At 35.1% G+C, this 57,059-nt stretch carries 62 protein-coding genes and 3 tRNA genes (1 of these 65 running past the window's edge); 32 read left to right on the top strand and 33 right to left on the bottom strand.

The window, feature by feature from the left end; genetic code table 11:
- From motA to ACGH4F_RS06240, 5 genes are all read right to left on the bottom strand, one after another.
- Positions 1-660, bottom strand: partial view of a flagellar motor stator protein MotA gene (gene motA, locus ACGH4F_RS06260; RefSeq protein ID WP_065558125.1) — the 5' portion only. It extends 225 nt beyond the left edge of the window; 660 of the gene's 885 nt are visible here — the first part of the coding sequence; the start codon lies at positions 658-660; its stop codon lies beyond the left edge, outside the window.
- A 59-nt stretch (positions 661-719) separates the two neighbouring features.
- Complete coding sequence (gene flhC / locus ACGH4F_RS06255; protein ID WP_267378508.1) at positions 720-1,322, bottom strand: flagellar transcriptional regulator FlhC; 603 nt, start codon at positions 1,320-1,322, stop codon at positions 720-722.
- 13 nt (positions 1,323-1,335) lie between these two features.
- Positions 1,336-1,656: a flagellar transcriptional regulator FlhD gene (gene flhD / locus ACGH4F_RS06250; protein WP_411590504.1), complete on the bottom strand. Its 321-nt coding sequence runs from the start codon at positions 1,654-1,656 to the stop codon at positions 1,336-1,338.
- A gap of 191 nt (positions 1,657-1,847) precedes the next feature.
- Positions 1,848-2,564, bottom strand: a complete 717-nt coding sequence (locus tag ACGH4F_RS06245; RefSeq protein ID WP_267349942.1) for an RNA polymerase sigma factor FliA — start codon at positions 2,562-2,564, stop codon at positions 1,848-1,850.
- 181 nt (positions 2,565-2,745) lie between these two features.
- The gene (locus ACGH4F_RS06240) at positions 2,746-3,558 is read right to left on the bottom strand and encodes a flagellin (protein ID WP_267349944.1); all 813 of its coding nucleotides are present in this window, start codon (positions 3,556-3,558) and stop codon (positions 2,746-2,748) included.
- A gap of 333 nt (positions 3,559-3,891) precedes the next feature.
- Between ACGH4F_RS06240 and fliD the strand changes: the two genes are divergently transcribed.
- Genes fliD through fliT form a run of 3 tightly spaced genes read left to right on the top strand, consistent with a single transcriptional unit; the run spans position 3,892 to position 6,080 of the window.
- Positions 3,892-5,325, top strand: coding sequence for a flagellar filament capping protein FliD (gene fliD / locus ACGH4F_RS06235; RefSeq protein WP_411590463.1), 1,434 nt, complete (start codon positions 3,892-3,894; stop codon positions 5,323-5,325).
- A 12-nt stretch (positions 5,326-5,337) separates the two neighbouring features.
- Positions 5,338-5,718, top strand: a complete 381-nt coding sequence (fliS, locus tag ACGH4F_RS06230) for a flagellar export chaperone FliS (protein WP_065558120.1) — start codon at positions 5,338-5,340, stop codon at positions 5,716-5,718.
- A 14-nt stretch (positions 5,719-5,732) separates the two neighbouring features.
- Positions 5,733-6,080 (top strand): flagellar protein FliT, encoded by a 348-nt coding sequence (gene fliT / locus ACGH4F_RS06225; protein ID WP_411590461.1) that lies wholly within the window; start codon positions 5,733-5,735, stop codon positions 6,078-6,080.
- Between the two features lie 92 nt (positions 6,081-6,172).
- Here fliT and fliE read toward each other — a convergent pair whose 3' ends face one another.
- Positions 6,173-6,484 carry a flagellar hook-basal body complex protein FliE gene (gene fliE / locus ACGH4F_RS06220; protein WP_411590459.1) on the bottom strand — a complete coding sequence of 104 codons (312 nt, stop codon included), beginning with the start codon at positions 6,482-6,484 and terminating at the stop codon, positions 6,173-6,175.
- A gap of 178 nt (positions 6,485-6,662) precedes the next feature.
- Between fliE and fliF the strand changes: the two genes are divergently transcribed.
- The 13 genes from fliF (at position 6,663) to fliR (ending at position 17,513) form a co-directional block, all read left to right on the top strand.
- Positions 6,663-8,405, top strand: a complete 1,743-nt coding sequence (fliF, locus tag ACGH4F_RS06215; protein ID WP_411590458.1) for a flagellar basal-body MS-ring/collar protein FliF — start codon at positions 6,663-6,665, stop codon at positions 8,403-8,405.
- Complete coding sequence (gene fliG / locus ACGH4F_RS06210) at positions 8,402-9,400, top strand: flagellar motor switch protein FliG (protein WP_220216119.1); 999 nt, start codon at positions 8,402-8,404, stop codon at positions 9,398-9,400. Before fliF ends, fliG begins: the two co-directional genes overlap by 4 nt.
- Entirely contained in the window at positions 9,384-10,151 is a 768-nt protein-coding gene (locus tag ACGH4F_RS06205) for a flagellar assembly protein FliH (protein ID WP_267378486.1), read from the top strand. Before fliG ends, ACGH4F_RS06205 begins: the two co-directional genes overlap by 17 nt.
- Entirely contained in the window at positions 10,147-11,529 is a 1,383-nt protein-coding gene (gene fliI, locus ACGH4F_RS06200) for a flagellar protein export ATPase FliI (protein WP_411590502.1), read from the top strand. Before ACGH4F_RS06205 ends, fliI begins: the two co-directional genes overlap by 5 nt.
- A 9-nt stretch (positions 11,530-11,538) precedes the next feature.
- Entirely contained in the window at positions 11,539-12,003 is a 465-nt protein-coding gene (gene fliJ / locus ACGH4F_RS06195; RefSeq protein WP_267349957.1) for a flagellar export protein FliJ, read from the top strand.
- Entirely contained in the window at positions 11,993-13,141 is a 1,149-nt protein-coding gene (locus ACGH4F_RS06190) for a flagellar hook-length control protein FliK (RefSeq protein ID WP_411590456.1), read from the top strand. The genes fliJ and ACGH4F_RS06190 overlap by 11 nt, the downstream gene beginning before the upstream one ends.
- Before the next feature lie 179 nt (positions 13,142-13,320).
- Complete coding sequence (locus ACGH4F_RS06185) at positions 13,321-13,788, top strand: flagellar basal body-associated FliL family protein (protein WP_267349961.1); 468 nt, start codon at positions 13,321-13,323, stop codon at positions 13,786-13,788.
- A 5-nt stretch (positions 13,789-13,793) separates the two neighbouring features.
- Positions 13,794-14,831, top strand: coding sequence for a flagellar motor switch protein FliM (fliM, locus tag ACGH4F_RS06180; protein WP_267349963.1), 1,038 nt, complete (start codon positions 13,794-13,796; stop codon positions 14,829-14,831).
- The gene (fliN, locus tag ACGH4F_RS06175) at positions 14,824-15,204 is read left to right on the top strand and encodes a flagellar motor switch protein FliN (RefSeq protein ID WP_267360979.1); all 381 of its coding nucleotides are present in this window, start codon (positions 14,824-14,826) and stop codon (positions 15,202-15,204) included. The genes fliM and fliN overlap by 8 nt, the downstream gene beginning before the upstream one ends.
- A gap of 20 nt (positions 15,205-15,224) precedes the next feature.
- Complete coding sequence (fliO, locus tag ACGH4F_RS06170; RefSeq protein WP_267378473.1) at positions 15,225-15,647, top strand: flagellar biosynthetic protein FliO; 423 nt, start codon at positions 15,225-15,227, stop codon at positions 15,645-15,647.
- Between the two features lie 33 nt (positions 15,648-15,680).
- On the top strand, positions 15,681-16,406 hold the full coding sequence (gene fliP / locus ACGH4F_RS06165; protein ID WP_411590501.1) for a flagellar type III secretion system pore protein FliP: 726 nt from the start codon (positions 15,681-15,683) through the stop codon (positions 16,404-16,406).
- Positions 16,407-16,443: 37 nt separating this feature from the next.
- Entirely contained in the window at positions 16,444-16,713 is a 270-nt protein-coding gene (gene fliQ / locus ACGH4F_RS06160) for a flagellar biosynthesis protein FliQ (protein WP_065558107.1), read from the top strand.
- A gap of 5 nt (positions 16,714-16,718) precedes the next feature.
- Positions 16,719-17,513 (top strand): flagellar biosynthetic protein FliR, encoded by a 795-nt coding sequence (gene fliR / locus ACGH4F_RS06155; protein ID WP_267360974.1) that lies wholly within the window; start codon positions 16,719-16,721, stop codon positions 17,511-17,513.
- A gap of 203 nt (positions 17,514-17,716) precedes the next feature.
- On the opposite strand, the gene def is transcribed toward fliR, so the two are convergent.
- Positions 17,717-18,229 carry a peptide deformylase gene (gene def, locus ACGH4F_RS06150; protein WP_267349971.1) on the bottom strand — a complete coding sequence of 171 codons (513 nt, stop codon included), beginning with the start codon at positions 18,227-18,229 and terminating at the stop codon, positions 17,717-17,719.
- 149 nt (positions 18,230-18,378) lie between these two features.
- Between def and dprA the strand changes: the two genes are divergently transcribed.
- Positions 18,379-19,482: a DNA-processing protein DprA gene (gene dprA / locus ACGH4F_RS06145; RefSeq protein WP_411590452.1), complete on the top strand. Its 1,104-nt coding sequence runs from the start codon at positions 18,379-18,381 to the stop codon at positions 19,480-19,482.
- A gap of 81 nt (positions 19,483-19,563) precedes the next feature.
- Here the strand turns inward: dprA and rraA are convergent, their stop codons facing one another.
- The 5 genes from rraA to ACGH4F_RS06120 form a co-directional block, all read right to left on the bottom strand.
- Positions 19,564-20,055, bottom strand: coding sequence for a ribonuclease E activity regulator RraA (rraA, locus tag ACGH4F_RS06140; protein ID WP_411590450.1), 492 nt, complete (start codon positions 20,053-20,055; stop codon positions 19,564-19,566).
- Between the two features lie 89 nt (positions 20,056-20,144).
- On the bottom strand, positions 20,145-21,041 hold the full coding sequence (locus tag ACGH4F_RS06135; protein WP_411590449.1) for a 1,4-dihydroxy-2-naphthoate polyprenyltransferase: 897 nt from the start codon (positions 21,039-21,041) through the stop codon (positions 20,145-20,147).
- 195 nt (positions 21,042-21,236) lie between these two features.
- Complete coding sequence (locus ACGH4F_RS06130) at positions 21,237-22,400, bottom strand: ABC transporter permease (RefSeq protein ID WP_411590500.1); 1,164 nt, start codon at positions 22,398-22,400, stop codon at positions 21,237-21,239.
- Positions 22,401-22,416: 16 nt separating this feature from the next.
- Positions 22,417-23,556 carry an ABC transporter permease gene (locus ACGH4F_RS06125; RefSeq protein WP_065558102.1) on the bottom strand — a complete coding sequence of 380 codons (1,140 nt, stop codon included), beginning with the start codon at positions 23,554-23,556 and terminating at the stop codon, positions 22,417-22,419.
- Entirely contained in the window at positions 23,538-24,509 is a 972-nt protein-coding gene (locus ACGH4F_RS06120; protein WP_065558101.1) for an HlyD family secretion protein, read from the bottom strand. The genes ACGH4F_RS06125 and ACGH4F_RS06120 overlap by 19 nt, the downstream gene beginning before the upstream one ends.
- A gap of 335 nt (positions 24,510-24,844) precedes the next feature.
- On the opposite strand from ACGH4F_RS06120, the gene ACGH4F_RS06115 reads away from it, so the two are divergent.
- Both ACGH4F_RS06115 and ACGH4F_RS06110 read left to right on the top strand, forming a co-directional pair.
- Complete coding sequence (locus tag ACGH4F_RS06115) at positions 24,845-26,134, top strand: NAD(P)/FAD-dependent oxidoreductase (protein WP_411590447.1); 1,290 nt, start codon at positions 24,845-24,847, stop codon at positions 26,132-26,134.
- A gap of 129 nt (positions 26,135-26,263) precedes the next feature.
- Positions 26,264-26,869 (top strand): YiiX family permuted papain-like enzyme, encoded by a 606-nt coding sequence (locus ACGH4F_RS06110; RefSeq protein WP_411590446.1) that lies wholly within the window; start codon positions 26,264-26,266, stop codon positions 26,867-26,869.
- Here ACGH4F_RS06110 and rnhB read toward each other — a convergent pair.
- Genes rnhB through fabZ form a run of 4 tightly spaced genes read right to left on the bottom strand, consistent with a single transcriptional unit; the run spans position 26,866 to position 29,905 of the window.
- On the bottom strand, positions 26,866-27,456 hold the full coding sequence (gene rnhB / locus ACGH4F_RS06105) for a ribonuclease HII (protein WP_411590498.1): 591 nt from the start codon (positions 27,454-27,456) through the stop codon (positions 26,866-26,868). The two genes, ACGH4F_RS06110 and rnhB, sit on opposite strands and share 4 nt — an antisense overlap.
- Entirely contained in the window at positions 27,450-28,634 is a 1,185-nt protein-coding gene (gene lpxB, locus ACGH4F_RS06100) for a lipid-A-disaccharide synthase (protein ID WP_267360961.1), read from the bottom strand. The genes rnhB and lpxB overlap by 7 nt, the downstream gene beginning before the upstream one ends.
- Positions 28,634-29,413, bottom strand: coding sequence for an acyl-ACP--UDP-N-acetylglucosamine O-acyltransferase (gene lpxA, locus ACGH4F_RS06095; RefSeq protein ID WP_267349987.1), 780 nt, complete (start codon positions 29,411-29,413; stop codon positions 28,634-28,636). Before lpxA ends, lpxB begins: the two co-directional genes overlap by 1 nt.
- A gap of 45 nt (positions 29,414-29,458) precedes the next feature.
- Complete coding sequence (gene fabZ / locus ACGH4F_RS06090) at positions 29,459-29,905, bottom strand: 3-hydroxyacyl-ACP dehydratase FabZ (RefSeq protein WP_065558097.1); 447 nt, start codon at positions 29,903-29,905, stop codon at positions 29,459-29,461.
- 221 nt (positions 29,906-30,126) lie between these two features.
- Here fabZ and fkpA point away from each other — a divergent pair, with 221 nt between their 5' ends.
- Genes fkpA through tusC form a run of 3 tightly spaced genes read left to right on the top strand, consistent with a single transcriptional unit; the run spans position 30,127 to position 31,705 of the window.
- Positions 30,127-30,960, top strand: coding sequence for an FKBP-type peptidyl-prolyl cis-trans isomerase (gene fkpA / locus ACGH4F_RS06085; RefSeq protein ID WP_267349990.1), 834 nt, complete (start codon positions 30,127-30,129; stop codon positions 30,958-30,960).
- 8 nt (positions 30,961-30,968) lie between these two features.
- Positions 30,969-31,334: a sulfurtransferase complex subunit TusD gene (gene tusD, locus ACGH4F_RS06080; RefSeq protein WP_411590497.1), complete on the top strand. Its 366-nt coding sequence runs from the start codon at positions 30,969-30,971 to the stop codon at positions 31,332-31,334.
- Positions 31,335-31,351: 17 nt separating this feature from the next.
- Positions 31,352-31,705 (top strand): sulfurtransferase complex subunit TusC, encoded by a 354-nt coding sequence (gene tusC, locus ACGH4F_RS06075; protein ID WP_267360958.1) that lies wholly within the window; start codon positions 31,352-31,354, stop codon positions 31,703-31,705.
- Positions 31,706-31,972: 267 nt separating this feature from the next.
- Here tusC and nagE read toward each other — a convergent pair whose 3' ends face one another.
- Positions 31,973-33,472, bottom strand: coding sequence for an N-acetylglucosamine-specific PTS transporter subunit IIBC (nagE, locus tag ACGH4F_RS06070; RefSeq protein WP_267360956.1), 1,500 nt, complete (start codon positions 33,470-33,472; stop codon positions 31,973-31,975).
- Between the two features lie 250 nt (positions 33,473-33,722).
- Here nagE and nagB point away from each other — a divergent pair, with 250 nt between their 5' ends.
- The 3 genes from nagB to ACGH4F_RS06055 are packed head-to-tail and all read left to right on the top strand — an operon-like array spanning position 33,723 to position 36,947.
- A complete protein-coding gene (nagB, locus tag ACGH4F_RS06065) occupies positions 33,723-34,529 on the top strand; it encodes a glucosamine-6-phosphate deaminase (protein ID WP_411590445.1) in 807 nt (268 codons plus the stop codon).
- An 11-nt stretch (positions 34,530-34,540) separates the two neighbouring features.
- Positions 34,541-35,683, top strand: coding sequence for an N-acetylglucosamine-6-phosphate deacetylase (nagA, locus tag ACGH4F_RS06060; protein WP_411590443.1), 1,143 nt, complete (start codon positions 34,541-34,543; stop codon positions 35,681-35,683).
- Between the two features lie 34 nt (positions 35,684-35,717).
- Positions 35,718-36,947: an ROK family protein gene (locus ACGH4F_RS06055; RefSeq protein WP_267349999.1), complete on the top strand. Its 1,230-nt coding sequence runs from the start codon at positions 35,718-35,720 to the stop codon at positions 36,945-36,947.
- Between the two features lie 66 nt (positions 36,948-37,013).
- Here ACGH4F_RS06055 and asd read toward each other — a convergent pair whose 3' ends face one another.
- The 9 genes from asd to ACGH4F_RS06010 all read right to left on the bottom strand — a co-directional run bounded on the left by asd (position 37,014) and on the right by ACGH4F_RS06010 (position 44,469).
- Positions 37,014-38,117, bottom strand: coding sequence for an aspartate-semialdehyde dehydrogenase (asd, locus tag ACGH4F_RS06050; RefSeq protein WP_411590441.1), 1,104 nt, complete (start codon positions 38,115-38,117; stop codon positions 37,014-37,016).
- A gap of 273 nt (positions 38,118-38,390) precedes the next feature.
- Complete coding sequence (locus ACGH4F_RS06045; RefSeq protein ID WP_411590439.1) at positions 38,391-38,825, bottom strand: PTS sugar transporter subunit IIA; 435 nt, start codon at positions 38,823-38,825, stop codon at positions 38,391-38,393.
- A gap of 12 nt (positions 38,826-38,837) precedes the next feature.
- Complete coding sequence (locus tag ACGH4F_RS06040) at positions 38,838-39,836, bottom strand: SIS domain-containing protein (RefSeq protein ID WP_411590437.1); 999 nt, start codon at positions 39,834-39,836, stop codon at positions 38,838-38,840.
- Positions 39,833-40,918 (bottom strand): SIS domain-containing protein, encoded by a 1,086-nt coding sequence (locus tag ACGH4F_RS06035; protein ID WP_411590436.1) that lies wholly within the window; start codon positions 40,916-40,918, stop codon positions 39,833-39,835. Before ACGH4F_RS06035 ends, ACGH4F_RS06040 begins: the two co-directional genes overlap by 4 nt.
- A gap of 13 nt (positions 40,919-40,931) precedes the next feature.
- On the bottom strand, positions 40,932-41,753 hold the full coding sequence (locus ACGH4F_RS06030; RefSeq protein WP_267380018.1) for a PTS system mannose/fructose/sorbose family transporter subunit IID: 822 nt from the start codon (positions 41,751-41,753) through the stop codon (positions 40,932-40,934).
- The gene (locus ACGH4F_RS06025; RefSeq protein WP_411590435.1) at positions 41,734-42,570 is read right to left on the bottom strand and encodes a PTS mannose/fructose/sorbose/N-acetylgalactosamine transporter subunit IIC; all 837 of its coding nucleotides are present in this window, start codon (positions 42,568-42,570) and stop codon (positions 41,734-41,736) included. Before ACGH4F_RS06025 ends, ACGH4F_RS06030 begins: the two co-directional genes overlap by 20 nt.
- Positions 42,571-42,587: 17 nt before the next feature.
- Positions 42,588-43,055, bottom strand: coding sequence for a PTS sugar transporter subunit IIB (locus tag ACGH4F_RS06020; protein WP_411590433.1), 468 nt, complete (start codon positions 43,053-43,055; stop codon positions 42,588-42,590).
- Between the two features lie 11 nt (positions 43,056-43,066).
- A complete protein-coding gene (locus ACGH4F_RS06015) occupies positions 43,067-43,750 on the bottom strand; it encodes a GntR family transcriptional regulator (RefSeq protein WP_411590432.1) in 684 nt (227 codons plus the stop codon).
- Entirely contained in the window at positions 43,747-44,469 is a 723-nt protein-coding gene (locus ACGH4F_RS06010) for a GntR family transcriptional regulator (protein WP_411590431.1), read from the bottom strand. The genes ACGH4F_RS06015 and ACGH4F_RS06010 overlap by 4 nt, the downstream gene beginning before the upstream one ends.
- 403 nt (positions 44,470-44,872) lie before the next feature.
- Between ACGH4F_RS06010 and ACGH4F_RS06005 the strand changes: the two genes are divergently transcribed.
- Positions 44,873-45,733 (top strand): hypothetical protein, encoded by an 861-nt coding sequence (locus ACGH4F_RS06005; RefSeq protein ID WP_411590429.1) that lies wholly within the window; start codon positions 44,873-44,875, stop codon positions 45,731-45,733.
- Between the two features lie 96 nt (positions 45,734-45,829).
- Here the strand turns inward: ACGH4F_RS06005 and ACGH4F_RS06000 are convergent.
- The 3 genes from ACGH4F_RS06000 to ACGH4F_RS05990 form a co-directional block, all read right to left on the bottom strand.
- Positions 45,830-45,906: transfer RNA gene (locus ACGH4F_RS06000), tRNA-Pro, on the bottom strand.
- A gap of 26 nt (positions 45,907-45,932) precedes the next feature.
- Positions 45,933-46,008 (bottom strand) — tRNA-His (locus ACGH4F_RS05995).
- Between the two features lie 124 nt (positions 46,009-46,132).
- Positions 46,133-47,437, bottom strand: coding sequence for a serine dehydratase subunit alpha family protein (locus ACGH4F_RS05990; protein WP_411590428.1), 1,305 nt, complete (start codon positions 47,435-47,437; stop codon positions 46,133-46,135).
- Between the two features lie 333 nt (positions 47,438-47,770).
- Here ACGH4F_RS05990 and ACGH4F_RS05985 point away from each other — a divergent pair, with 333 nt between their 5' ends.
- On the top strand, positions 47,771-48,451 hold the full coding sequence (locus ACGH4F_RS05985) for a response regulator transcription factor (RefSeq protein WP_065558131.1): 681 nt from the start codon (positions 47,771-47,773) through the stop codon (positions 48,449-48,451).
- A gap of 18 nt (positions 48,452-48,469) precedes the next feature.
- On the top strand, positions 48,470-49,771 hold the full coding sequence (locus ACGH4F_RS05980) for an ATP-binding protein (RefSeq protein WP_267350021.1): 1,302 nt from the start codon (positions 48,470-48,472) through the stop codon (positions 49,769-49,771).
- 25 nt (positions 49,772-49,796) lie between these two features.
- Here the strand turns inward: ACGH4F_RS05980 and ACGH4F_RS05975 are convergent, their stop codons facing one another.
- Positions 49,797-50,543 (bottom strand): M15 family metallopeptidase, encoded by a 747-nt coding sequence (locus ACGH4F_RS05975; RefSeq protein ID WP_267350023.1) that lies wholly within the window; start codon positions 50,541-50,543, stop codon positions 49,797-49,799.
- A 91-nt stretch (positions 50,544-50,634) separates the two neighbouring features.
- Here ACGH4F_RS05975 and ACGH4F_RS05970 point away from each other — a divergent pair, with 91 nt between their 5' ends.
- The 3 genes from ACGH4F_RS05970 to ACGH4F_RS05960 are packed head-to-tail and all read left to right on the top strand — an operon-like array spanning position 50,635 to position 53,097.
- The gene (locus ACGH4F_RS05970; RefSeq protein ID WP_411590427.1) at positions 50,635-51,816 is read left to right on the top strand and encodes a bifunctional tRNA (adenosine(37)-C2)-methyltransferase TrmG/ribosomal RNA large subunit methyltransferase RlmN; all 1,182 of its coding nucleotides are present in this window, start codon (positions 50,635-50,637) and stop codon (positions 51,814-51,816) included.
- A gap of 31 nt (positions 51,817-51,847) precedes the next feature.
- On the top strand, positions 51,848-52,462 hold the full coding sequence (locus ACGH4F_RS05965) for a hypothetical protein (protein WP_411590426.1): 615 nt from the start codon (positions 51,848-51,850) through the stop codon (positions 52,460-52,462).
- 59 nt (positions 52,463-52,521) lie between these two features.
- Positions 52,522-53,097: a manganese efflux pump MntP family protein gene (locus ACGH4F_RS05960; RefSeq protein ID WP_411590425.1), complete on the top strand. Its 576-nt coding sequence runs from the start codon at positions 52,522-52,524 to the stop codon at positions 53,095-53,097.
- 197 nt (positions 53,098-53,294) lie between these two features.
- Here ACGH4F_RS05960 and groL read toward each other — a convergent pair whose 3' ends face one another.
- From groL to ACGH4F_RS05945, 3 genes are all read right to left on the bottom strand, one after another.
- Positions 53,295-54,938 carry a chaperonin GroEL gene (gene groL, locus ACGH4F_RS05955; protein WP_065558075.1) on the bottom strand — a complete coding sequence of 548 codons (1,644 nt, stop codon included), beginning with the start codon at positions 54,936-54,938 and terminating at the stop codon, positions 53,295-53,297.
- A gap of 47 nt (positions 54,939-54,985) precedes the next feature.
- A complete protein-coding gene (locus ACGH4F_RS05950) occupies positions 54,986-55,279 on the bottom strand; it encodes a co-chaperone GroES (protein WP_034915350.1) in 294 nt (97 codons plus the stop codon).
- Between the two features lie 145 nt (positions 55,280-55,424).
- The gene (locus ACGH4F_RS05945; protein WP_411590424.1) at positions 55,425-55,862 is read right to left on the bottom strand and encodes an FxsA family protein; all 438 of its coding nucleotides are present in this window, start codon (positions 55,860-55,862) and stop codon (positions 55,425-55,427) included.
- Between the two features lie 157 nt (positions 55,863-56,019).
- Between ACGH4F_RS05945 and ACGH4F_RS05940 the strand changes: the two genes are divergently transcribed.
- Positions 56,020-56,095: transfer RNA gene (locus ACGH4F_RS05940), tRNA-Phe, on the top strand.
- Positions 56,096-57,059 lie beyond the last annotated feature (964 nt).

The following is a 57,059-nucleotide window of genomic DNA, read 5'->3' as shown; positions in this document are numbered from 1 at the left end:
AACAAAACCATAAGCCAATAAAATACCTAAAAACGTTCCTACCATCGCATGTGCTATCAGTTCACCCAGTTCGCTTGCTGGTCTATCAGCTTGAGCTAGAGTGTTAATGACCCCCATAACGGCAGCAACAATACCGAAAGCTGGTAAGCCATCACCAATACTTGAAATCGCACTAACCGGTTTTTCGAGTTCATGTTCATAAGTTTCAATTTCTTCACTCATTAGGGCTTCGATTTCATAAACATCCATATTGCCACTAATCATCAGACGCAAGTAATCAGTGATAAAATCTAAAATTCGAGGATTGGCTAAAATAAGCGGATATTGCTTAAACAATTCACTTTCATGTGGATTATCAATATCTCCTTCTATCGATAGTGCACCACTTTGACGGATTTTAGTCAAAATGGTGTACATTAAATTAATTAGCGTTAAATATAATGCTTTATTGTATTTGGATGATTTAAATAACTGCCCTAATGCTTTGAGCGTTTTTTTGATCACTTTTTTTTCATTACTGACAATAAAAGCGCCGATAGCCGTACCACCAATAATCAAAAATTCTAATGGCTGAAAAAGTACTGCTAAATAACCACCACTAAGTACATAACCTAATAAAGCAGAGGCAATAACAACAATATATCCTATAATGATTAGCATTGGCTTTCTTCTTTCTCCATAAAATAACAGTAAATAGGACTGATATTCCTAATATTTATTTAACTTGCTAACTGCTTTGCAACCTCTGAATTAAAACCATGAGCGACAGATAGCACTTGCAAACATTTAGCCTGATTTTCTTGATGTGTCTTATGATTTTTTTCTGCCCGTGATGGTGGTTGACATAAGCTACAAACAAAACTGTTGTGTGGTTGGTATGCATGCGTGATAAAACGCCCCTTACACTCTTTACAGCATGATTGTTGCATCACTTTACTTTCAACAAATTTAACTAATATCCAAGCTCGAGTTAATCCTAATACTGGTTCTTCGTTATGAGCCGGACATTGTTCAAGATAAAGCTGATAAGCTTTTAAAATCGATTGTATTCCGGGTTTGGTGCCATGTTTCACTAAAAAATGATAAGCATTATAAAAAATACTTGAGTGAATATTCGGTTCCCATGTCATAAACCACGTTGTTGAAAACGGTAACAATCCTTTCGGTGGCGGGCAACCTTGAATTTCTTTATACAGTTTTATCAACTTACCACGACTAAGATTTGTTTCACTTTCAAGCATTTGAATTCTGGCGCCGAGTGAAATTAAACGAATAGCGAGTTGGACTTCTTTATATGATTGAACGATACTTGTACATCTCATCTTAATTACCTACCTACTTATTGATTGAATCTAACAGTAAACTAGATAAAAGAATCCCTGTATGCATCTGTTTAATATCGCTAATCCGAGAATCTTCAGTCAGTTTTTTAATCATTTCTGAATTTTCAAATCGTAATTGAAATGTTAATTGATTTGTTTCAGATAACACTAACATTTGTGATGTAGTTAAATTACTTATTGCGTCAGCAGTTTCTTCATCAATACCTAATCTAAACATCGCCATCGCTTTGTCTTTTTCAAGCATTCGTTGGCATAACAATAATGTTGAAAGATTTAAATGATGTATACATTTAAGAATATCGTCTTCTAGTATATTACCCAATTTAATCACCAATCCTATTTATTTTATTTCGCAGTAAAAAAACAAAAAACAATCAAAATTTATTATTAACTGTTTTTTTACACATAAAATTACATTTTTAAACGAGAAAGGTCAATAAAAAAATCATTTCAATTTATTTTCGTTTAATTACGCTTTGTTTTACGCAGTTTATTTTTATTTTTCTATGGTTTCACTTTACTTTGTATTCTTTTTATCGCTTGACTATGTAGTTGACTGACTCGTGACTCACTAATATCCATGACTTTTCCAATCTCTTTTAAATTCAGTTCCTCTTGGTAATACAGGGCTAAAATCATCTTTTCTTTTTCGGGTAACTTATCAATTTGTCGAGCGATTTGGTCACGAATTTCGTCATTGATAATAGTCGAAAAAGGATCACTATCTTCACCATGATCGACAATAGCATCGATGTTATCCCCTAATTTTTTCTGCATTTCGTCATAAGAACAGATTTGACTACAATTTGAATCCAACAACGCTTTACGATATTCAGAAATCGATAATTGCAAATATTCTGCAATTTGGTGATCATTGGGCGTGGTACCGAGTTTCTGTTCCAGTTGATTAATGGCTTGAGTAATATCTTTAATCTTTTTCCGAGTTTGTCTTGGTAGCCAGTCCCGACTACGGAGTTCATCTAACATTGCCCCTTTTATTCTCGGTATTGCAAAAGTGGCAAACGTATAGCCTTGAGATACATCATAACGCTTTATCGTATCTAACAGGCCGATGTAACCAACTTGCAGTAAATCATCGAGTTCAATTGTGGTAGGCAGACGAACGGCTAATTTTAATGCTTCATTACGAACTAAATGGATATACTGTTGCCAGTCGACTTGATTAATTATGCCTTGCGAGTTATATAAGCTATCATCCATTTTTAGGAGCCAAGGTTAAAAATATGCTTAATACTATTATGTCGTTAACAAGTAGATTTAATGTGATGAATAAAGATATAAAAAAGAGGTAATTATGATTATTAGTAATAACGATATCAAAAATACCGTTATTACTATGTTGTACAATTCAATTGAGTAGAATATCAGATAGATTTAACTCTTACTGTAATAAAGAAAGTACAGATTGTGGCACCTGATTTGCTTGTGCTAAAACTGAAGTACCTGCTTGTTGTAAGATTTGACCACGAGTCATGTTTGAAACTTCAGTTGCATAATCCGCATCTTCAATTCGGCTACGTGCAGAACTTAAATTGTTTACTGTGTTGTTGATGTTAGTTACAGTTGATTCAAAACGGTTTTGCACCGCACCTAATTGACCTCGTAATGCATCAATGTTAGATAGCGCTGCATCAAGGGTTTTTAATGGATCGGCAGTTGGTTTATCAGAAACATTGAAACCCGCTAAACCAAGCTCAGTACTGTCGATTTTTTTCAAATTGATTTCAATGGTTTCACCATCGTTTGCACCTACTTGAATTTTAAGGGTTTTATCTTCTGATAATACTTTTGAACCATTGAAATCAGTTTGTTTAGAAACACGGTCGATCTCTTGTAAACGTTGATCGATTTCGTTTTGGATTGATACTAAATCGCTTTGAGAGTTAGTACCATTTGCAGCTTGAACAGTTAACTCACGAATACGTTGTACGTTGTTATTGATTTCGTTTAATGCACCTTCAGTAGTTTGTGCAAGTGAAATACCATCATTAGCATTACGAGCAGCTTGAGTTAAACCACGAATATTTGATGAAAAACGGTTAGCAATAGCTTGACCTGCCGCATCATCTTTTGCGCTGTTAATACGCATACCAGATGATAAACGTTCAATTGCTGTACCTAGAACGCTTTGTGAATTATTCAGGTTATTTTTTGCCATTAAAGACATAGTATTAGTATTAATTACTTGTGCCATTTTTTTATCTCCTTAATATGATTAGTCAAATCAACGGCATATTGAAGCAAGATGTCCAATATATTTGCTGATAATTAACTTATCGGTAGCAAAATAGGAAACTTTAATAATTTTTATTTTTTGTTGTGTTATCAAACTAAAAGTAAACCCCATAGTTAAAATATCTTTCGATAATTCAGTTTATTAAATCAATAAGAAAGATATTTTATTTTTTAATTTTTTTAAAACCAGCAATCAATCACAAATTTCTTCTAAACTTTTTATGCCAAAAGCCGATATAACAGCTAGATAAGTTATGGTTGATAAATAGTGATTAAATAAGGGCAAAAAATTATGGCAATGAGCATTTTAGGGATTGGTTCTGGTATCGATCTTAATGAAGTATTAAGTCAATTAGAATCCGTTGAAAAAACACGTTTAACCCCGATCACCGCTCAACAAAAAGCGATTAATGCCAAAATCAGTGGCTTCGGTAAGTTAAAAAATGCGTTGAGCTCATTTAATTCTGCGACTGAAAAACTACAAAAAAAAGAACTTTTTTATAGTCGAGCATCAGCAGGTAATGACAATTATTTTACCACAACAGTCAATAATAAAGCGGCATTGGGTAATTATGCGGTGACTGTTGATCAGTTGGCGACTTCACACAGTATTGCAACATCAGCCATTAATGATAAGAATACTAATTTAGGTAATGACAATGAAACAAGAACCATTACCATTGAACAAGCTAATGGTCAAAAACTTGAAGTTAACCTGTCTAAGGACGAAACATCATTAGAATCCATTGCCAACGCCATTAATAATGCCAAAGTGGTTAATGAAGATGGGACAACTAGTCATTCAACCATGAGTGCAGCGATTGTTCGCAGTGGTTCAGATAGTTATCAATTAGTTATCACATCGAAAGAAACCGGTGAACAACAAGCCATTACGTCAATTTCGTCGGACGATGAAAAACTCAATAAAATTATTGGATTTAATCATCAGCAACCCGACACAAGTAATATGGTAGAAGTTGCTAAAGCGCAAGATGCTAAATTAACATTTAATGGTGTTGCTATAACAAGTGCTTCAAATACCATTAAAGAAGTGATTGAAGGTGTTGATATCACCTTAAAAGCAACCACCACGACCAGTCAAAATTTAGCTATCACCGCTGATAATGAAAAAGCAGAAACGGCAATAAAAGAATGGGTTGAGGCATTTAATCAATTACAATCAACCATTTCAAGCCTGACTCAATTTACTGCTAAAGAGACCAATTCTGACGAGTTAAGCAACAATAATGGTCCACTAATTGGTGATTCTACACTACGTAATATCGATCAAAGTATTCGTTCAATCTTTGCTAAGGGTCAATCAGGTGAGTTTTCTGTTCTTGCCCAAATTGGCGTTAACATGGATAACAAAGGTTCGCTTACTATCAATGAAAATCAATTAAAAAAAGCGCTAAGTGAAAATAGTGATGCTGTTGCTACGTTATTTACCGGTGACGGTGAGACCACCGGTATTGCTAATGAAGTATTTAATAAAGTCAGTGGATTTATAGATAGTGAAGGCATGATTGATTCAGCCACCACAGGATTAAATTCAACATTGAAATCGTTAGATAAACGATATGAACAAGTGAACAATTCGATTGAACAAACCGTCGAACGTTATCGAGTCCAATTTACTAAATTAGATGTTTTAATTAGTTCATTAGACAGTATGAGTAATTATTTAACAACCCAATTCGAAATGATGGCAAACATGAAAAAATAAGGATTAACAATAATGTATAAATTAGGATCTCAAGCTTATGAGCAAGTTAATTTAGAAACATGTGTGAGCCAAGCCTCACCACATCAATTGATCGTATTGCTCTATGATGGCGCACTAAATGCGATCAAACTTGCCAAATTATACATTCAAAAAGGAAACATAGCAGGTAAAGGAATGGCGATATCAAAAGCAATCAATATCGTTGATAACGGACTAAAAAGCTGTTTAGATTTAGAAAAAGGAGGCGAAATTGCCGAAAATTTAGAGCGCTTGTATCACTATATCAGCCAACAATTAGTACTGGCTAATTTATATAACGATCAAGATAAGCTACAAAACTGTTTTGACCTACTCAACAATATTGCTGAATCTTGGCGTGAAATTGCAAAATAAAAAAAGAGATGGTTATGAAAGGAACAACATTATTAAAACACTATGAACAACTTGATTATGTGACAGAACAAATGTTAATCAGCGCACATAAGGAAGATTGGAATACGTTACTGAGTTGGCAAAATCAATACTCACAATTATCTGAAAATATTATAGAACTTGACGGTATCTTAACTACCGAACACGTTCCCACGCAATGTAAAGATAGAGTACGAATGTATATTCAAAATATCTTAAGTTATCAACAGCAAATCAGCCAATTAGTTACCACACGGCATGCTGAATTAGGGGAATTAATCGGAGAAAAAGTCCGTCAACAGAGTAAAATTGAAAATTACCAACACGTCGCTAACTTAATTTAACAGATAAATTTATTAAATATTTGCTAAGTGCAAGATTGAAAATAATGACTAGACATTAACGATCTTGCACTTATATCAATGTTTAATGCATATTAAACATTCATATTCATGATTTCTTGATAAGCCGCAACAAGTTTGTTACGAACTTGAATACCAAATTGAAGTGAAACCGTCGATTTTTGCATATTCACCATAACTTCATTTAAGGCAATATTGGGTTCACCCAGTTCAAACGCTTTTGCTTGATTTTGAGCCTGTATTTGCGTTTGGCTAATAGAATCCAACGCCATTTTTAGTTCAGTGGCAAAACCAGATTGATTGGAAATTGATTGTTTCTTTTCAAGCAGATTGGAGGCTTTTATCGATGAGAGAACGCTATTGTCAAAATTATTTAAATTATTCATGTAGTTAAAATTTTAATCTTATTTAAATTGCTCAACTAATCCTCAATTTACCATACAACCAAAAATTTAAATGCCACAAGTAAGGGGAAAATCCTTTTCTTTTTTAGCTATTGATTTTTCTAAATACACAGATAATAAACTCTAGAATTCATCTAATTAGTTTAGAATTAGGATATTTATGACTAGCCAAACTGTCGGTAAAAAAGGCGAATCAATATTAAATAAGTTACCTTTTATCAATCAATTAAAACAAAATCCAAAAATGCTGCTACTTATTGCCGGCGTGGTGATATTAGCCATCTTAAGTATGACTTACTTATGGATGAAAAATGACGATTATGGGGTTTTGTTTAGTAATGTAAGCGACAAAGATGGCGGTGAAATCATTAGTCAATTGGATAAGATGAATATTCCTTATAAATTCACATCATCTGGTTCAACCATCTTAATTCCTGAAGAAAAAGTTTACGATACGCGTTTACGCATTGCTCAACTTGGATTACCAAAAGGGGGCGCCGTTGGCTTTGAATTGCTTGATAAAGAAAGTTTTGGGATGAGCCAATTTAACGAGCAGATCAATTATCAACGTGCTTTAGAAGGTGAACTATCCCGTACAATTTCAATCATTAGTAGTATTGATGATGCCAGAGTGCATTTAGCTATGCCTAAACCCTCATTATTTGTCAGAGAACGAAAATTTCCTTCAGCTTCTGTCGCATTAACCTTATTACCCGGTCGTAGTCTATCACAACGTCAAATTGATGCCATTATTCACCTTATTTCAAGTAGTGTACCTGAATTACAAGCCGATAAAGTTACCATTATCGATCAGCATGGTAATTTACTTACGGGTGAAAATTATCGTGATAAAACATTTAATGTTGCTCATTTAGAATTTAGTGAACGCATTGAAAATAGCGTTCGTGAGCGTGTTGAAAAAATTATTATTCCGATTTTAGGTAAAAAAAATGTCATGGTACAAGTCAATGCTGATATTGACTTTAGTCGACAAGAAACGACATCGGAAACCTTTGATCCAAATAGTGATATCGCTAACCAAACTATTCGCAGTAAACAGCGAATCGAAAATCGTCAAGTGGGTAATAATGCGGGCATAGGCGGCGTGCCCGGTGCACTATCTAATCAACCTACGCCAACCGCAAGTGCATCAATTGATGAACAACCTGAATCAAAAGAACAAGATGATAAACAAAAAATCTATAATTTACAGTCAAATAACACTTTAAATTACGAAGTTAACCGGCAAGTAGTTCACAGTAAGATACCCGAAGGCAGAATCAAACGTTTATCGGTTGCCGTGTTAGTCAATTATAAATATGTCGATCCAGATGCTAATCATTCAGATTCCGATGTGAATAATGTGTCTGCAACATCTGAAACAGACGAAAAAACAAATGAAGCCAACAACAATACGCCACAATGGGTCAAACTGGATAATGAAGAGCTAAAAAATATTGAGGCGTTAGCTCGTCAAGCAATGGGATATTCAGATTTACGCGGCGATACCTTAACTGTAGCTAATTTAAAATTTAGTGATCAACTTGATGATGAAAATGACGGATTGGCATTTTGGGAAACTCACCAATTTTATGAAAACACTAAAACAGGCATTAAATATCTGATCTATATTTTCATTGCGTGGATAATTTGGCGCAAAGTATTACGTAATGTTTGGATGAAGTTACAACGACAATACTTCAGTACGCCAGATAATACATCAGATACCCAAACAAGTATTGATGAAAAATTAGATTACAAAGCGCACAGTAAACAACAGCAGAAGATATTTGAAGATAATATGCAACAACAGCAGTACATCCGTAAAATTGTTGAGAAGGATCCACGTGTTATGGCGTTAATTATTCGCAGCTGGATCAGTAAAGAGGACAGCAACGAATGAATTTAAATGAATCACAAAAAGCCGCAACAGTTTTAATGGTGTTAGGTGAAGAAATCGCTGCACAAGTGATGCAATATCTCAATCCTAAAGAGGTGCAACAAATCAGTAGTGCGATGATGTCTTTGCCACAGCTTTCACAAGAACAGTTAAAAGGTATTCTTAATGAATGCCAAAAAACACTGGAAGAGTGTGCGGTACTTAATACAGATACCAATGGCTACTTACGTTCAGTATTAGAAAAATCTATTGGTAGTGAAAAAGCTGGGCGTTTACTCGATGAGCTGTTAGGAAAAGATATTGAAGAAGCCACCGACGGTCTTGAAATGCTTAATTTTGTTGATGCTGCTCGAGCTGTTGATTTGGTTAAAAAAGAACATCCACAAATTATTGCCACTATTTTAGTCCATTTACACCGAGATTTAGCGGCGGAAATTCTTAATCTATTCGATGACGATTTACGTAATGATGTGATGTTACGTATTGCCACTTTTGGTGGTGTTGAACCGTCAGCACTCCGATTATTATCTACGTCATTATCAACATTATTACACGGACAAAATATTAAACTTAATAACTTAGGCGGAATCAGAACCGCAGCCGAAATCATTAACTTAATGAAGAGCCAACAAGAAGAGTTGGTTATCAATGCATTACGCGATTACGACAATGAACTTGCACAGAAAATTATTGATGAAATGTTCTTGTTTGAAAATCTGGTTGAAGTGGATGATAGAAGCATCCAACGTCTACTTAAAGATGTCGATAACGAGACGCTCATTATTGCATTAAAAGGTGCATCAATTGCATTACGTGACAAATTACTTAGCAACATGTCACAACGCGCAGCCTCTATTTTACGTGAAGATCTTGAAAACAGACCGCCGGTGCGCTTATCACAAGTGGAAACGGAGCAGAAGAAAATCTTGGTTATTGCGCGTCGCTTAGCTGAAACCGGTGAAGTTATCTTAAGTAGCGGTGATGACGAATATGTGTAATAGTTCAGATAAATTAAGCTGGGAACCGCTCTGTTTTCAGGATTTATCGTCATCAGACTTTTCACCATTAACACAACAATCTATGGCTACTCAGGTTGACGAAGTAGAAAGTGAGCCTGAGCCAGAACACATAGATGTTGTACCGGCTCCCTCTATCAGTGAAGAAGAGTTAGAACTGTTAAAGCAAGAAGCAAAATCACAAGCCTATCAAGAAGGATTCGAACAAGGTCATAAAGAGGGCTTTGAGAATGGCAAACAATCTGGGTATGACCAAGGATATTTAGTTGGTCAACAGCAAGGTCGTGAACAGATTGAACAACAACTTGATGATGAAAAAAAGCAAGCTGTTCAAGCTATCACACACTTAATCAACAATTTTGAGCAATCCATTAAAGAGATTGACGAATTAATTGTGCCTCAATTATTTGATTTGGCATTAGTTGCAGCACAAAAAACGGTTGGTAGCCTATCTAAAGTTAAACAAAAGCAATTAATGCACACGATTAATCAATTAGTTGAACAATGTTCTATGTTATCTGATCCAATCGTATTACACCTTAACCCTGCTGATTTACGCTGGTTAGAACCGATGTTAAATGATGATATTAATCCACACCAATGGCAATTTATTGCTGATGCAAATGTTGAAGAAGGCGGATGTAAATTATTGACAGATACCAACGAAGTGAATAGCAATATTAATCAACATTGGCAAATGATGTCTGATCACTTACAAGGCGAGAACCATTAACGTGCGATACTCAAGTCAATGGTCAACCAAACTCCTTCAAGCAACAAAGCAGCTTAAAGATTTATCATTGATTCGTCATTATGGTCGATTAGTAAAAGCGTCTGGGCTAGTCCTTGAAGCAGTCGGATTAAAATTACCATTAGGCTCCAACTGTTATATTGAAAGGCAGTGCCAAGGTCATATCGATGCCGTTGAATGCGAAGTGGTAGGGTTTAATGCACATACACTTTACCTAATGCCATTCGAATCCACTGACGGTATTTTACTGGGCGCAAGAGTGTACACCGCACAATACGATTTAGCCCATTTTAGTCACAAATTATTACCGGTTGGTATGACGTTATTGGGGCGAGTTATTGACGCAATGGGAAAACCGTTAGACGGAAAACCCTTACCGGAAAATGTCGAGTATCAAGGCTTATCGAATAAAACACTCAATCCATTACAACGTACGCCCATTCATCAAGTGCTCGATGTAGGGGTTAGAGCAATCAATGCTCTACTCACTGTTGGGCAAGGACAGCGAATGGGTTTATTTGCCGGTTCGGGCGTCGGTAAAAGTGTGTTACTCGGTATGATGGCACGCTACACCCAAGCAGATGTTATTGTCGTTGGTTTAATCGGCGAACGGGGACGAGAAGTTAAAGACTTTATCGAAAATATTTTAGGCGAAGAAGGACTGTCACGCGCTGTCGTGGTAGCAGCGCCAGCGGATGTATCACCATTATTACGTTTACAAGGGGCGACTTACGCCACCAAAATTGCGGAATCTTTTCGTGAACAAGGGTTAAATGTCCTTTTAATTATGGATTCGCTCACTCGCTATGCAATGGCACAGCGTGAAATTGCCTTAGCTATCGGTGAGCCACCAGCGACGAAAGGTTATCCCCCTTCAGTATTTGCTAAATTACCCGCTCTGGTTGAAAGAGCCGGTAATGATAATCATGGTAAAGGCGCGATTACCGCATTTTATACCGTTTTAACCGAGGGGGATGATCAGCAAGATCCGATTGCTGATTCAGCCCGGGCTATTTTAGACGGGCACATCGTACTTTCACGCTCACTTGCTGAATCGGGTCATTATCCAGCTATTGATATAGAAGCCTCCATTAGCCGTGTTATGACGGATCTCACCGCGCCTGAAGATGAGAAAAAATCACGTCTGTTCAAACAACTGTTTTCGAGCTTTCAACGTAATCGTGATTTAATCAATGTTGGTGCTTATGTCGCCGGTACTGATCCTTTATTAGATAAAGCAATTACGCTATTTCCGGCTATGCAAACCTTTTTACAGCAAGGGATTAATGAACATTGTAGTTATCAAGAAGCCTATCAACAGCTAGTTGCAATTGTTGATCCTAACGCCATGGGATCGTAAGGAAGTATCATGAACAATAAAAATTCGACACAACATGCTTTTTTAACCTTAAAACAGTTAGCACAAAAATCGATTGATGATAGTTTAATTCGATTAAAAAAAGCAAACGAAAGTCATCAACAAGCACAATCACAACTTAAGGTACTTAATGATTATTACGCTGAATATCAACAGCAATTAAATAGCGCTTTATCGAATGGTATTAAAGGATGCGAATTAACTAATTTTACCGCATTTATAGCCAATATTGAGCAAGGTATCGAACAACAAAAAAAATTGCTACTCACATTAGCGATTAAACAACAACAGATAACCAACGAACTTAATCAATCCAATAAAAGTTTGAATACCTATACCACGTTATTAGAAAAACAGCACAAAAAGCAATTACAACTTCAAAATCGAATACAGCAAAAAATGACGGATGAATTTGCCCAGCAACAGTTATCAAGGAGAGTATTACATGAATATTAATTTAAATAGTGATATGCAATTAATATCAACGAATCTATCAAAACAACTTGATGAGGAAGCTAATGTGAATGATGCGAATCTTTTTCAGCAGTTATTGGCTGACAATGAAAAGCCGTTATCGCATCCAGAACAGCCAAACAACCTAAATCAAATTGACTATGAGGGATGTGAATTTGATGATCAAAACAATAGTCTTGATGGATTAATCTTCCCTGTTTTCCCTTATGATACCAGTATGATTCAATCAGAAATGCGTGACAAATTACCGGCAAGTCATCTTTCATATCATCTTAATAGTGCAATCAATAGATTAAATTCTTTCGCATCAGACATCACTGATGACGAGCAACGATTACCCGTTAATAGCCTTGATGAGCGTGAAGCAATAATCGATGAACTCTCATTGCAAAACAATATGGCAATAAAGGGAAGTAACCCACATCATTTTAGTGCGAACTTAAATAACACTGAAATAGCCACTTTGAAAAAGAGTTCAAATCGTCAATTATCAGCCGTCGCAAATAATTGTTTTCCGTTGAATAATGCTAGAGCAGAATTACAAAACCAACAACGTCATGTTTCGATACAGCAGTTCACAAGCGATATGACTATCAATCAAGAGACAGCAATAACCACATCGTCGCATGGACAAGATCCAACAGGGGTAATGTTGACGCCTGCAAAAATCACCACGTCGATAAACTTGCCTGTCGCAGTCACAAATCAACAATGGCCGTCATCACTTACTGAGCAGATCATCATGTTTAACCGGCAAGGGATTCAAACGGCGAATATTAAACTTAATCCTCAAGAGCTAGGTTCATTACATATAAAACTGGATATGATAGAGGATAAAATGAACTTGCATATGATGGCTGCTCACGCCGTAGTCAAAAGCGTTTTAGAATCTGCCTTACCCTATTTGAAAAGTTCGCTTGAAGAGCAAGGTATCACACTAGAGCAAGCCGATATTAGTGACTTTTCAATGATGAACGATGCTAATCAGTCGGCGCAATATCAACAATCAAAGAATCGTCAAACACCAATAATCGAACATTCAAATGTCATTGAGGAAATTCATCAACCTAGTCAGGTTAGTCACCATTTGGCAAAATCGGGGTTGAGTATATTTGCGTAAAGCTGAGTAAGGCATTGCATTTATTTTTTTAAATGATGAGAGAATAAAAAGGCTGAATAGGTGATATTTTTATCGCCTATTCTTCAAATCAATTCTGTCAGCTTGATCTATTATTCTTGTATTTTTAACCATTCAATTGGTTATTATTTTTCCAAATTTTAACTGAGATAAGAATAAACATGCCAACTTCCAAGAAAAAAGTGAGTATTTTAAACCTAATACTTATTATCATTACAATGTTAGCATTAGCAACAACTGCCTATTTATGGTTCCAAAATCAGTCTAAAAATACAATTAAAGCTAAAGAAGAGCCACCTGTTTTATCACCGGTATTTTTAACACTAAAACCGTTTACAATTTCATTACCAACTTCAGAAGATAGTACAGAAATTAACAAAGTTCTCTATGTTGGTATGGTATTACGTGTTGCTGACGAAGAACAAAAATCAGTACTATTAGAGTATTTACCGGAAGTCAGAAGCGATGTATTACTGTTAACGTCTAAACAATATGTCAATAATTTAAAGCTTGAAACAGGTAAACTTGATTTACAAGAGCAAATCAAAGTCGCTCTATCCAGACAATACGATCCTAAACATTCAGTGAAGGTGGATGAAGTATTGTTTACCGATTTTATCATACGGTGATTACCATGCCGGATAAGCAAGCGCCTACGCCCAATATGAATAAGTCTTCTGATAGCTTACCACCGTCTGAAGACAAACCAATGACAACAAATAAGAAAGATCCTGACAATCATATATCATCAAAAAAAATTGAAGTTAAACCTTATGATTTATCTGTCAAACATAGTTTTATTCCTGAACGTTTAACTGCGTTAGAAATTGTGAATGAGCGCTTTGCTCGTCAATTTAGAATAGGTTTATTTAACTTATTAAGACGAAATACGGATGTCATTGCCTCACCGATTGAACCTCAAACTTTTAAAGAGTTTTCACAGATTTCAGCGGCTAACCATTTAAATCTTGTTCACCTCAATCCATTGCGAGGTTCAAGCTTATTTGCGTTTTCGCCTGAGATTGTTTATACCGTGGTTGATACTTTATTTGGTGGTGATGGCCATGCTTCGCAACTCGATACAGAAGAACGGGAATTTACCCATACCGAACAGCAAATTATTAAACGGGTGCTCGAACTAGCGTTAACGTTTTATCAAAATGCCTGGACAGATATATATTCAATTGAAACTGAATACATTCGTTCAGAAATACAGAGCAAATTCACCAATATCACAAGTTCACCGGATGATGTCGTTTTAACATCAAACTTTAAAGTTGAAATTGGTAATTCTAAAACCACGTTCAGTATCTGTATTCCTTATTCAATGGTTGAACCCATTAAAGAGTTACTGATAAAACCACCGATTGAGCAACAAACGCATCAAGATGATAACATTTGGATGAGTTCTTTAACCAGTGGCATCAAACAATCTACCGTCGAGTTAGTTGCTAACTTTACGACAATTCAAACAACAGTAGACAAACTACTTGCGCTCAAAGTAGATAATATTTTAGTAATCGAAAAACCAACTCTTCTTGATGTTACTGTCGGGGGTGTACCTATATTAAAAGGTCACTATGGAAAAACCCATAAACAATATGCTATTCAAGTAGAACAAGTAATTAATCCTGTATTAGAACAATTGAATGAAGGGGAATTCAATGACTGATAACAAACAAAATAATGACGAAAACCAAGCGAATGATACGCTCAATGATGAACTTATTGCCAAAGAAGCCATTTTTGAAACACTTTCACCTAATCATACAGAAGATAAAAAACAAGATATCAATCTTATTTTAGATATTCCTGTTCATTTAAGTGTCGAACTTGGTCGAACTAAAATGACAATCAAAGATTTACTCAATCTTACTCAAGGATCAGTGATTGCGCTCGACGGACTTGCTGGCGAACCTTTAGATATTTTGATCAATGGTTATTTGATTGCTCAAGGCGAAATTGTCGTTGTTGGTGATAATTACGGTGTCCGTATTACCGATATTATAACTCCTTCCGAGCGTGTGCGCAGACTGAGCCGTTAATGGCGATAAACCTAAAAAATATGACTAAGATCTCAACCTCAAGTACCCACACTATCACGAGCAATACTGTATCGTCATCATCTGAATTAAATCTTTACAGTCAAATGGGCACATCAATTGGCACGGCGCTAATTGGTGTCATTTTTATGATTCTATTGTTAGGTTGGATAGTTAAACGTCTGGGTCATAATAAGAAACGTAATGCATTTATTGATGTTAAAGCAACGCATTGCATTAGTCCAAAAGAACGAATCATGTTAGTTGAGGTGGATAAGCAATTATTGGTTGTCGGTATCACTTCGCATCATATGACGTTGCTACATACCATTGATGAACAACGTGCCGAAAAATTATTATCACAATCAACACCCGTTGCTAAATCAGCTGATAACAATGTGTTCAAGCAAATCTTGCAATCAGCGTTAAAAACGAAAAAGGAGTGATGCCTTGTGCGGTTAAAAATTTTTATATTGCTAATGACATTATTAAGCTTATTGTTTTTTAGCCGATTTTGTTTTGCCGATCCTTCATCACTCCCGTTTATGACTGAAACAATACAAAATGGTGAACATAGTTGGTCATTACCTGTTGAAACATTGGTATTTTTAACGTTACTCACGTTTATACCTGCTATTTTACTTTTGATGACCAGTTTTACCCGAATCATCATTGTATTGGGATTATTACGCAATGCGCTTGGCACGCAATCAGCCCCACCCAACCAAGTTATTTTGGGCATTGCACTATTTATGACATTTTTTATTATGTCACCGGTGATCGATAAAATTTATCAAGATGCTTATATTCCTTATTCACAAAATCAAATCACGATGCAAGAAGGCTTAACAACAGCTGCAAAACCATTACGCGAATTTATGCTATGCCAAACACGGGAAAATGATCTCGCCTTATTTATGAATATGTCTCATGTCAACGAAGTTGAAACACGAGAACAAGTGCCATTGAATGTACTAGTACCTGCCTTTGTCGTCAGTGAATTAAAAACAGCGTTTCAAATTGGTTTTACGATTTTTATCCCCTTTTTAGTCATTGATTTAGTTGTTGCAAGTACGTTAATGGCATTAGGCATGATGATGGTACCACCTGCAACCGTATCTCTACCATTCAAATTAATGTTGTTTGTTTTAGCGGATGGTTGGCATTTGTTACTAGGTTCACTGGCACAGAGCTTTTTTAGTTGAAAAACATAAATTCAAGATTCTTAAATTAAGGAAAATTATGTCACCTGATTCGATTAGTACGCTTGCTATTCAAGCTGTCAAAGTCGCAGCCTCACTTGCTGGCCCTTTACTTTTAGCTGCATTGGTGACCGGCTTGATTATTAGTTTATTACAAGCTGCAACACAAATTAACGAAATGACCTTATCTTTCATTCCTAAAATTTTAGCGGTGATTGTCGTCTTAATTGTTTTAGGGCCGTCAATGCTATCAACAATGACTGACTATATTAAAATTGTTATTACCAACATTCCAAATCTAACCAGCTAAATTTAATGGAATTTGATATTAATTATCTATTTGATATTGATTTTTTTTCTTGGGTCAAAAACTCGTTTTTGCCGTTTGTACGTATTTTAGCACTAGTAATGGTCGCTCCCATTACTGGCGAAAAAGAAGTACCTAACCGCGTCAAAATTGGTTTAGCTTTACTCATTGCACTTTTGTTACCATTACCCCCGACCGATGAGCCTGTAACACTCTATTCATTAATGGGTATTTGGATGATTGCTCAGCAAGTTATCATCGGTGTTTTAATGGGTCTTGCTATGCAACTTGCCTTTATGACCATGAGAGTAGCTGGTGAATTAATTGGTATGCAAATGGGGCTTGGCATGGCTACGTTTTTTGATCCTATTGGTGGGCCATCTACATCGGTATTATCACGTTTCACCAATATCATCGCTTTGTTAATTTTTCTTAGTTTAGATTGTCATTTATGGTTATTGTATGGACTAGCCAATAGTTTTGACATCATTCCAATAACAACTTTACCGTTAAAAGCAAATGGCGTTCTTACTTTGATTGATATCAGCCGATTACTATTTATTAATGGGATAATGTTAGCATTACCCTTAATGGCTTTGTTGTTAATTATCAATATGGCGTTAGGGCTGTTAAATAGAATGACTCCTCAACTATCTATTTTTGTTATTGGTTATCCCCTAACCTTATTATTAGGGTTAATCATGCTCACATATTTAATGTCGATGTTACCCGCTTTTGCCGAGTTTGTGTTTGAACAGATATTTGAATATATATCAACAATGCTAATAGCATTAGCCGGTTAAATAATTTAAGCAAAGTATCCTAAAAGGGGCGATAAAACAGTTATTGCATATTGTAATTTATACAGATGAAAGATCGTTCTAAGTAATAAAACTCTCGGAGAGAAACCTTTTGACGGTTGGTTAAAATAAAAAATATTTATGCGGTAGTTTAACAAATTGAATCGGTATCTTCAGTTAAATTACCACATAAATTATCATTATTTTTATCTACTTTTAAGCTCTTCTCGAGCCATTTTTTTCATTTTTTGTTCGATTCGTTGACGTTTTAAAGGAGAAAGATAGTCAACAAATAGCTTACCTTTTAAATGATCCATTTCATGTTGAATGCATATCGCAAGAAGTTCATCGGCATCAATTTGGTAAGGGTTTCCATTGCGATCAAGCGCTTTAATCTTAATTTTTTCAGCTCTTGGTACAAATCCTCGACAATCTGGAATGGATAAACAACCCTCTTCTATGCCTGTCTCCCCCTCCTGGCTAATCACTTCTGGGTTAATGATTACATAAACATTGCTACGATCTTCTGTTACATCAATGACAATAATTTGTTCATGCACATTAACTTGAGTGGCGGCAAGTCCAATACCATTATGCTCATACATGGTCTCAATCATATTATCTATAATGGTTTGTAGTTCGGGTGTAAATGCTGTCACTGGTTTTGCAACTTTGCGTAATCGCTCATCAGGAAAACGTAATACCGGTAAAATAGCCATAATTTCTTCGATCTACTCCTCAATTGTCAGGTTTTTCAGATTTAAATACATTGTAAACATTTATGATGCTGGTGAATAGCATTTGTTAGCTATTGATAAAATATATCTCACCAATTCACGAAACCACACTTTTATAAAATGATAAAACAATGATGAGTAAATATGAGTTCTTATTACGAATTTCAATGCTGGGACAAGAAAAACGTGCCATTTTTAAAAAAATGAGTCAGTTTTTTAAAAATGGATTGCCAAATACAATCAATAATGTTGCATTTTTTCTCGAAAAGCTTGGATTGAATGAAACGCAACAAGAACGCTTTTTGGCTATTTCATACCTTCATTTTGAACCTGTGCTTAATTGGCTCAATAGTGATGGTATGCCTAAAACGCTTATTACCTATTGTGATCCTGATTATCCACCACTACTCAAACAAATTAGCGCATCGCCTTTATTACTTTTTGTTATGGGGAATAAACAGTTACTACAAACACCTCAAATTGCCATGGTCGGTAGCCGTCAATTTAGTGAATATGGTGCACAATGGGGACGCTATTTTGCGGGGGAATTGGCAATAAATGGTTTAACAGTAACTAGCGGTTTAGCGTTGGGACTAGATGCAATTTGTCATCGAGGCGCATTAGAGGTATCGGGCGATACTATAGCCGTTTTAGGAAGTGGGCTTGCTAAAATAGCACCGCGATCAAACTTAAAACTTGCCCATGATATTTTGGCACAAAATGGCGCTTTAGTTTCTGAATTTTTGCCCTTTGAAGCAGCAAGATCAGAATATTTTCCAAGACGAAACCGGATAATAAGCGGATTAAGTCTGGGTACTTTTGTGGTTGAAGCTTCGGAAAAAAGTGGCTCATTGATTACCGCCCGTTATGCCTTAGAACAAAATCGAGATGTATTTGCTTTACCCGGTGAAATTAATAACGAAAACAGTCGTGGTACGCATGCTTTAATTCAGCAAGGAGCCTATTTAGTCACAAAACCAACTGATATTTTAGAGCATTATTCTCATTATCTATCAACTATCAAGCCATTAACGTCGCAATCTGTAAAATTCGTTGAAACTATTTTATATCCTGAAATTTTTGCTTTAATTCGTCATCAACCTATTCCGGTTGATATTATTGCTCAACAGTTAAATTTATCGATTCCTGATTTGACAATTAAATTGTTAGATATGGAACTTGCCGGTTTAATTAAGACGGTAACAGGTGGGTATATTCGTAACGTTACGGTTTAATTTAGTTATATTTTACAGCCATACTATTTTTAACATCAAACATCCGCCAATTAAGATCAGCGGATGAACACAAGTTATAAGCTATTCTTCGTCGATTTCTAAGGCAATTTCCGACAAAATAATTCCGGTGTTATCGGCATAAACAAAATCACCAGAAAAGAAGGTCACCCCCCCAAAATTGACTCTAATGTCTACTTCGCCAATACCTTGATCTTCTGCACCTACGGGTATCGCCGCTAACGCTTGAATACCAATATCTGCTTCTGCCAGATAATCTACTTGTCGAACCGCGCCATAAACAATGATGCCTTCCCACTGATTTTGAACAGCAAAATCAATCAGTTCTGCATCAATCAATGCTCGACGAACCGATCCACCGCCATCAATAACTAGAATTTTACCTGCGCCATTAGATTGCAAGATTTCGTATAATAATCCGTTATCTTCAAAACATTTAACTGTTACGGCTTGACCTGAAAATGATGCAACCCCACCAAAATTAGTGAAAATTGGTTCTACTACGTTAACATCTTCCGGATAATAATCACAAAGAATTGAAGTATCAAACTCCATTGCCAAGCCTCCTTTAGCCTTTATATTTTAGTTTATCTAGTATAACGCTTACATAGCGTTACAAGATACCGAATTTAAATAAACGTGAGCTAGTTCAAAATAATTCCCAAACAATAAAGTAAATTAGTGAATAATGCAAGTTTGACCATCTGTAATAATAAAGGGATAGCATCCTTAGCTACCTTAAATCGAAAAACAGCATAAATATGGTAAATAAATAGCGGTAGCGTTATCAAAAATAACCACCGCCAAATGGTATGTAACTGATGACTAGCAAAAAGTGCCAATAAAATAAATGCAGTCACAATTAGAAATAGATGATAAAAGCGAGCTTTGGTTTGTCCCATTAAGACCACTAACGTACGCTTATGGCAATTTCGATCGCTATCAATATCACGTAAATTGTTAATATTGAGTACGGCCACTGACAACAATCCACAACCTAAAGCAGGTAGAATAATTAAATTTGATAATGATTTTGTTTGCAGGTAGTAACTTCCTATTACACCAACTAGCCCAAAAAATATTAAAACGGATAAATCGCCAAAGCCACTATAGCCATAAGGCTTGTTGCCAATAGTATAGGTAATAGCAGCAATAATAGATAGCAAGCCTAATAATATAAAACTGAATAATTCATATCGGTTGTTGCAAGCAACGTGTAATAGACATAGCCCGGATAAAATACAACAAATTATATTGATGATTAACGCTATTCTTAACTGTTTTAATGTGATTAACCCCAATTGAATACCACGAGTATGAGCGGTTATATTACATTTATCACTTCCTTTAACTGCATCACCGTAATCGTTAGCTAAATTTGACAGAATTTGTAACAACGAGGCAGTACTAATAGATAATAACATGATCCGATAATCAAATTGTTGTTGCCAATAAGCCAGCGCATTACCGACTAATATCGCACATAAAGAAAGGGGTAACGTTTTTAAGCGTAGGCTAATAATCCATGGATAATATTTCATTCACTACAACACAAGATATCTATCTAAAACATTAGCAAAATATCATAACAGGAAAAACGAATAATTCGACTTTGATAATGAAAATCTTTTTTAGTAATACATTACGCAACTTAACATTCGTTAATTGTCATCATAACTACTAAGACAATTAACGAATTATTGGAAGCAGTTTGATGAATAAAAAGTTCAATAAGATTAAATCAACTGCCGTTTAGATTGTATTTTCGCTTTTCTCTTTCTGAAAAATTTACGTATTCGACCTTCTCTTAATGCAGCAATAAGAATGCCCATTATGCTGTATATCGCACCTAATAAGAGTATCATCAACATATTGTGCCAATTATCTGCTAGCCCAAGTCCCATTTGATTCACACCTGCAATCATGTTAGTCGCCCATGTTGACGGCAATAAATATGAGACAAATTGAACCCAATGAGGCATAGCATCGATTGGCCAAATGGTACCGGATAGATAAAACACAGGCGTCGTCAAAAATGCCAATGTCAGATATATCATTTCAGTTTTGCGCAAACACTCAGTCAACAATTTACTTAAACCCAAAGCACCGAGTAATAGTGGAAATGTCATGATTAGTATTTCAGTAAGGCTAGCTAACTGACGATAACCAAGTACCCAAGGCCATAATCCAAAAAGCACGATGGATAAAAAAAGCCAGATTGGTAATAAACCAAATAAGCTACCAAAAATTACAATTTTTGGCGGTTTTCCTTGTGGCAAGGAGTTTAACGTAATGTTAGTGCGTGTTGCAGCGATTAAAAATGAGTGCTGCAATAACATCACTAATAAGCCAGGAAAAGTGATGGCTGCAAAGCTTATGCCAGCATTGTATAGCGGTTCTGTTTGACCTTTAATTGGCGATAGTATGATGTCGATCTGTTTATCGGCAAATCCAGCATTTCGCATAATCCGTGTATTATATTGAGTTAATATTTGCTGATAGATTCCTCGAATATCCACCTGTATCAAACCATTAGCTAAACGACTTGAAGCATCACCATAGGCTGGTATTGTGACTTCTTCACCATTTAAGATCTTTTTTTCAAAATTTCTTGGAATAGTAAATACCGCAAACAGTTTACGATTATTGATATCATCATACGCTTGTAATGAATTTTCATAAGTAATGGCTTCAATCTTTGAACTGGTGTTTAAAGAACGTATTAGGCTTCGACTAGTCGCCGTATGATCTTGATCAACAATTGCTACCGGCAAATTTGTAATAGTGCCATTAATATAAACTAAACTCATCAAAGAAACCGATAAAAGTAATAATAACCACATCGGTCGCATTAACATGTAAAAGAATATTTTTATAAACGAAGACCAAAATATTTTAATCATCTTACTTATCCTCTTACTGTGAATGCAAACGTTTCACTAAACGTTTTCTGACTAACACGGTAATAATTATTGGATAGATCATTAAAATACCGCAGGTTTTTAATACTGAAAGATAACTTGAATGCCGTAAAAAAAGGTCAAATAACTTATTTAGCGCATAAGTTAGTGGCTCAAGGGATGAGATAAATCTGGCTATCCACGGCATTGAAAGTTCGGGTACAACAATACCTGAATAGGTTAATGCCAATCCGACTAGCACACCGATATAGGTATATGCATCAATAGCCGTTTTCGTAAAGGTATACAGTAAAATACCAATACTTTGTGCCGCTATGACATAAAAAAACACCACCGTCATCATCGCAAACGGGGATCCTGATACCCTGGCATGCGAAAACAAAACTAACATCGCAATTTCGAAAATGAGTAACATGGTATACCAAATGGTATACGGCGCTAATTTTCCAAGCACAAAGGGATAATTAGGGCGGGTTCGCTTAGGTAATTGCGACAGGATATAGATTGTTGTAGTAACAACAAATAATTGTAATAAATGTACAACCGCCGAAAACTGTTGGAAGTACATTGAGTTACCGCTAGCATTAAATAGCCCATCATAATTGAAATTCACTTTGGCAAGTGGGGGAACTGGTAACCCGACACTGGTCGCTAACGTTGTTCGATATTCAGTATTTAACGCCGCAATTAACCCCGAATAATCCATAATGGAGTATAACCCTGCACTGTAATATAACGCATTATAATAAAGCATCGGGGTAGGTTGACGACCAGATAAAACATCCGCTTCAAAATTGGGTGGAATATACAATATGGCATAAATTTTTGCTTCTTGTAAATCCCGTTCAGCCTCGGAAAGTTGGCTATCGTAATTAATCAGGTTGGCATGCGCACCCGCATTAAGATTACGCACAATTTCACGTGATAAAACACTTTTATCCTGATCGATATAGCCAACGGGTAAATCGAACAAAACACCGCGATAAAAGATACTACTGATTAAGACAAAAATAATCAGTGGTAAGATCCACATTAACCAATGAAAAGTGAACCGCTTGAATATTTGCGGCACTTCGTCATTAAATGCATCTTTAAAACGTGTCCAAAAGTCCAACATTAATTGTCCAATTTCCATAAAGTACTCATACCCGCACGTAAACCTTCTACATGATGAATTGGATATAATCTGACTTCAAACGTTTTCAAATCAAAATCGCCCGTTGCACGAGTTGCACGCTTGGTTGCATAGTCTCCCATTGGGGCAATGTAACGAACTTCTGCTTCGATTTCTTTATTTCCTAGTGCCGGCACTTCTAACTTAATACGATCTCCTTTGTGAACGTTCGGCATAATATTTTCTCGAAGATTAAACACAAAGTAGGCATCCGGTAATCGAATCACTGTTAATAGCGGACTATTCGCATTAAATAATTCCCCTACCTCAGCCGGTATTGAACCAATTTCACCACCAACAGGGGCTTTAACTTGAAGATCATCATATTGAATTTGTAATTGCTTGAGTTGCTCTTCTGCTTCTTTTAATTTGGCTGCATAAATTTCACGCTGTTCTATACGATCACCATTTTTAGCTTGATCTAAATTAGCCTGTGCAGATTGTACCTGTTGAAAAGCAGCATCACGTGTTTTTAATGCATTATCCAATATTGACTGTGATACAAACCCTTTTGCAGATATTGCTTTATTACGGTCATATTCTTTTGATGCATTATCATAAGCGACTTTTGCTTGTTCAAGTAATGCTTCGTAATAACGTATGCTTTCTTCACGCGTACCATGTTCGGAAAGTGCCACCTGAGCTTTAGCTTGATCTCGTGCGGCTTCAGCCGCTTTCACTTGCGCTAATAATTCAGGACTATCAAGCGTAATTAGAATATCATTAGGCTTTACATCATCACCCCGATTAACGTGAATAAGCTGAACACGCCCTTTGGCTTTTGAAGCCACACTGACATTCGGCGCATCAACCTCACCTTGAAGAATTAACTGGCTATTGTGTGAGCGTATTAGGATCGTCATTGAAATTAAAATAACGATTAACGCAATACTAATAAATATTTTTTTATTCATATAATTTTTTTTAAAGTGTGATGTTAAATGGATAAGATATCAAGATGTTTAGATAAATATTAATAGGATAACATACGTAAAAACTTATTTACTCATTATACGAAAAGTGCTTTATTCGTACAAGTTTACCTTCACTTTATTCCAAATAAAGGCATTAATTGTCTTCTATTTAATAAATATTAAACATTTTATTTTTAATAAAATAAATTATTTTCAATCATTGTAAATCAATATATTAATAGATTTTATTTATAATTGATATTAGTCAAAAGAATATAGATAAAAACCTACTTATTTAGTATGATATTTTAAATTAGGATTGTAAGGTATTAAATATGAAAAAAATAATTATTGTTGGTGGTGGTGCAGGTGGATTAGAGTTGGCAACTAATCTTGGTGATAAGCTAGGTAAAAATAAACAAGCTGAAATAACGCTGATCGATAAAAATAGTTACCACATTTGGAAACCACTACTGCATGAAGTTGCAACAGGTGCTATGTATGAACAAGTTGATAACATCTTCTTTTCTGAACAAGCAAAGCAACATCATTTTGAGTTTACTCAAGGTACTTTTACCAATATTGATCGAGAGAATAAGCAAGTTCTGATCAATGATACAAATGATAATCATATTTCCCTATCGTATGATATTTTGGTTATAGCAGTAGGTAGTACTTCGAATGATTTTGGTACGCCTGGTGTTAAAGAACATTGTATTTTTTTAGATGATCAAAATGCCGCTATTCGCCTACGTGAAATACTGCTATCAAAATTCACAAATTTCTGTTCAACGCTCGATAAAGACGCTGACACTAAAGGGGAAAAACTTCGCATTGCTATTGTTGGTGGTGGCGCAACAGGTGTCGAGTTAGCCTCTGAACTACCTCATATGGTTGAAACGTTTGGCGTTTGTCGAAAAAACAAAATGTGTGCTGATTTCTTAGATGTATCCGTTATTGAAGCAACCAATCGTATCTTACCAGCATTACCCGAAAAAACGGCATTAAGCATTACTAAAACCCTTGAAAAACGCGGTATTCATGTCTTAACAAATACCATGATTACTAAGGCCGAAAGTGATGGATTCTATCCTAAAGAAGGGGAAACCATTAAAGCCGATATTATGATTTGGACTGCTGGCGTTAAAGCACCTGATTATCTGAAAGATATAGCTGGTTTAGAATCAAGTCGTTCAAATCAATTAGTCGTTAAACCGACATTACAAACTACACGAGACGATAATATCTTTGTTATTGGTGATAGTGCTTATGCGATGCAAGATAGCGGACGAGCCTCTCCACCCACAGCACAAGCAGCTAATCAAATGGCAAAAATTTGCGCTCGAAATATCGTTAGTCTGATTAACAATCAAGCCATGAAGTCATTTGTCTATACCGATAAAGGAACCATTATTTCTTTACATGATACCGCCCAAGGCGTGGTTAAGATGATTGGCAATAAAGAAATGAGTGTGAAAGGTTGGTTTGCGTTAATGATCCATCGTTTGCTATATCGTATGCATCAAGCTAGTTTATTGGGTATCTTTAAAACCATCCGTTTTGCTCGTGATTGTAAAGCTAAATATAAAAGTAAATTTGCGTCTATTTTTAGTCAGCAAGATTAATTATTAACCGAAAAATAAACAACAGCTACTTGATAATAAATAATCTTCAGTAGCTGTTTTTTTATATAAGATATTTAGACAGTACTTTTCAACTCATTCAAAATATAACTATATGAATAATAGAAAAATATGCGATTTATTTTAATTTTTATATTGTTATTTTCCTGTTTTATCTGTGAAGCAAATTATCAGCCAAAAGATGGCGATATTATTTTTCAATCGTCTCAATCCAGTCAAAGTAAAGCCGTTGAACAAGCAACAAATTCGCCCTATAGCCATATGGGAATCATTTTCATAAAAAATGGTAAACCTTATGTATTTGAAGCTGGGAGTAAAGTCGCTTATACACCTTTAACAAGCTTTATTGAAAGAGGAAAAAATAGATATTATGTAATCAAACGTCTCAAAGATCATAATTTATCTGTTAAGGAAACCAATAAATTAAAGCTAGTTGCAAAAACTTTTGAAAATAAACCTTATGATATCTGGTTTGGTTGGAATGACAATTATATCTATTGTTCTGAATTAGTTTGGAAAATTTATAATAGAGCACTTAAATTAGAAATTGGTCAATTACAGAACATCAAAGATTTCAATCTTTCATCAGCACTCGTAAAGCAAAAATTAAAAGCGCGTTATGGCGATAAAATCCCCTTTCAAGAAACCGTTATTTCGCCTGTCGCTATGTTTAATTCACCGTTATTAATAACAGTAGACAAAAATTGGTCGCATTAAATAAATAATAACTTTTTAACTGGAGCAAAACTTTTACGATATAAATGGTTGATACCATACAGCTCAATTGCCATTAAATGATCTTTGGTGGGATATCCTTTATGTTTTGCCAGTCCATATTGGGGATACAATTTGTCTAATTCTACCATTTCACGATCACGCGTCACTTTTGCTAAAATCGACGCAGCACTAATCTCTGCCACCAGCAAATCGCCTTTGACAACGGCTTGTGTTTGAATACCAAATTCCGGACAACGATTACCGTCAACTAAAACAAAATCTGGTTGGATCGCAAGTCCTGTTACCGCTCGTTGCATAGCTAACATGGTAGCATGCAAAATATTTAATTTATCAATTTCCTCAACAGAAGCTCTTGCAATACACCAAGCTAGTGCATTTTCTTTAATAACGTCAAATAATTGATCTCGTTTTTTTTCGGAAAGTTTTTTAGAATCCGTTAATCCTTTGATTGGTTTATTAGGATCTAAAATAACAGCTGCCGTCACAACATCGCCACAAAGCGGTCCCCGCCCAACTTCATCAACTCCAGCAATTAAGGTGGCATCAGGATAACTAAATTCTAACAACAAGGTGAATCCTCTAATACATCAAGTACAGCTTGAGCTGCTTGTTCATCAGCGTGACAACGAATTTGCTGATGTAATGATAAAAATGTTTTTTTAAGTTCACGATTATCCCCTTCTAAAAAAGGAATAATATGATTAGCGATATTTTCAGGGGTACAGTCTTGCTGTAATAACTCGGGTACAATTTCTTTACCAGCTAAAATATTGGGTAATGAAACATAAGGGGTTTTAACTAATTTTTTGGCTAACCAAAAAGTGAATGGCTTCATTTTGTAACCCACCACCATTGGACATTTGGCTAGCATGCATTCTAGTGCTACTGTTCCGGATGCCAAAATCGCAGCATCACTGGCAATCATTGCTTCACGGGCATGACCATCTAATAGTTGAACTTTCAGTTCTGGTGCTATTTGCGTTTTAATCTGCTCAAATTCTTGTCGTCTTTTTTCATTGACTAATGGTACGACTATATGCAAATCAGGGTAACGATCACGTAAAAGCTGAGCTGCTTGTAAAAAAGGGGCAGACAATAAGGTGACTTCCGCATGACGACTTCCCGGCAATATTGCTAAACACCGACCATTGAGCGGAATGCCTAATTGTTGACGCATTGCCACTTGGTCAGGCATTAATGGCACATCATCTGCCATTTTGTGACCAATAAAACGACAAGGGACATTAAACTTATCATAAAACGCTTTTTCAAAAGGTAAAAAAGCTAATATGAGATTAGTATTACGTTTAATTTTGAAAACACGTTTTTGCTTCCAAGCCCATACCGAAGGACTCACATAATGAATTGTTTTAATCCCTGCTCGCTTTAACTTACCTTCTAAGGAAAGATTAAAATCAGGTGCATCAATTCCTATAAAAATGTCGGGTTTTAATTCAATTAAACGCTTAGTAATATCACGACGTATTGCTAAAATACGACGTAATTTTCCCAACACTTCTACAATCCCCATAACAGAAAGCTCATCCATTTCATACCAAGCTTGACACCCTTCAGCTTGCATTAAAGGCCCTGCAATACCAACAAATCGAATATTAGGATGATACTTTTTGAGAGAACGAATCAATCCAGCGCCCAGAATGTCGCCAGATGTTTCACCGGCGACTAAAGCAATGGTTAATGATTTATTCGTATCTGTCTGGCTTGTGATTGGTTGACTAGTCATTAACGAATGATGCCACGTGTTGAACGTGCAAAAAAATCATTGAATAATTTGACTTCAGGATATTGATTTGCAATAGCCTCAATTTCTGCTTTCGCTTCGTCTAACGATAGCCCATTTCGATAAAGAATTTTGTAACTATTGCGGATAGCTTGCAAAGCTTCTTTACTGAATCCACGACGTTTTAGACCTTCGTAATTCACGCCATGTGGTGTGGCATGATTTCCTTGTGCTATCACATAAGGTGGGACATCTTGCGCAACGCCTGAACAACCACCAACCATAACATGTGATCCAATGACACAAAATTGATGTACCGCAGTCATACCACCAATGATAACATGATCATCTAACTGAACATGTCCGCCAAGTGTTGCATTATTTGCCAAAATACAATGATTCCCAATTCGACAATCATGCGCAACATGCGCATTGATCATTAATAGATTATCACTGCCAATTTTAGTAATTCCGCCACCTTGAACAGTACCGCGATGAATAGTCGCGCTTTCGCGAATCATATTGCGATCACCAATTTCAGTGCGAGTTGGTTCGCCTCGATATTTTAAATCTTGGTTAACTTCACCAATCGATACAAATTGAAATATCTGGTTATCTTTACCAATTTTAGTGTGGCCATTGATGACTACATGTGATTTTAAAAAAGTCCCTTCACCAATTTCAACATTTTCACCAATAAAGCAAAAAGGACCAATTTTAACATTGTTACCAATTTTGGCGCCTTTTTCTATCACTGAACTTGGATGTATTTCCGTTGCCATAGCATTTCCTTCATACTGTTTTTGGGATATTTAGACAAATCAATACTATTTACGAGCACACATCATCTCGGCTTCGCAAACTAACTTTCCATCAACAGTTGCTACACCATGGAATAATGCAATTCCACGACGCTCTTTAATATATTCCACATCCAGTACAATCTGATCACCAGGCACAACAGGTCGTTTAAAACGAGCTTTATCAATAGATGCAAAATAGTACAATTGTCCGGGTGATAATTCTTCAATACTTTTAAAAGCTAAAATACCCGTTGCTTGGGCCATCGCTTCTAAAATTAAAACACCGGGGAAAATGGGTTTATTAGGAAAATGTCCCTGAAAAAAAGGCTCATTGACCGTTACATTTTTGATTGCTTTTAGCGTTTTCCCTTTTTCATAACTAATCACACGATCAACCATTAAAAAAGGATATCGATGTGGTAATAAACTAATAATTTCTTCGATATCAAGGGTATTAAGTTCGGTAGTCAAAATAGCTATCCTTATATATTAATATAAACTTTTTACATTATAACTGAGGATGCCACTTGCACTCAAGAATGATTTAATCATCAAGAAAGGATTAATGACAATGTTAATGATTTGTTAAGGCGAATTTTTTACTAATAATGGTTTGTAAATACTGTATTATCTAATATCAAATAAGTTATAATATTAATAATAATAAAAAAATTTCAATATGGAGAATTAAAATGAAGTTATTTTTAAGAATGACGCTAATCAGTAGCGCAATTGTGTTAGCTTTAACTGGATGTGATACCCAAAGTAATCCGACGGATAAGCAAACAACTACTCATGCTGAACAAACAATCACGTCGGCAGAACAATCAGCCAATCCGAATAAAGTGACATTAACTACTCAAACACAAAAAGATTCTTATGCATTAGGTTCTTCATTTGCGTCTTCTTTAAAAGAAAGCGAAATTGATATCGATCCTGACTATATTATCAGCGGACTCACTGAAACATTTAACAGTAAATCACAATTATCAAATGATGAAACTGACGCTATTTTAAGTGCTATTCGTCAACGTGTGATGGAAAAAGCCAAAGCGCGTTTTGAAAAAGAAAAAGCAGAAAATATTGAAGCAGGTTCGAAATTCCGTTCAGAATTTGCTAAACAAAGTGGTGTAAAACAAACTAAGTCGGGCTTACTTTATCAAATAATTAATCAAGGTTCTTCTCATCATCCAACAAAAGATAGTAACGTTATTGTTCATTATGAAGGTAAACTCGTTGACGGACGTAAATTTGATAGTTCATATGATCGTGGTGAAACCGTTAGCTTTAAACTTGATGAAGTAATTAAAGGTTGGGCTGAAGGAATTCAATTAATTGGAGTAGGTGGTAAAATCAAATTAGTCATTCCACCAGAATTAGCATATGGTAGTCAATATTATCCAGCTCAAGGAGACAAAGCAGCGATTTTACCAGAATCAACTTTAGTTTTTGAAATTTCGCTATTGGGCATTGATGGAGATAACAATGGGAACAATCAACAATCTTCATTTAAGCAAATAAGATAAATAAATTGATTACTTCATTGAAATATACACTCGTTGTTTTGGGTCCTGCTTATGGGACCCAATCTGCTTATTGTGCGTATCAATTTGCACAAGCCTTATTGTTAAATACATCTCACACCATAAAAAATATCTTTTTTTACGCTGATGGTGTTTATAATGGTAATCGATATACCGACCCTGCCAATGATGAATTTGATTTAGTCAGCGCTTGGCAAGAATTAGCAAAAAAATATAATCTACCCTTAACAATTTGTGTTGCAGCTTCGCTAAGACGTGGAATAACCGAAGAAAATATTGCCGATTATTTTCAATTAACCGGTTTAGGCGAGCTAACTGAATCAATCACTTTATCAGATCGTGTTATTCAATTTTAAATATGACGGTTAATGATATGAAGAAAATTGCCATTATTATTCATTCTTCCCCTCATGGTAGTGCCAAAGGTCGAGAAGCACTTGATTTGGCTTTAGCATTATCTGCTTTAAATCATATTACGGTCATTTTTACCGATAAAGGCATTTTTCATTTATTACCTGATCAACAACCCGATCTCATTTTGATGCGTGACTATATCGCCACATTCAATATGCTTGAACTTTATGATATTGAAGATGTTTATGTGAGTGAGTCAGCATTAAAATCGCATAATCTTTCTGATTTCACCTTTAATATTACCACTAAAGTGATTAACCATTACGATTTAAATCAATTGCTTGATGAGCAAGATGTCATTTTAACATTCTAATTTAATATTAAATTTTTAATCTGCTTCATTATTAAAAATTGTTTCGCCCACACATCCTTTCAATTAAGATTAATCTAGTCGGATTAACATTAGACTAAGCCATATTTAGAAACGCAATAACTGATTATCAAATCAAACACAACGGAAAGAAATAAGAATATCGAAGGGTAATAAGTAATCAAGAAAAATAAAAAACCGCCTTATTTTGTCGTTAAGTATGACGAATAAGGCGGATTAATTAATAGTGATAGTTTAAGTTGTTATCGTTTAAACTAATTTTTTCATTTGATCTGCAATCTTTTCAGCTTGTTGACCAACAACAATTTGCACACCTGTTTTACCTAGTTTAATCACAGCCATTGCACCTAATGCTTTAGCGGCTGCTTCATCAACTAAATCAGAATCTTTCACACTCAAACGTAATCGAGTGATACAAGAATCAATATTGGTCAGGTTTTCTTTACCGCCAACAATAGCTAAATATTGTTCAGCAAGCGCTGTGGTATCAGCTGTCGTTTGCGCTGGTTTAGCGGTATCAGTTGTCGATGATTGTGCCGCACTGTCTTCATCTTCACGACCTGGGGTTTTAAGGTTAAATTTAACAATGATAAAGCGGAACGCAACATAGTAAACCACAAAGAACACTAAACCTTGAAGAATGAGCATATACCAATGCACTGCAAGAGGATTTCCAGATTGCAGTAACATATCGATTAAACCGGCACTGAAACCAAATCCACATATCCATTGCATCGTTGCAGCAATAAAGAGTGAAATGCCCGTTAAAATTGCATGAATAACATAAAGTACTGGTGCAACAAACATGAACGCAAATTCAAGCGGTTCTGTAATTCCCGTAAAGAATGCTGCAAAAGAAGCCGCTAACATAATTGATGCGGTTTTATCTTTATTGCCTTTTTTCGCTGTGTGATACATGGCTAAAGCAGCACCTGGTAAACCAAACATCATAATTGGGAAGAATCCTGCTTGATAACGTCCAGTAATACCTACAACAGCTTTACCAGAATCTATCGCACTTTGACCAGCCAAGAAATTTGGAATATCGTTAATGTTAGCAACATCAAACCAAAATACTGAGTTAAGAGCATGATGTAAACCAACTGGAATTAATATACGGTTAAAGAAGCCATACACCCCTGCACCTGCTGCACCTAAATTCTTAATCGATTCACCAAATTTTACTAATGCTTCAAAAATAATTGGCCAGATAAAATAAAAGATGACAGAGATAAGTAGCATCACGATAGAAACAATAATCGGAACAAGTCGTTTGCCACTAAAAAAAGCTAACGCTTTATGTAACTCAACCGTACTAAATTTGTTATAGAGTTCAGCAGAGATAATACCCACTAAAATACCAATAAATTGGTTATTGATTTTCGCAAATGCAGGAGATATTTGCGTTTGCCAACCATCAACACTGGTATCAACACCTTCAAAAAGTGCAATTGAATTTGGCGATAATAATGTTGTAATAATCAAAAATCCGACCAACCCAGAAAGTGCAGCTGCACCGTCTTTGTCTTTGGACATACCATATGCAACACCAATAGCAAATAAAATTGGCATGTTATCAATGATAGCGCCACCAGATTTTATTAAAAATGTTGCCGCAATACTATTTGCACCCCATTCAACGCTATTGATCCAATATCCTATCCCTAGAAGTATTGCTGCAGCAGGTAGAACTGCAACTGGCACCATTAATGAGCGCCCAATACGTTGCATATAAGCTAAAATTCCCATAAGTTTAACCTCTTATATTTATTTAAACTATATCTAAACATGATGATTTGTTATGCATCTTCAGATATCAGTAAACGATCCATTCTATTTCATATTATATTATTTTACTTCGCAAATTAATTATTCAATATATGTGATTTTTATCACGCTTTTTTTTGATTAATTGCTCTAATATAGTAAAATACAGTCAACATATTTTACTTCAAAAAAAAAGAAGTGGTTCTAATTATATCAGAAAAGGTGGTATCGAATGAGGCTTATTCCTTTAGAAAATGCTCAAGAAGTGGGCGCTTGGGTTGCACAACGTATTGTGAATAAAATTAACCAATTTAAACCGACAGCGGATCGTCCGTTTTTGTTAGGCTTACCAACCGGTAGCTCGCCATTAGTGATGTATCAACAACTGATCAAACACTACCAAGCAGGTGATGTTAGCTTTAAACATGTGGTAACGTTTAATATGGATGAATACGTTGGTATTCCTGAAGATCATCCACAAAGTTATCACACTTTTATGCATGAAAACTTTTTTAATCATATTGATATCGATAAAAACAATATCCATATATTAAATGGCAATGCAACTGATATTGCTCAAGAGTGTCGCCAATATGAAGAAAAAATCAAATCTTATGGCAAAATCAATATTTTTGTTGGTGGTGTTGGTCAAGATGGACATATTGCTTTTAATGAACCGGGTTCGTCGCTTTGTTCACGCACACGTATTAAAACGCTAACTGAAGATACACGTATTGCCAATTCACGTTTCTTTGATAATGATGTGAATCAAGTTCCAAAGCATGCATTAACTATTGGTGTCGCTACTTTAATGGATGCGCAAGAAGTGATTTTATTAGTCTGTGGTCATAACAAAAGTTTAGCATTACAAGCCGGCGTTGAAGGTTCAATTAATCATTTATGGACAGTATCAGCATTACAAATGCACCCAGCATCTATTATTGTTTGTGATGAACCAAGCACTGATGACCTTAAAGTAAAAACATTAAAATATTTCAAACAAATGGAAGCAGACCATCTTAACGTGACCATTTTATAAAGGATAACTCAATGTATGCATTAACAAATTGTCGTATTTATACCGGTTATGAGATTCTTGAAAATCATGCTGTTATTATCGACGGTGATAAAATTGACAAAATTTGTAAACAAGATAATTTACCCGACAATATCAAAATTGAAGATCTACAAGGAGCGATCGTTGCGCCTGGATTTATTGATATTCAAGTCAATGGATGTGGCGGTGTGCAATTTAATGAGACACTCGACGCATTAAGTGTTGAAACATTAGAAGCGATGCAAGCGACCAATCTTATTTATGGTTGTACTAGCTATTTACCGACTTTAATCACATCAACAGATGAATTTATGATAAAAGCGGTCGCGGTAATGCGTGAATACTTAGCTCGACATCCTAATCAAGCATTAGGCTTACATCTTGAAGGTCCTTATATTAGTCCTGAAAAGAAAGGGATTCATGACGAAAACATTATTCGTTCACCTTCGCAAAAAATGATTGATTTTCTATGTGAAAATGCTGATGTAATTAAAATCATTACTCTTGCGCCAGAAAGAGTTGAAAGCCATTTTATTAAACAATTAGTTAATGCAGGAATTCATGTTTCTGTCGGTCATTCCAATGGTCATTACGATGACTGTCGTCGTGGCTTCAATGATGGAATTCGATTAGGCACTCACCTATTTAATGCTATGCCTTATATTTCAGGACGTGAACCAGGCGTAGTTGGTGCAATATATGATGAACCAGAAGTATATGTTGGTATTATTGCCGATGGACATCATGTAAGTTGGGCAAACATTCGCAATAGCCATAAAATTAAGAAAGATCACTTAATTTTAATTACGGATGCAATGTTGTTAGCCGGTTCTAATTTGTCTTCTGCTGTTTTTGCAGGTAAAACCATTTATTATAAAGATGGGCTATGCGTTGACGATAAAGGCACGCTTGGCGGTTCTGCATTAACCATGATTGATGCAGTTAAAAATGCTGTTGAATATGTGGGTATTGCATTAGATGAAGCCTTAAGAATGGCGACACTTTACCCAGCTAAAGCAATCGGTGTGGATAAACAACTTGGTAGCATTAGTGAAGGTAAAATTGCCAACTTAGTTGTTTTTAATCGAGACTTTACGATAACTAAAACGGTTGTTAATGGAGAATTCACCCGTTAGAATGTCAGATAATTAATGATTATTGAGACAACATATGACATTTAATTATCTGAATTTAGTTGGAAATGCTGAACTAATTAAACAATTAAATTATGCTATGATTTATCGTTTAATTGTTCAGCAAGCTCCCATTTCTCGTATCCAGTTAGCCGAAATCAGTCATTTAGCCCCAGCCAGCATTACCAAAATTACCCGACAGCTACTTAAGAATAAACTTATAAAAGAAGTTGATGCCCAGCAATCAACTGGCGGAAGACCAGCTGTTTCCATTCAAGCCAAGTTTGATTATTATCAAGCCATTGCTATTCAATTAAGTCGTTCGCATGTCACCATTGAACTCTATGATCTTGGAGCAAACAGCTTAGTTTCTGAAGTCTATCCTCTTACCGTTTTTATACAGCAACAAGCACAAGAATATTTAATTACATTAATTGAACAATTTATTCAAAAAAATAGTAAAAAGATTAAGCATCTTATTGCTATATCGGTGGTTCTACCTGGATTGATTGATTCTGTAAGAGGAATTGTTCGATATACACCTCATATTCAAGTTAACGCATGGCCTTTAGCCGATATATTGCAGAAACAATTTAATGTTTCTATTTTTTTAGGTAATGATATCCAAAGTCTAGCATTAGCCGAAAATTATTTTGGCTCTACGCAAGATGTCGATGATTCAATTTTGATTCGTGTTCATCGTGGTGTCGGATCAGGTGTTATTGTCAATCAACAATTACTGACTAACCATAATCAAAGTGCTTGCGAAGTGGGACATATTCAAGTCGATGCGTTAGGTGAACGCTGTCATTGTGGTAATTTTGGTTGTTTGGAAAACCGAGTTGTTAATGATGCCATTGAACGACGAGCAAAACAGATGATTGATCAAGGTTATACGACTAAATTAACAAAAGATTGTTGTGATATCGTCAACATTTGCCAATTAGCCAATCAAGGGGATGAGCTTGCCATTAAGTTAGTTAAAGATGCAGGCGAAAATCTAGGTCGAGCAGTAGCTATTATGGTCAATATTTTTAACCCACAACGAATTGTATTAGCAGGTGAACTCACCAAAGCGACAGAAATACTTTTAGATACAGTAACTAGCGCTTTAAACTCACTGAGTTTAGAAGATTTAAGAAAGAATCTTTCAATCAACTGCTCTTCACTCAATGACCGCTCGGCAATTGGTGCATTTGCTTTAGTACAACAAGCGTTATTTAATGGATCACTTTTGATGATTTTGCTCGAACATGATGTAGCATAAATAACTTTTTAAGTTCAAAAACAGCCCGAAAAAATCGAGCTGTTTTATCATGCCATCGGTTAACCATTATGCTAAGATGCGTAACATTCTCCGTAACGGTTCTGCGGCCCCCCACAATAACTGATCCCCAACGGTAAATGCTGATAAAAAGTCTTTACCCATATTAAGTTTACGCAAACGACCAACAGGAGTGGTTAATGTACCAGTAACGGCTGCTGGGGTTAACTCTCTCATTGATAATTCTCGATCATTGGGTATCACTTTTACCCAATCATTATGTGCAGCAAGTAATTTTTCAATTTCCGGCACGCTAATGTCTTTTTTCAGCTTGATGGTAAATGCCTGACTATGACAGCGCAAAGCACCAATACGAATACATAGTCCATCTACAGGAATAATTTGATTGGTATCTAATATTTTGTTGGTTTCAGCTTGCCCTTTCCACTCTTCTTTACTTTGTCCATTATCCAATGCTTTATCGATCCAAGGAATTAAACTCCCAGCAAGTGGTACACCAAAATTATCGGTTGGCAAACTTCCATCACGCATTTTTTGGGTTACTTTACGTTCAATCTCTAAAATAGAAGAATGTGGATCTTGTAGTTCTTTGGCAACTTCGGCATTTAACATCCCCATTTGCGTTAAAAGTTCACGCATATGGCGAGCACCACCACCAGAAGCCGCTTGATAAGTTGATACCGACACCCAATCAATCAAATTTTCAGCAAATAAGCCACCCAGTGACATTAACATTAAACTGACTGTGCAATTCCCGCCGACAAACGTTTTAATACCTTTGTCCAATGCAGTTTGAATATTCGGTTTATTGACAGGATCTAATACGATAATGGCGTCATCTTCCATACGCAATGTAGATGCGGCATCAATCCAATATCCTTGCCACCCCGAAGCACGTAGTTTTGGATAAATTTCGGAAGTATAATCTCCACCTTGACAAGTCACAATAATATCTAACGCCTTTAATGCTTCTATATTATCAGCATTTTGCAATGTTCCTGTTTTACCGCCAAAACTAGGTGCAGCTTGCCCTGCTTGTGAAGTCGAAAAGAAAATAGGATTAATATAATCAAAATCGTGTTCTTCAACCATACGTTGCATCAGAACCGACCCCACCATTCCACGCCATCCAACAAAACCAACATTTTTCATATTTTATTTCCAAAAGTAGATGTTATACCAAGAGACTTTTTTACTATTAAAGCAAAATATCATCATAAAACAAGCAAGATAAGAATTATTTTTGTAGGTTTTAAAATAATAACACAGTGTTATATTAAACTCGTTTTGAGATGAATACATTTATATGAAGAATAAAGATATTTTAATTATAACCAACTTGAAAAGGTAGCAATGAGTTAAGGCAAATATATTTTTAGCATACTAAAATAGATTTGCCTCAATTATTATTTTTTAATCATATAATTAAAATTCCTCATCTTGAATATTATTGTTATTGATTGAAATTAAATTATATCGCTCAATACTTTGTACTGATGAATCGATGACTTCTGGCAATAAATCAATTAGATCATTTTTATCCGTTCTAAGCATAAATGTGGTTAATAGCATTGGAATATTAACGCCAGTGATAATTTCCATCGTCGGGTAATTTGGGATCAGCTTAACAAGAGTATTAAAAGGCGTACCGCCCTTTAAATCAACTAAGCATAAAATGACTGATCCCGATTTAGTTAACATTGCTAACTTTTGTTCAATTTGCTGTTGAAAATCATCTAGTGATTGTCCCATTAAAAAGGAAACGGCTTCACATTGAGTTTGCTTACCGCATATCATTTCAGCCGTTTCAATTAAACTGTTAGCCATTGTGCCGTGAGTACTTACTAATACTGCAATCATGCACGACTCCTTTTAGTAATCTAAGCAACGATAATAACGACGGATTGACATTGGATGACGATTGAGGTGTTCAACATAAGCATCAATTCGGTTATTAATAGCACGAAAAACAAATGGAGATAAGTGCCCCCGATATTTTTCCGAAATACCCGGCAATTCATAATCTTTAGTATCAATTATGGTGTAATTAGCACAGATTTGCGGTAAGAATTTAGCTACTCTTTCACTAAGTGAGCGCTGACTATCTTCACCAACGTAAACAGTAACAGCCGTATCCCTGTCTATAATTTCTAATGTTCCATGAAAAAATTCAGCAGATTCGATTGATTTTGAACGTAACCAATGCTGTTCTTCCCAATAACACATAGCATGTGAATAGGTTGCTCCCCATTGATTACCTGCTCCAACAAAGTAATGCATGGCATCATCGTGATGTTTTTGCGCAACTTCTTGTCCAAAGGCATCGGCTTTTTTGGCAACAGCAACAATGTTTTTAGCAAAGTGCTGATCCATTTGTTGATAAAATTCATCATAGTCTGGAAATTCACCGGCTAAATACATCAGTCTGTCTGCGGTCATAAAGAATTTTAACTGTTCATTCATCGGATAAGAAATAACGTGATCTACCATTTTGCCTAATGGTGAATCAGCATTATCTAAAAAGGCTAATACCGTTGAGCCGACTTCTTTTTGAATTTTATCGATAGCCTCAACGACTTCTTGTGTTGAGCCAGTCACTGAGGAGATGATTATTAATGTATCTTTGGTTATTCGCTTATTGCCAGTTACCAAATATTCCGCAGCATGTTGCACAAAAGTTTCTAGTGCAGATTTTTCTTTCATATGAACGACGGCTTGCATTGATGAAGCATAAGTGCCACCAATGCCTAACCAACAGATATTACGATAACCTCGTTCATGAATCTGATCAATAAACTGATTAATAAACGGACGTAATTTTAATGCGCCATTCATACTGTTAAGCTCTTTTTGTTCGTCAAATTTTCTCATACGGTGCCCCTCTTAATTTTGGATTTAGTGATTTCATCAAATTCTGGATATGTTGATTTTTCTAGATTATGACCCTTTAACTGGGATAGTTGGTAACTGAGTAGATGAATAGGAATAGTCATAAATAATGATGTTAATAATTCATCACAATGGATATCAAAGTTTAGATCGTGCTCAGTAATAGAATGCGAGTGCTGTGCATATAGGGTTATTACCTGTTTTACATAGTGATTCAAAAAGGTTTTTAATGCTACGGATCTTGCTTCTAATAATCCTTTTGGTTCAATAAATATGATGTAATCATCAGGATGTAAGCCAAGATAAGGGCCATGCATGTACTCTTCCAACTCTTTTCCAAACGCCGTGTTACGAACCGTTTCGGTGAATTTAGTTTCTCCTTCACGGGCGACACCATAAGTTGCCCCATAGCCAATAAAAATCACTCGTTTAGCGTGATTAAATTGTCTGAGATGATGATTTACCCATGATTGTGATTGTAGGATAACTTGTGGCAATGATGTCGTAATATCCTGTATTTGTTTAAGATAACTTTCAAATTGTTGCTTATCCAAATACCCTGTTTTTTGACCAATAATTAACACAATCAACATTAAATCAAGAATAATGACACTGTAGCCAGCACTGACATAGGGCATTTCTTCAACTGGCATCCCCATTGATAAAACATGATTGCTGATGTTATATATCGGACTGTTAGAATTACTAGTGAGGGTATAAATAGTTCGATTTTCTTTAATAAATTGTTCAACCAAATGAATGGTGGAATAGCTTTCCCCACCTTGTGATATGGCAAAATAGAGCGTATTAGCGTCATTATAGTGTAAGTAGTTTGCTGCCATGGAAGGATCTTCAATATAAACAGGGAGTTTTAATATTTTACTCATCAATGGTCTGGCACCATAAGCGGCGTTGGCACTCGATCCTGTAGCAAAAATGACAATCGATTGAAGTGACTTTTCAGTATTTAAATCAATCTGATCAGCAAATAACGATTGATAATTATCTAATATGCTTTGATAAAATTCTGGCTCTAAGGCGACATAGTCTGCGATACTTTTCATTTTTATTTCCTAATTATCCCAATAATCCACTCCATGCCCCTAAAATCCCGATTGTGGCAATAAGTAGAAGTATCCAATGCGCTTTAATCCCTTTTTTGACTAACATGAAGATGAATAGCGTAAACATCAAAGGCAAAATTTGCGGTACAATTCCATTGAAGATATCTTGTAGTGAGGCTGAATCATCGCCAGACCCAATTTTTAATGGCATATTTAATGTCACCATAGTAGCAACCATGGCGCCAACCACACATAGCCCTAACACTGATGCTCCATAAGATAACTTATCCATTAAACCTGTCTTTTGAACCTTTTCAATAAAAGATGCGCCAATGTTATAGCCTATAAGTAAACCAAAATAACGGGCTAAAATGGCAGGTACGTTAAAGATAAGTAAAAAAAGAAGTGGACCTAGAATATTACCTTCCAGTGCTAAAGAGGTACCAATACCTGTTGCAATAACGCGTAATGTTCCCCAAAAGAACGAATCCCCCAGACCACTTAAAGGTCCCATTAGTGCAATTTTGACATCGTTGATGGCACTTTTATCAAAATCATTATCGGTGGCATTTTGTTCTTCCATGGCAATACAAATACCTAGTGGAAAGGTGATTAACCATGGTGTGACGTTATAAAATTCTAAATGTCGTTGATAGGCATCAGTGAGTTCGATTTTATTATGACTGTAAATCTTATCTAAAGCTGGTCTCATCGCATAGGAATAGCCTAAGTTCATTTGTCGTTCATAATTCCATGACCATTCAGCGGTAAATGAACGCCAAAACGTTCTGGATAACTCCTTATTGGTTATTAGTTTAGAACTCTTCATTTTCATAATCGATCTCCTGTGCAACTACCGCATTTCCCATAGTGGTACTGAGTTTTTGCCCACTTTCTTCTGTAATCATCTTTTTGCCATTAAATGCCGAATAACCCGTTAAAATGAGCGCAAGACATCCCCCAAAGATTGCCACACCGGTAACGGGTACTTTCATATAAACGGCAAGTGCAAAACCAAAAATAAAGAAGGTAACATTGGTCTTTTTAATCATGATTTTCATTAACATCGCAAATCCAAATGCCGGCAATAAACCAGTTGCAATACCTAGTCCATCAATAATAAATTTAGGTATCATTTCCAATAGACCATTCACCGCAGAACTGCCAAATAGATAAGAAAGTCCTACGACTAAACCGATTGGCAGATTGATTGAAAAGAATCCACCTAATAAATTCATTCGATCCATACCTTTACCATTGCCTTCACTGGCGTATTTATCCGCTTTATGAACAAAGTAAGGAAGAATAAAAAGAAAACATAAGTTTTTAACCAATAAAACTAATGAAGCAATAGGAATACCTAACGCCAAAGCAATTTCGGTACTTTTACCTGCCCCAATGGCGAACGCGGTACCCAATATACTGCCTGATATAATTTCGGGTGGAATAGAAGCGCCAATAGAAAACGAACCTACAAATGCAAGTTCTAATGTAGCACCAATAACAATACCTTGTGTGATGTCGCCCATGACTAAACCAGCTAAAGTACAAGTAACAAGTGGTCTGGATAACATTGAAGAACCTAATAAGTATTCACCATTGGCTAACATCGCAATCAAAGCTAAAACAACAGCTGTTAATTCGATACTCATATTTTTGTCCCTCTTAACTATTTTTCAAATTTTTGCTTTGATTCGCTTGGGACTTGTTGAATATAGATCTCAATGCCGTCTTGTTGTAATCCTGTTAATAAATCCGCCTCAGTATCAGTTAAATTAATTGTTTTAGAGTAATTTTTTGTCCCTTCTCGAGGTTTAGTACCACCTAAATTTAGGCTACTGACTTTACCTTGCGTGGCTCGAATGAGTTTTTCAGCATCTGCAACGGATTCAACGACAATTAACATTTGATATTTATCTGTTACGCCTGAATTAATCGCCTCAATACTGTCATCAATTGACTTCATCACTAATTTTGCGTTTTCTGGTTTAGCTAAACGAATAGCAGATTTACGTAATTCGTCATTAGCCACGACATCATTAGCCACTAAAATAGTGTTTGCACCAACATTTTCGAACCATGAAACAACTACCTGGCCATGTAATAAACGGTGATCTACACGTAATAATTTAATCATTGATATACCTCCTAGGTGAAATCGACCACATATTTAGTATTACTAGCAAACTTGTACTCAAGCGCAATCGGTTCGTTATTAATATCAAAATAGTGATTAGTAATTTTAAAAAATGGGGCGTTAATATTGATACGTAATTGTTTGGAAAGTTCAGCATTGGCTACCATCAATTGCAAATCTTGCTCTAATTTATCGACTTTTTTCTTTCCCGAATTAATGATTTCAAGTGCTGATAGTACCTTGATAATGGAAAGCTGAAAGTCTGGAAAATTAGTTAACGGTAGCAAAAAAATGGTTTTCGTTACGCTATTTGTTGCTATCTCCAAAAAACCAATAAAGTAGATAAGTTCCATTGATTTTATTTTTAATAATTGGCTATAATAACAACCTGCTTGCCTGAGATAGGCTTCTTTGATCTGCTTTTTATGATTTGAATAAGCTTGAGGTTTAATTATACCTGTCATTTCTAAAATCGTTTGAGTTGAAAGTGTAGGAGCGACAAATAATCCAACCCCTTTCTTTCTGACCACCATATTTTTTTCAACTAAACGATCAATCGCTTTACGGACTGTGGTTCGACTGACATCATAATCTTTTTGCAACTGACCTTCTGGCGGTAACTCTGCACCCACACTATATTGTCCTGTACTTATCTGCTCCATTAATTGGAGTGCTAATTTTTCAAATAACTTCATTTGTATTCTTCCTGATAATTAAAGATATTTTTTGCAGATAAGTGATATTTAAATCGATTACCAATTAAGTACTGGTCGGTGTGTTCAAACGGTTCAAAGTCATGATCATAACTGTAACTTGATACTTTATAGATAGGTGTGCCTTCAGTAATTGCTAAATATTTGGCTTTATCGTTGCGAGCGACTTCGTATGCGATCTCTTCTCGACCATGACTGGGTATAACATGAAAATGTGTTTTTAAATATTCATAAAGCGAAACATCATTTAAATCTTGTTTGGCTAAATCTTTAAATTTTTTGGAAGGAAGATAACTTATTTCATAAGATAACGGAATTTCATCCAATAAACGTTGTCTTACTATTCTGATTAATCGTTGATTTGATTTAAAAAAGGTGTTTAATTCGGTAGGCATTGGAATAATATTATTAGAGAGTACTTTAATTTTGATGTGAACATCATCTTCTTTTTGGCACTCTTCAGTAAACGAAGACATTTTTAGCATATTCATTTCAAAGACTGTATGATTAGGGAGATGGTGATCTTCCTGAAAAACATCACCTTCCATCATTAAATCATTTAATGCTCTTCTAACTGTCGTTCGGCTTACCCCAAAATATTCGGCAAGCCCTCTTTCTTTCCTTATTTGACTGATTATTTTAGGATTTGCTCTAATTTTTTCTTCGACTTCAGTTTTGACTGCAATATCACGGTATTCCAAAGATCACGCTCCATATTTGGGCTTTTTTATCCAATAGATATATCTTTAACAACCAATTTCTGATTAAAAATTATCTAAAAAAATACATGCCGTCAATTTTAAGTACCAAAAGTGTTGTCATGATCACAATATTTTTTATTATCGACATAAAATCAAGATAATAACTCGTAATATGCATTAACGAATATGTTGAATCATTAAAATTGAAAAACTACGGATAATTATGATGAGATAGGTGATACTTTAAATAATAAATAGAAATGATTGTGTTATAAAGTTCATGAATTTATTATATAAACATAAGTATGATGAAGAATTTTGTGCAGAAATGACTATTTTTTAACATTATAAAATATGCCGATAGGATAATCTGTTTTATCATTGCTTTAATAAGGGGAAAAGGATGATTAAAAAAATAATTTTCTTAATTCTATGTTTATTTAGTGCATTAGCCAAAAGTGATGAGTTTGTTTGGAAAATAAATTTTGATGGAAAGCTTAATATTCCTCATCTGAACTTAAACATTGATGGAAAAGATATTGAGGTTACCTTAGACACAGGTGGTAAAGAAGGATTATATTTACCATTAGATTTTATTGATAATATCGTTGATAAAATTGAACTTTCTGAAAACAAAAAAAGTATTGATTTATCTGGTAATATAAATATAACAAGATCTTTTATTGCGAATAATTTAGTCATCAATTCACTAATATTTAAAAAAGTTAATGTTATTGAATATAAACCATGGGGTTTAGCCATATCAAGTAACAATGAAAAAGAAGAAAGCGATGATTTTCCTGCTATTGGATTAGGTTTATTTGATCAATATGTTTTAACCTTAAATTTTCCTAAAAGTGAAATTGTTATTTCAGACAATATAAATTTAAGTTTAGATAACACATGGGTTGAATTACCTTTCCGTTTAATGGATGAAGGTTTAGTTATTGAAATGTCAGATGGTTATAAAAATTACCAAATGATATTAGATACCGGAGCAAGCTTATCTATGATTAAAGCTCAATCACTTTCACCTCAATCAATTAAAATTAAGGATGAAAATAGTGATTATCAATTTGTTGAACTTGGTGTGAGCTACATTTCATCGGATAAAGTGGAAGCGATTATTCTCGATTCTCTTCCCCCCGAATTCCAATCAGATGGGCTTTTAGGTATTGATGTACTACAAAGTCATTTAATTAAAATAGATTTCAAAAATAAAAAATTATGGATTAAACCGTTTAAAACAGAATCGAGTAATTAATCTATTATTGGACGAAAACCGCATATTAGTTCTTATTTTACTAAAACGCAGATAATAAAAAAACCCACTTAAATAAGTCGGTTTTTATATCTAAATTGGTCGGCGAGAGAGGATTCGAACCTCCGACCCACTGGTCCCAAACCAGTTGCGCTACCAAGCTGCGCTACTCGCCGTTAGATTTACTTATGCATGGCATAAATGGGGTGGCTAATGGGACTCGAACCCACGACAACTGGAATCACAATCCAGGGCTCTACCAACTGAGCTATAGCCACCGCTGAAGTAGGACGAAATATTACGCATAAAAAATAATATTGTCCAGTATATTTTTAAAAAAATTGACCAATTGGTTATATAAAAACCGCAACAGTGTTTAACTCAATAGAATATTTGAAAAATTTATGCTTTGTGAGACATAATATGAATAATTTGTGTGTCGGTAGCTTTCATGCTGTTACTGACAATTGCCCCTAAATTATTAATTGATGTTTCAACACTATCACACACAATCCCTTCCTTACCCGTCACCCGAATACGACTCAAAGCCATTAATACCGCTTTATAGGCAGAGGATACGGATGTCGAAACTTTCATAGCACAACTATTAGATGCACCATCACAAATAATACCAGATAAATCACCAATCATACTACAAATTGCCATATCTACCGGTTCATACTCACCTTTGCCTAGTAACCATGCCATTCCTGCCGCTGCCCCCATAGCAGCGGTTGAAGCGGCACAAAGCGCAGATAACGGCGGATATTTACTATGTATATAAATTGCAATGGTATGCGATAGAATAAGCGCTCTGGCTAATTGCTCTTGCGTGACATTTAAATGTTCAGCCACCACAACTACTGGCATGGTCGCTGTAATACCTTGATTGCCTGAACCTGAATTGCTCATCGCAGGCAATGTTGCACCGCCCATTCGAGCATCAGATGCTGCAGTTGTACGAATAATTACTTTAGATAATAAATCATCTGCCATTAATCCATTTTTAGTATGCTCACGTAAAGTGGTCGCAATACTTAGACCATAAGCCTGTTTTAATCCTTCTTCAGATAAAGCATCGTTTAATTTTGCTGCCTCTAAAATAAATTTTATATCGTCAAAATTAGCATAGTTGGCAAATTCATAGATTAATCTAACCGTCATTTGCTTTATTATAAGATCATCGTGAGATAACGCTTGATTAACTGAATCGGTTTGGTAAAGAAGCTCACCATTTTTTTCAATTAATATCAAATGAGTATGCGTGTTTTCAATACAGACTTTGACATGATCTGTTTTAGTGTAAACATTAGCCTCTGCATAAATTGCTTTATGATTATCTGCAATTTGAACACGTACCTTACCATTAGTGAGCATTTCTTTTGCTTGTATAATTTGCGCTGAAGTGATGTTTTTTAACACTTCAAGCCCAGCATCTGCATCACCGCCTATTGCACCAATCGCAGCAGCAATAGGTAAGCCAACCATACCAGTACCAGGAACAGTGACACCCATTCCATTTTTCATTAAATTTGGCGAAACATAAGCTTCAATTTTTTTTATGTTATTTTTGTCAAGATATTGACTAGCAACCGCTGAAGCAAATGCCAAAGAAATAGGTTCAGTACAACCAAGTGCTGGTAAAACTTCATGTTTTATTAATTGAATTAATGCTTGCCATTGTGTTTGCTGTTTAGATTCTTCCATTCATCAATCTTAATGTTATTAGTTGAAAATTTAACAATTTATTTATCAATATTTTATTATATCTTAAGCTATATTTGAATGATGATATGACACAATCTCTATATAATAGTGCAATTTTATAGCAAATTAGATTAATCAAAATAAAGTGTTATTCAATTTCATTTAAATTTTGATTAAAACTATAGCTAAACTAACATTTTTTAAACAATTAGGTAGTAAATTAAATAAACAGCAATCGTTCAAAATATGTAATATTTTAGTAAAATTACCTGACATTTTTTTTATTATTGCAATAATATAACTACCTATAATTATATAATAATGGCGATTATGATAAATATTTTATTAATTGATGATGATATTGAATTATCACAGATGCTAAGTGAGTATCTGACTAATGAAGGCTTTAATATCAAAAGTGTTTATTTAGGTAAAGATGGTATTGAAGAAGCCTTATCAGGCAAATATCGAGCTGCAATCTTGGATGTAATGTTACCCGATATTAATGGAATTGATGTTCTTAAAAGTATTCGTCAGCAATGTAATATGCCTGTTATTATGTTAACCGCTAAAGGCGATAATATTGATCGTGTTTTAGGGTTAGAATTGGGCGCAGATGATTATATTCCAAAACCTTGTTATCCACGCGAATTATTAGCAAGACTGCGTGCTGTTTTACGTCGTTTTGATGAACGTTCTGTTGAGTTGGTCGATGATAAAAAATACCATTTTAATGGTTTAGTATTAGATTTACCGCAACGTTTATGCACTTGGAATGGCCAAGTGATAGATTTGACATCAACCGAGTTTAATTTATTAGTATTATTGGTAAAACACAGTGAGCGCGTGGTCACTAAAGAAGAGTTATCTGAAATAGGTCTTGGTCGAGCTCGTGAACTTTATGATCGTAGCGTCGATGTGCATATCAGTAATATTCGCCAAAAACTTCATCAAGTTGCTCAAAATGTAGTAACTATTGAAACTATTCGAGCTGTTGGTTACCGAATCCGTTAATGTGATAATAGGCTTGAGATGAATCGTCGATTATTTTGGAAAATACTCATTATATTTTGGGTGATTTTCTATCTTACTTTTCAGTTAACCTGGATTGCATTTTCTTATTATATAGAAAATAAAAACCAACGATTTCTCAATCATATGCCGACAAAAGTCGATATGATCGCTCAATTATTACATGTAGCAGGTGAAAATGAAACGTTAAATTTTGTTGCTCATCTGCCTGAACGCGAGCGAGTTTTATTATCAATAAAATTGATTTCTCCTCAAAACGATCAAATCAATATCATTACGGATGAATTAGAACCGCCAAATTATATTTATCAACGCACAGCAGTTGCGCCTGATGGAACGCTTTATGCGGTTTCATTTAGGGAAGATAAAGACAAAGACGATCAAGTCAAAAAAGCCCTGTTTAATATGCCAATGCCAATTGTGTTAATGGGAATTTGTGTGGGATTAGTCTTTAGTCTCTTTTTGGCTTGGAACTTAACCAGACCAATGAAACTATTAAGGCAAGGCTTTTTCAGAGTTTCTCAAGGTGATCTTTCGGTTAGATTATTCAATAAACTTAAACCACGCCATGATGAGCTTAGCGAATTAGGCAAAGATTTTGATATGATGGTTGAACAACTCAATATTTTAATCTCAGACCGCCAAGCTCTTTTGCATGATGTATCACATGAGCTTAGAACGCCACTTGCTCGCTTACAATTAGCCATCGGATTAGCTCAACAAAATAAGCAAAATATTGATACTGCATTAGCAAGAATAGAATTAGAATCTGAACGATTAGATCAACTTATTGGTGAAATATTAAATTATTCACGTGCTGAAATGAATAATCGCACAGATGAATATTTTGATCTAAAAGATTTATTGCGTGTGGTCATTAATGATGCAAATTATGAAGCGAATCACCAATCGATAAATGTTCACTTCATTTCATCAGCGATTATTCATTCTATTGTTAAAGGTAACTCGGAACAAATTCGCCGTGCAGTTGAAAATATTATTCGTAATGCAATTCGTTTTTCAAAGCCGGGACAAGAAGTTAATGTATCTTTAAAAGAAGTCGGTAAATACCTACAAATTGAAGTTAAAGATCGTGGTCCTGGTGTCGATCCAAATAAACTATCGAGTATTTTTGAACCGTTTGTTCGCATTCAATCGCCTCAATTAGGTAAGGGTTACGGTCTTGGTCTAGCAATAGCCAGAAAGACCTTCACCATGCATAATGGCACTATTCAAGCAACAAACCGTGACCATGGTGGACTTACGGTGACTATTCGCTTACCTTATTGGCGAAAGCATTAATCAACTATGCATATTCATTTACGGATTAATAGCAATCAGTATTAACCGTTAAGACAAATTCTTTCACTAATCTTTCTAAATCAATTTTATCGTGACCGATGAAATTTAAGACTTGTGTGATGGTGCTTGGTTCATTTTCTAATAGTGTTTTATATTGTGCTATATATTGGCTAGCGATAGGCTTATAGGACCAATGCCACTCTTCTGGCTGATAGCCTCCATTTCTTCCTTCGTTAAACGCTTGGCAAAAGCCATACTTAGGTAAATTGTCCTGAAGCCATTGATATAAAATTCTACCCTTTTTATCATTTTTGAAATAATCTGATGAAACACTGGTAATATCGATATCCGTTCCCCAATGATGACGAGATGTACCAGGCATTGATGAATATTTTAGTATTTCTTCAGCAATTTGTTCTGGATCATTAAACTGATTGGACAATTTATCCCATTTACGCTGCCAAATTGAGTTTTGATAGGTGTAATTACGTGTAGCACTTACGATAATAAACGGAATATCAGGATGTGCTTTTTTAAAAGCTTGATAAGCTTTTATAAGCTGCTGAGTGGGTTCCTTTTGAAGATACATGCCCTTTTTATTGACAGGTAACATGGTAGAATCTAATGCGACAAAATTATTGTCAATCTTTTCATCAAACTGTCCAATTAGTTTGTTAAAAGGTATAGGTTGTGCCATAGTAAACGTTGAATATAAAAATAGGGTTAATGTTAAACAGAAAATATGGATATATTTTGCTGAATTTGTTTTCATTATTAATATTCTATTAGCTATATAAAGGGAAAAACAGTATAATCCTTTCCTTAAATTTTTAAATAGCCATAATGTGTAAAAACGAGGCCATATGTTAACACCTGCTACACCAAATACGTCTGTTAATTGTGCAGATGCATCCAATCTTAATACAACTAATCCTAAAAGTGAAAAAATAAATTTACTTGATTTAACTCGTCAACAATTGAGAGAGTTTTTTATTTCATTGGGCGAAAAACCATTTAGAGCCGATCAAGTCATGAAATGGATCTACCATTTTGGGGTAGATGATTTTGATCAGATGACCGATATCAACAAAAAGTTACGTGAACATCTAAAATTAATCGCTGAAATCAAAGCACCACTAATTGCAATGGAACAACGCTCATCCGATGGTACGATAAAATGGGCGTTAGATGTTGGTGATAACCAGATGATTGAATCTGTTTATATTCCAGAAAGAGATCGTGCAACCCTCTGTGTTTCATCACAAGTTGGCTGTGCTTTAGCGTGCAAATTCTGTTCAACCGCACAACAAGGCTTTAATCGTAACTTAACGGTATCTGAAATTATAGGTCAAGTATGGCGAGCATCGAAAGTCATTGGAGTAACAGGTAAATTAGCAGATAAACCTATTACTAATGTGGTCATGATGGGTATGGGAGAGCCTCTACTCAATTTATCGAATGTCGTACCAGCAATGGAAATCATGTTAGATGATTTTGGTTATGGCTTATCAAAAAGACGAGTAACCCTATCGACTTCTGGTGTTGTTCCTGCTTTAGATAAATTAGCCGGTATGATTGATGTCGCCTTAGCTATTTCATTGCATGCGCCAAATGATAATATACGTAGCGAAATTATGCCAATTAATCAAAAATATAATATGGCAATGTTACGCGACTCAATTTTACGTTATCTGTCGACATCAAACGCTAATCATGGAAAAGTAACGATTGAATATGTATTACTTAATCAAATCAATGATAGTGTTGAACATGCTCATGAACTTGCTAAATTCTTAAAAAACGTTCCAAGTAAAATCAATTTAATACCTTGGAACCCATTCCCTGGCGCTCCTTTTTCAAAATGCTCAAACACACGTATCGATCGTTTTATGAAAACGTTAATGGGATATGGATTTACAGTGATTGTTCGTAAAACACGTGGCGATGATATTGATGCGGCTTGCGGTCAGTTGGCCGGTGACGTCGTTGATCGTACTAAACGGACTTTATATAAAAAGCAAAATCTCATTAAACAAACAGCATAACGATCAAGGTAAATTAATAAAGGAATAGTTGATGAAAAAAATACTCATATTACTAAGCTGTTTAGCATTATTAACACTATCAGGTTGCCAAATAAGTGGTAACGAAGAGTTCGATCCCGAAGCGGCAGCTTTTGCAAGAATGCAATTAGGATTAGGATATCTAAGCAAAGCAAATGAATCGGAAGATAACATTAAAGCTGCACACTATAATCTCAAATTAGCAAATCAATATTCACCCAATAACCCACAAATTATGCTAGCTATGGCAATGTTTGATCAGCACGTTGGTGAATACAATGAAGCAGAAATGATTTATAAACGCATTACCCTTATGCAACCAGGTAATGGCTTATATCATGTACATTATGGATCTTTTTTATGTGGTCTTGGACGTTATCAGGAAGCACAAAAGGAGTTTGAAAAAAGCCTTGAATATGATCGCCATAATTGGAAAGCCGATACCTATGAACAGTATGGATATTGTGCAATCCAAAATGATGATAAAAAAACAGCTGACTTAATGTTTAAACAACTTTTCCAATATGATGCAAAACGTCGTGAAACGGTTTTAAAAACAGCTGATCTTTATCAAAATAAAGGTGATAAAAGAATAGCGAGTTATTTATTATCAGTTGTTGAACAATAAAGTACAACCCTATATTAAATAATCGTGTATCCCAATAATTATAAACAAGAGCATATGTCATGAGTTTTTTGACGATATTTTTATTAGCAATGGCAATGTCTACAGATGCTTTTGCGGTTGCTGTTTGTCGTGGAATTTCATTTAAATCGACTCCCTTTATTGGCGCCTTAAAAGTTGGTATTTTATTTGGTGTCGTTGAGGCAATCACACCATTGCTAGGTTGGCTCATAGGCATTTTGACACTGCACTATATAGAGCGTTGGGATCACTGGGTAGTATTTGCTGTCATGTTATTTTTAGGCATTAGCATGATTTATAATAGTTTTAAAGATGGCGATAAAGATTTTTCAGAAAAAGAAATAGCTTCTTCAAAAAAATCTTTCCTTATCCTAATTTTTACCGCTATTTCGACTAGTCTGGATGCATTTGCTGTTGGAATTAGTTTAGCATTAGCTAGCGTCAATATTTATATCGCAGCAAGCATGATTGGATTAGCAACCTGTGTCATGGTAACTATAGGTTTATTACTAGGAAAAAAAATTGGTTGTTTTATCGGAAAACAAGCCGAGATTTTAGGCGGATTGGTGTTAATTGCGATTGGCGTAATAACACTTTATCAGCACCTTTCAAATTAAATTCGCAAAATTCAATACTCTTTTTCATATTCCAACATACATTTAATTTTAATTTGTTAATTTATTCAAACTTGTCAAAGAAAAAAGTTTTTTTGATAAAAAATGATAAAGGGAAAAAATTGATTTGTGAATATAAAAAAACTACCCGCGTAAACGGATAGTTTTTTCAAATATTTAGTTTGTGTGTAAGGAAAGAATTACATCATTCCGCCCATACCACCCATGCCGCCCATACCAGCAGCACCTAAATCAGCTTTATCATCTTTAGGTAAATCAGTAACCATACATTCAGTTGTGATCATAAGACCAGCAACAGATGCAGCATATTGTAATGCACTACGAGTTACTTTAGTTGGATCTAAAATACCCATAGCAATCATATCACCATACTCTTCAGTTGAAGCATTGTAACCATAGTTACCTTTACCACCTTTAACTGCGTTAACAACAACAGATGCTTCTTCACCACAGTTAGTGACGATTTGACGTAATGGTGCTTCCATTGCACGAAGTGCAACTTTGATACCTACGTTTTGATCCTCATTCGCACCTTTTAGCTCAGCAATCGCTGAAGCAGCACGAACTAACGCTACACCACCACCGGCAACAACACCTTCTTCAACAGCAGCACGAGTTGCATGTAATGCATCTTCTACACGTGCTTTTTTCTCTTTCATTTCAACTTCAGTTGCTGCACCAACTTTAATTACTGCAACACCGCCAGCTAATTTAGCCACACGTTCTTGAAGTTTTTCTTTATCGTAATCAGAAGTTGATTCTTCAATTTGTTTACGAATTTGTTCAACACGAGCATTAATTAAAGACTCTTCACCCACACCATCGATGATAGTAGTATTGTCTTTATTGATAACAACACGTTTAGCTTGACCTAAATCTTCTAACGTTGCTTTTTCAAGCTCTAAACCGATTTCTTCTGAAATGACAGTACCAGCTGTTAAAATAGCGATATCTTGTAACATTGCTTTACGACGGTCACCAAAACCTGGTGCTTTTACGGCTGCAACTTTAACAATACCACGCATAGTATTCACAACTAATGTTGCTAATGCTTCACCTTCAACATCTTCAGCAATAATTAATAGTGATTTACCCGCTTTTGCAACCGCTTCTAATACCGGTAATAATTCACGGATATTAGAGATTTTTTTATCAACTAATAAGATATATGGACTATCTAATTCAACCGTTGCTGTTTCTGGTTTATTGATGAAATAAGGTGATAAATAACCACGATCAAACTGCATACCTTCAACCACATCAAGTTCGTCTTGTAAACCTGTGCCGTCTTCAACAGTAATAACACCTTCTTTACCTACTTTTTCCATTGCTTGCGCAATTAAAGTACCCACAGTTTCATCTGAGTTAGCAGAAATAGTACCAACTTGTGCAATTGCTTTAGAATCTGCACATGGAGCTGATAATTTTTTAAGTTCTTCAACGGCTGCAACGACTGCTTTATCGATACCACGTTTTAAATCCATTGGATTCATTCCTGCAGCCACTGCTTTTAAGCCTTCGTTAACAATAGCTTGAGCAAGTACAGTTGCCGTTGTTGTACCATCACCAGCAGCATCATTTGCTTTCGATGCCACTTCTTTAACCATTTGTGCACCCATATTTTCGAATTTATCTTCTAATTCGATTTCACGAGCAACTGAAACACCATCTTTAGTGATAGTTGGAGCACCAAATGATTTATCTAAAACGACGTTACGCCCTTTAGGACCTAAAGTCACTTTTACTGCATCAGCTAATACATTCACGCCTTGAAGCATTTTAACGCGAGCGTCATTACCAAATTTTACATCTTTAGCGGCCATCTTCGTATTTCTCCTAAATTCTGTATATAAATTAAATTAGTTGCCAGTTATGCTTGTACAATAGCTAAAATATCGCTTTCAGACAGGATAAGCACTTCTTCATTATCGATTTTTTCTGTTTTAACGCCATATCCTTCATTGAAAATTACGATATCACCAACTTTAACATCTAGCGGTTGTACTTGACCATTTTCTAAAATGCGACCATTACCAACTGCTAAAACTTCACCACGTGTTGATTTACCTGCAGCTGAACCTGTTAAAACAATACCGCCAGCTGATTTTGATTCCACTTCTTTACGTTTAATGATCACACGATCATGCAATGGACGAATTTTCATTAGTTATCTCCTAGCACTAATATTTAAATAGATGATAATTAAAAACAAATCTTAAAATTACGATTTAATAATGTAGTGAAGTTTACATGGGGATCTTTTTATATTCTTCAAGAGATGAATTTCAAAAAAATGACCAATTGATTATTTATTCATCATCTTTCCGAATAAATTCTCCTTCAATAATCTCATCAGTTTGATTATAGGATCTTGATGAATCAACGCTAGATTGAATAGGCATTTTTTCTACAATTAATTTCACTAAATAATTTTGTACGTAAGGAATTAATAAAATCACTCCTAATAAATCAGTCAAAAATCCCGGAATCAGCAAGAAAAAACCAGCAAATAGCAAAGCGACATTTTTAATTACTTCGTTTTTCAAACTCTGATTATTAGCCATTTTTTGTCGCATAATACTAAAATTCTTTAAACCTTGTGTTTTAACTAAAGAAAACCCAATGAAGGAAGTTGCAATAATACAAATTAGCGCAAGGAATACCCCAATTGAATCAGCAACCTTTATGAAAAAACTAATTTCGAAATAAGCATAAATGAAAAAAAGAATACACAAGAAATATCGCATGTAACAATTCCCTTAAAATAACGTGATATTGTTATATATTAGTAATAATATAAAGCTAATAAGTTATTTTTCAACCAAACAAACTATTTTTTTAAAAATATATCACAAAAAGAATTGACGAATTATCACAGATCGTGTTTAATACACCTCCATTGTTGCCCGGATAGCTCAGTCGGTAGAGCAGGGGATTGAAAATCCCCGTGTCCGTGGTTCGATTCCGCGTCCGGGCACCAATCCTAAAAGAACACCAGCGAAAGCTGGTTTTTTGTGCATAAAGCCTTTTTAGATAAGCCTTACACTGTATTTTCCTTGTCAACTGACATCAACCCAAATCAAGTTAAAAAGTGGATATAAAAGTGGATACATTTGGTTCGATAATGGCGTGTATCCATAAATTGTTTTTAAAGACTTTGTTTTCAAGGGTTAACAAGAATTGTTTGTCGTATGGTTATGTGTTCATTGTTCGTACCGCTACTTTCAATAAGAATCATTATTATTTTATTTAAATTGTAATTATTTGTTTACACTGTAATGGTTGCTTACTTTTAAAAATGCTGATGCAATATTCAGTTCTACCCAATAATATTTTCATGAGTTGATAGTTTAACGTAGATGAGGTTCTTACGTTAGCGTTTCACTACTTTACAAATTAACTATCAATTTATTCTTGATTTATTTGATGTTTTATCGGCGTTAAAAGCAAAATAAAAAAACAATTATTAAAGGTTTATTAACATTATTGCATAGATTAATTTAGTACCTATACAGCATTTTATATTTGTATTGATAGTGCTTTATTTAAGTAAGTAAATATTTACTAAGATAGTAAAAAAATAATATTGCTGCTTATTAGATGATTCTAATTTGAAATGGTGTGGATACACAAAATTGTATAAGTTTTTAATAAGGGATCTCTAGAAAAAACTTCTACGCATATCTACTCAACGTAGTTACTCAAAACTACATTATGATAAAGATAGCGAGTTTCACCCAGATAGCTAAATAAAGAATAATATGCTTACTTCTTTAAGCTTTACATTTTGATATTGAGTATGTTTTTTATAAATAGCATAACAAAACTGGTTTTTTCCTCATTTTTTCTGTGTTAATGCTTAAATTTAAAACAAGGTATTATTAAATAGTATTAATGATGACAAATTTATTTATAAAGTAATTATATGAATAAAAACATAATGT

Source organism: Gilliamella sp. CG35 (assembly GCF_046635745.1).
In the GTDB taxonomy this organism is placed as follows: domain Bacteria; phylum Pseudomonadota; class Gammaproteobacteria; order Enterobacterales; family Orbaceae; genus Gilliamella; species Gilliamella apicola_I.
The sequence above is the reverse complement of the archived record's forward strand: the minus strand, read 5'-3'. Positions and strand labels throughout refer to the sequence as shown.

Excerpts from the sequence above, each read along its gene's own strand:
- fliO (WP_267378473.1), top strand. The coding sequence starts at position 15,225 with ATGACTAAGATCTCAACCTCAAGTACCCACACTATCACGAGCAATACT.
- ACGH4F_RS06185 (WP_267349961.1), top strand. The coding sequence starts at position 13,321 with ATGCCAACTTCCAAGAAAAAAGTGAGTATTTTAAACCTAATACTTATT.
- def (WP_267349971.1), bottom strand. The coding sequence starts at position 18,229 with ATGGCTATTTTACCGGTATTACGTTTTCCTGATGAGCGATTACGCAAA.
- ACGH4F_RS06135 (WP_411590449.1), bottom strand. The coding sequence starts at position 21,041 with ATGAAATATTATCCATGGATTATTAGCCTACGCTTAAAAACGTTACCC.
- ACGH4F_RS06020 (WP_411590433.1), bottom strand. The coding sequence starts at position 43,055 with ATGATTAAATTATTACGTGTAGATCACCGTTTATTACATGGCCAGGTA.
- fliD (WP_411590463.1), top strand. The coding sequence starts at position 3,892 with ATGGCAATGAGCATTTTAGGGATTGGTTCTGGTATCGATCTTAATGAA.
- fliM (WP_267349963.1), top strand. The coding sequence starts at position 13,794 with ATGCCGGATAAGCAAGCGCCTACGCCCAATATGAATAAGTCTTCTGAT.
- ACGH4F_RS05960 (WP_411590425.1), top strand. The coding sequence starts at position 52,522 with ATGAGTTTTTTGACGATATTTTTATTAGCAATGGCAATGTCTACAGAT.
- tusC (WP_267360958.1), top strand. The coding sequence starts at position 31,352 with ATGAAGAAAATTGCCATTATTATTCATTCTTCCCCTCATGGTAGTGCC.
- rraA (WP_411590450.1), bottom strand. The coding sequence starts at position 20,055 with ATGGAGTTTGATACTTCAATTCTTTGTGATTATTATCCGGAAGATGTT.
- ACGH4F_RS06125 (WP_065558102.1), bottom strand. The coding sequence starts at position 23,556 with ATGGAAATTGGACAATTAATGTTGGACTTTTGGACACGTTTTAAAGAT.
- nagA (WP_411590443.1), top strand. The coding sequence starts at position 34,541 with ATGTATGCATTAACAAATTGTCGTATTTATACCGGTTATGAGATTCTT.
- flhC (WP_267378508.1), bottom strand. The coding sequence starts at position 1,322 with ATGAGATGTACAAGTATCGTTCAATCATATAAAGAAGTCCAACTCGCT.
- nagB (WP_411590445.1), top strand. The coding sequence starts at position 33,723 with ATGAGGCTTATTCCTTTAGAAAATGCTCAAGAAGTGGGCGCTTGGGTT.
- groL (WP_065558075.1), bottom strand. The coding sequence starts at position 54,938 with ATGGCCGCTAAAGATGTAAAATTTGGTAATGACGCTCGCGTTAAAATG.
- fliF (WP_411590458.1), top strand. The coding sequence starts at position 6,663 with ATGACTAGCCAAACTGTCGGTAAAAAAGGCGAATCAATATTAAATAAG.
- ACGH4F_RS06120 (WP_065558101.1), bottom strand. The coding sequence starts at position 24,509 with ATGAATAAAAAAATATTTATTAGTATTGCGTTAATCGTTATTTTAATT.
- nagE (WP_267360956.1), bottom strand. The coding sequence starts at position 33,472 with ATGGGAATTTTAGCTTATATGCAACGTATTGGGCGCTCATTAATGGTG.
- ACGH4F_RS06035 (WP_411590436.1), bottom strand. The coding sequence starts at position 40,918 with ATGAAAAGTATCGCAGACTATGTCGCCTTAGAGCCAGAATTTTATCAA.
- fliR (WP_267360974.1), top strand. The coding sequence starts at position 16,719 with ATGGAATTTGATATTAATTATCTATTTGATATTGATTTTTTTTCTTGG.
- ACGH4F_RS06240 (WP_267349944.1), bottom strand. The coding sequence starts at position 3,558 with ATGGCACAAGTAATTAATACTAATACTATGTCTTTAATGGCAAAAAAT.
- ACGH4F_RS06190 (WP_411590456.1), top strand. The coding sequence starts at position 11,993 with ATGAATATTAATTTAAATAGTGATATGCAATTAATATCAACGAATCTA.
- ACGH4F_RS06245 (WP_267349942.1), bottom strand. The coding sequence starts at position 2,564 with ATGGATGATAGCTTATATAACTCGCAAGGCATAATTAATCAAGTCGAC.
- ACGH4F_RS06110 (WP_411590446.1), top strand. The coding sequence starts at position 26,264 with ATGCGATTTATTTTAATTTTTATATTGTTATTTTCCTGTTTTATCTGT.
- ACGH4F_RS06055 (WP_267349999.1), top strand. The coding sequence starts at position 35,718 with ATGACATTTAATTATCTGAATTTAGTTGGAAATGCTGAACTAATTAAA.
- ACGH4F_RS06015 (WP_411590432.1), bottom strand. The coding sequence starts at position 43,750 with ATGAAGTTATTTGAAAAATTAGCACTCCAATTAATGGAGCAGATAAGT.
- asd (WP_411590441.1), bottom strand. The coding sequence starts at position 38,117 with ATGAAAAATGTTGGTTTTGTTGGATGGCGTGGAATGGTGGGGTCGGTT.
- ACGH4F_RS05975 (WP_267350023.1), bottom strand. The coding sequence starts at position 50,543 with ATGAAAACAAATTCAGCAAAATATATCCATATTTTCTGTTTAACATTA.
- ACGH4F_RS06005 (WP_411590429.1), top strand. The coding sequence starts at position 44,873 with ATGATTAAAAAAATAATTTTCTTAATTCTATGTTTATTTAGTGCATTA.
- fliS (WP_065558120.1), top strand. The coding sequence starts at position 5,338 with ATGTATAAATTAGGATCTCAAGCTTATGAGCAAGTTAATTTAGAAACA.
- ACGH4F_RS06025 (WP_411590435.1), bottom strand. The coding sequence starts at position 42,570 with ATGAGTATCGAATTAACAGCTGTTGTTTTAGCTTTGATTGCGATGTTA.
- ACGH4F_RS05970 (WP_411590427.1), top strand. The coding sequence starts at position 50,635 with ATGTTAACACCTGCTACACCAAATACGTCTGTTAATTGTGCAGATGCA.
- fliJ (WP_267349957.1), top strand. The coding sequence starts at position 11,539 with ATGAACAATAAAAATTCGACACAACATGCTTTTTTAACCTTAAAACAG.
- ACGH4F_RS06045 (WP_411590439.1), bottom strand. The coding sequence starts at position 38,825 with ATGATTGCAGTATTAGTAAGTACTCACGGCACAATGGCTAACAGTTTA.
- ACGH4F_RS06205 (WP_267378486.1), top strand. The coding sequence starts at position 9,384 with ATGACGAATATGTGTAATAGTTCAGATAAATTAAGCTGGGAACCGCTC.
- lpxB (WP_267360961.1), bottom strand. The coding sequence starts at position 28,634 with ATGACTAGTCAACCAATCACAAGCCAGACAGATACGAATAAATCATTA.
- ACGH4F_RS05965 (WP_411590426.1), top strand. The coding sequence starts at position 51,848 with ATGAAAAAAATACTCATATTACTAAGCTGTTTAGCATTATTAACACTA.
- fliN (WP_267360979.1), top strand. The coding sequence starts at position 14,824 with ATGACTGATAACAAACAAAATAATGACGAAAACCAAGCGAATGATACG.
- ACGH4F_RS06040 (WP_411590437.1), bottom strand. The coding sequence starts at position 39,836 with ATGAGAAAATTTGACGAACAAAAAGAGCTTAACAGTATGAATGGCGCA.
- ACGH4F_RS06030 (WP_267380018.1), bottom strand. The coding sequence starts at position 41,753 with ATGAAAATGAAGAGTTCTAAACTAATAACCAATAAGGAGTTATCCAGA.
- ACGH4F_RS05980 (WP_267350021.1), top strand. The coding sequence starts at position 48,470 with ATGAATCGTCGATTATTTTGGAAAATACTCATTATATTTTGGGTGATT.
- fkpA (WP_267349990.1), top strand. The coding sequence starts at position 30,127 with ATGAAGTTATTTTTAAGAATGACGCTAATCAGTAGCGCAATTGTGTTA.
- ACGH4F_RS05950 (WP_034915350.1), bottom strand. The coding sequence starts at position 55,279 with ATGAAAATTCGTCCATTGCATGATCGTGTGATCATTAAACGTAAAGAA.
- ACGH4F_RS05945 (WP_411590424.1), bottom strand. The coding sequence starts at position 55,862 with ATGCGATATTTCTTGTGTATTCTTTTTTTCATTTATGCTTATTTCGAA.
- ACGH4F_RS06115 (WP_411590447.1), top strand. The coding sequence starts at position 24,845 with ATGAAAAAAATAATTATTGTTGGTGGTGGTGCAGGTGGATTAGAGTTG.
- fliP (WP_411590501.1), top strand. The coding sequence starts at position 15,681 with ATGACATTATTAAGCTTATTGTTTTTTAGCCGATTTTGTTTTGCCGAT.
- fliG (WP_220216119.1), top strand. The coding sequence starts at position 8,402 with ATGAATTTAAATGAATCACAAAAAGCCGCAACAGTTTTAATGGTGTTA.
- ACGH4F_RS05990 (WP_411590428.1), bottom strand. The coding sequence starts at position 47,437 with ATGGAAGAATCTAAACAGCAAACACAATGGCAAGCATTAATTCAATTA.
- lpxA (WP_267349987.1), bottom strand. The coding sequence starts at position 29,413 with ATGGCAACGGAAATACATCCAAGTTCAGTGATAGAAAAAGGCGCCAAA.
- fliQ (WP_065558107.1), top strand. The coding sequence starts at position 16,444 with ATGTCACCTGATTCGATTAGTACGCTTGCTATTCAAGCTGTCAAAGTC.
- fliT (WP_411590461.1), top strand. The coding sequence starts at position 5,733 with ATGAAAGGAACAACATTATTAAAACACTATGAACAACTTGATTATGTG.
- fliE (WP_411590459.1), bottom strand. The coding sequence starts at position 6,484 with ATGAATAATTTAAATAATTTTGACAATAGCGTTCTCTCATCGATAAAA.
- dprA (WP_411590452.1), top strand. The coding sequence starts at position 18,379 with ATGATGAGTAAATATGAGTTCTTATTACGAATTTCAATGCTGGGACAA.